The organism is Nocardiopsis salina YIM 90010 (assembly GCF_000341025.1).
GTDB classification, from domain to species: Bacteria; Actinomycetota; Actinomycetes; order Streptosporangiales; family Streptosporangiaceae; genus Nocardiopsis; species Nocardiopsis salina.
Genome location: NZ_ANBF01000121.1, coordinates 1 through 57671, shown reverse-complemented (window position 1 = coordinate 57671; position 57671 = coordinate 1). Strand labels below are relative to the sequence as shown.

43 protein-coding genes, 5 tRNA genes and 5 pseudogenes (1 of these 53 running past the window's edge) are annotated in these 57671 nt (G+C 69.6%); 11 read left to right on the top strand and 42 right to left on the bottom strand.

Annotated elements, in window-relative coordinates; genetic code table 11:
* Together D474_RS0113290 and D474_RS0113285 are read right to left on the bottom strand one after the other, a co-directional pair.
* Nucleotides 1-54, bottom strand: the 5' portion of a protein-coding gene (locus D474_RS0113290) for a peptide chain release factor 3 (RefSeq protein WP_017614047.1). It extends 1575 nt beyond the left edge of the window; 54 of the gene's 1629 nt are visible here — the first part of the coding sequence; its start codon is at nucleotides 52-54; the stop codon falls past the left edge of the window.
* Nucleotides 55-159: 105 nt separating this feature from the next.
* On the bottom strand, nucleotides 160-864 hold the full coding sequence (locus tag D474_RS0113285; protein WP_017614046.1) for a TetR/AcrR family transcriptional regulator: 705 nt from the start codon (nucleotides 862-864) through the stop codon (nucleotides 160-162).
* Nucleotides 865-1046: 182 nt separating this feature from the next.
* Here D474_RS0113285 and D474_RS0113280 point away from each other — a divergent pair, with 182 nt between their 5' ends.
* Entirely contained in the window at nucleotides 1047-2201 is a 1155-nt protein-coding gene (locus tag D474_RS0113280; RefSeq protein ID WP_026118457.1) for an acyl-CoA dehydrogenase family protein, read from the top strand.
* A 99-nt stretch (nucleotides 2202-2300) separates the two neighbouring features.
* On the opposite strand, the gene D474_RS0113275 is transcribed toward D474_RS0113280, so the two are convergent.
* Both D474_RS0113275 and D474_RS0113270 read right to left on the bottom strand, forming a co-directional pair.
* Entirely contained in the window at nucleotides 2301-3113 is an 813-nt protein-coding gene (locus D474_RS0113275; protein ID WP_017614044.1) for an NAD(P)H-binding protein, read from the bottom strand.
* 63 nt (nucleotides 3114-3176) lie between these two features.
* Nucleotides 3177-3434: a hypothetical protein gene (locus D474_RS0113270; RefSeq protein WP_017614043.1), complete on the bottom strand. Its 258-nt coding sequence runs from the start codon at nucleotides 3432-3434 to the stop codon at nucleotides 3177-3179.
* 143 nt (nucleotides 3435-3577) lie between these two features.
* Between D474_RS0113270 and D474_RS0113265 the strand changes: the two genes are divergently transcribed.
* Together D474_RS0113265 and D474_RS0113260 are read left to right on the top strand one after the other, a co-directional pair.
* Nucleotides 3578-4744 (top strand): sensor histidine kinase, encoded by a 1167-nt coding sequence (locus D474_RS0113265; protein WP_017614042.1) that lies wholly within the window; start codon nucleotides 3578-3580, stop codon nucleotides 4742-4744.
* Entirely contained in the window at nucleotides 4741-5433 is a 693-nt protein-coding gene (locus D474_RS0113260; protein WP_193374007.1) for a response regulator transcription factor, read from the top strand. Before D474_RS0113265 ends, D474_RS0113260 begins: the two co-directional genes overlap by 4 nt.
* Nucleotides 5434-5562: 129 nt before the next feature.
* On the opposite strand, the pseudogene D474_RS28640 reads toward D474_RS0113260, so the two are convergent.
* From D474_RS28640 to D474_RS0113195, 15 genes and pseudogenes are all read right to left on the bottom strand, one after another.
* Nucleotides 5563-7216: pseudogene (locus D474_RS28640) on the bottom strand (serine/threonine-protein kinase).
* A 267-nt stretch (nucleotides 7217-7483) separates the two neighbouring features.
* Nucleotides 7484-8581 carry a cytochrome P450 family protein gene (locus tag D474_RS0113250; protein ID WP_017614038.1) on the bottom strand — a complete coding sequence of 366 codons (1098 nt, stop codon included), beginning with the start codon at nucleotides 8579-8581 and terminating at the stop codon, nucleotides 7484-7486.
* Nucleotides 8578-9833: pseudogene (locus tag D474_RS28635) on the bottom strand (cytochrome P450). Before D474_RS28635 ends, D474_RS0113250 begins: the two are co-directional and overlap by 4 nt.
* A gap of 312 nt (nucleotides 9834-10145) precedes the next feature.
* Complete coding sequence (locus tag D474_RS0113240; RefSeq protein WP_017614037.1) at nucleotides 10146-12410, bottom strand: heavy metal translocating P-type ATPase; 2265 nt, start codon at nucleotides 12408-12410, stop codon at nucleotides 10146-10148.
* Nucleotides 12407-12607 (bottom strand): hypothetical protein, encoded by a 201-nt coding sequence (locus D474_RS0113235; protein WP_017614036.1) that lies wholly within the window; start codon nucleotides 12605-12607, stop codon nucleotides 12407-12409. Before D474_RS0113235 ends, D474_RS0113240 begins: the two co-directional genes overlap by 4 nt.
* A gap of 1 nt (nucleotide 12608) precedes the next feature.
* On the bottom strand, nucleotides 12609-12824 hold the full coding sequence (locus tag D474_RS0113230) for a heavy-metal-associated domain-containing protein (protein ID WP_017614035.1): 216 nt from the start codon (nucleotides 12822-12824) through the stop codon (nucleotides 12609-12611).
* A gap of 288 nt (nucleotides 12825-13112) precedes the next feature.
* Nucleotides 13113-13712, bottom strand: a complete 600-nt coding sequence (locus D474_RS0113225) for a GNAT family N-acetyltransferase (RefSeq protein WP_017614034.1) — start codon at nucleotides 13710-13712, stop codon at nucleotides 13113-13115.
* Nucleotides 13713-13930: 218 nt separating this feature from the next.
* Nucleotides 13931-15424 (bottom strand): alanine/glycine:cation symporter family protein, encoded by a 1494-nt coding sequence (locus tag D474_RS0113220; RefSeq protein ID WP_017614033.1) that lies wholly within the window; start codon nucleotides 15422-15424, stop codon nucleotides 13931-13933.
* 201 nt (nucleotides 15425-15625) lie between these two features.
* Nucleotides 15626-15913 (bottom strand): GNAT family N-acetyltransferase, encoded by a 288-nt coding sequence (locus D474_RS0113215; protein ID WP_017614032.1) that lies wholly within the window; start codon nucleotides 15911-15913, stop codon nucleotides 15626-15628.
* 105 nt (nucleotides 15914-16018) lie between these two features.
* The gene (locus D474_RS0113210; protein ID WP_017614031.1) at nucleotides 16019-16957 is read right to left on the bottom strand and encodes a DUF5996 family protein; all 939 of its coding nucleotides are present in this window, start codon (nucleotides 16955-16957) and stop codon (nucleotides 16019-16021) included.
* A 49-nt stretch (nucleotides 16958-17006) separates the two neighbouring features.
* Nucleotides 17007-17162: a respiratory nitrate reductase subunit gamma gene (locus tag D474_RS31040; protein ID WP_394296532.1), complete on the bottom strand. Its 156-nt coding sequence runs from the start codon at nucleotides 17160-17162 to the stop codon at nucleotides 17007-17009.
* 101 nt (nucleotides 17163-17263) lie between these two features.
* Nucleotides 17264-17980 carry a nitrate reductase molybdenum cofactor assembly chaperone gene (narJ, locus tag D474_RS0113205; protein WP_017614030.1) on the bottom strand — a complete coding sequence of 239 codons (717 nt, stop codon included), beginning with the start codon at nucleotides 17978-17980 and terminating at the stop codon, nucleotides 17264-17266.
* Nucleotides 17981-18126: 146 nt separating this feature from the next.
* A pseudogene (locus D474_RS33360) lies at nucleotides 18127-18446 on the bottom strand (hypothetical protein); the annotation flags it as partial.
* 256 nt (nucleotides 18447-18702) lie between these two features.
* Entirely contained in the window at nucleotides 18703-19437 is a 735-nt protein-coding gene (locus D474_RS0113200; RefSeq protein WP_017614029.1) for an rRNA methyltransferase, read from the bottom strand.
* 74 nt (nucleotides 19438-19511) lie between these two features.
* A tRNA-Asp gene (locus D474_RS0113195) sits at nucleotides 19512-19586 on the bottom strand.
* A gap of 102 nt (nucleotides 19587-19688) precedes the next feature.
* On the opposite strand from D474_RS0113195, the gene D474_RS0113190 reads away from it, so the two are divergent.
* Nucleotides 19689-20099 carry an RNA-binding S4 domain-containing protein gene (locus tag D474_RS0113190; RefSeq protein ID WP_026118456.1) on the top strand — a complete coding sequence of 137 codons (411 nt, stop codon included), beginning with the start codon at nucleotides 19689-19691 and terminating at the stop codon, nucleotides 20097-20099.
* Between the two features lie 27 nt (nucleotides 20100-20126).
* On the opposite strand, the gene D474_RS0113185 is transcribed toward D474_RS0113190, so the two are convergent.
* The gene (locus tag D474_RS0113185) at nucleotides 20127-20918 is read right to left on the bottom strand and encodes an alpha/beta fold hydrolase (protein WP_017614027.1); all 792 of its coding nucleotides are present in this window, start codon (nucleotides 20916-20918) and stop codon (nucleotides 20127-20129) included.
* Between the two features lie 68 nt (nucleotides 20919-20986).
* A complete protein-coding gene (locus D474_RS0113180; protein ID WP_017614026.1) occupies nucleotides 20987-21490 on the bottom strand; it encodes a hypothetical protein in 504 nt (167 codons plus the stop codon).
* A gap of 382 nt (nucleotides 21491-21872) precedes the next feature.
* Between D474_RS0113180 and D474_RS0113175 the strand changes: the two genes are divergently transcribed.
* Complete coding sequence (locus D474_RS0113175) at nucleotides 21873-22580, top strand: exonuclease domain-containing protein (RefSeq protein ID WP_017614025.1); 708 nt, start codon at nucleotides 21873-21875, stop codon at nucleotides 22578-22580.
* 239 nt (nucleotides 22581-22819) lie between these two features.
* Here the strand turns inward: D474_RS0113175 and D474_RS0113170 are convergent.
* The 4 genes and pseudogenes from D474_RS0113170 to D474_RS28630 form a co-directional block, all read right to left on the bottom strand.
* Nucleotides 22820-22893: transfer RNA gene (locus D474_RS0113170), tRNA-Phe, on the bottom strand.
* 25 nt (nucleotides 22894-22918) lie between these two features.
* Nucleotides 22919-22993: transfer RNA gene (locus D474_RS0113165), tRNA-Asp, on the bottom strand.
* An 88-nt stretch (nucleotides 22994-23081) separates the two neighbouring features.
* Nucleotides 23082-23154 (bottom strand) — tRNA-Glu (locus D474_RS0113160).
* A gap of 107 nt (nucleotides 23155-23261) precedes the next feature.
* Nucleotides 23262-24784 (bottom strand): annotated as a pseudogene (locus D474_RS28630) (metallophosphoesterase family protein).
* A 146-nt stretch (nucleotides 24785-24930) separates the two neighbouring features.
* Here D474_RS28630 and D474_RS0113150 point away from each other — a divergent pair.
* Complete coding sequence (locus D474_RS0113150) at nucleotides 24931-25281, top strand: metallopeptidase family protein (protein ID WP_017614024.1); 351 nt, start codon at nucleotides 24931-24933, stop codon at nucleotides 25279-25281.
* Between the two features lie 223 nt (nucleotides 25282-25504).
* Nucleotides 25505-26830, top strand: coding sequence for an MFS transporter (locus D474_RS0113145; protein WP_017614023.1), 1326 nt, complete (start codon nucleotides 25505-25507; stop codon nucleotides 26828-26830).
* A 42-nt stretch (nucleotides 26831-26872) separates the two neighbouring features.
* Here D474_RS0113145 and D474_RS33885 read toward each other — a convergent pair whose 3' ends face one another.
* The 4 genes from D474_RS33885 to D474_RS0113125 all read right to left on the bottom strand — a co-directional run bounded on the left by D474_RS33885 (nucleotide 26873) and on the right by D474_RS0113125 (nucleotide 28550).
* On the bottom strand, nucleotides 26873-27001 hold the full coding sequence (locus D474_RS33885) for a hypothetical protein (protein WP_017614022.1): 129 nt from the start codon (nucleotides 26999-27001) through the stop codon (nucleotides 26873-26875).
* A 2-nt stretch (nucleotides 27002-27003) separates the two neighbouring features.
* On the bottom strand, nucleotides 27004-27249 hold the full coding sequence (locus D474_RS0113135; protein ID WP_017614021.1) for a PspC domain-containing protein: 246 nt from the start codon (nucleotides 27247-27249) through the stop codon (nucleotides 27004-27006).
* 197 nt (nucleotides 27250-27446) lie between these two features.
* The gene (locus D474_RS0113130; RefSeq protein ID WP_017614020.1) at nucleotides 27447-28055 is read right to left on the bottom strand and encodes a TetR/AcrR family transcriptional regulator; all 609 of its coding nucleotides are present in this window, start codon (nucleotides 28053-28055) and stop codon (nucleotides 27447-27449) included.
* Between the two features lie 108 nt (nucleotides 28056-28163).
* Nucleotides 28164-28550 carry a TIGR03618 family F420-dependent PPOX class oxidoreductase gene (locus D474_RS0113125; RefSeq protein WP_026118455.1) on the bottom strand — a complete coding sequence of 129 codons (387 nt, stop codon included), beginning with the start codon at nucleotides 28548-28550 and terminating at the stop codon, nucleotides 28164-28166.
* Between the two features lie 165 nt (nucleotides 28551-28715).
* Between D474_RS0113125 and mug the strand changes: the two genes are divergently transcribed.
* Nucleotides 28716-29348 (top strand): G/U mismatch-specific DNA glycosylase, encoded by a 633-nt coding sequence (gene mug / locus D474_RS0113120; RefSeq protein ID WP_017614018.1) that lies wholly within the window; start codon nucleotides 28716-28718, stop codon nucleotides 29346-29348.
* Between the two features lie 12 nt (nucleotides 29349-29360).
* Here the strand turns inward: mug and D474_RS0113115 are convergent, their stop codons facing one another.
* The 5 genes from D474_RS0113115 to D474_RS0113095 all read right to left on the bottom strand — a co-directional run bounded on the left by D474_RS0113115 (nucleotide 29361) and on the right by D474_RS0113095 (nucleotide 33713).
* Nucleotides 29361-30326, bottom strand: coding sequence for a M56 family metallopeptidase (locus D474_RS0113115; protein ID WP_017614017.1), 966 nt, complete (start codon nucleotides 30324-30326; stop codon nucleotides 29361-29363).
* Nucleotides 30323-30700, bottom strand: coding sequence for a BlaI/MecI/CopY family transcriptional regulator (locus D474_RS0113110; protein ID WP_026118453.1), 378 nt, complete (start codon nucleotides 30698-30700; stop codon nucleotides 30323-30325). Before D474_RS0113110 ends, D474_RS0113115 begins: the two co-directional genes overlap by 4 nt.
* A 140-nt stretch (nucleotides 30701-30840) precedes the next feature.
* Entirely contained in the window at nucleotides 30841-32097 is a 1257-nt protein-coding gene (locus D474_RS28625; RefSeq protein WP_017614015.1) for a PQQ-binding-like beta-propeller repeat protein, read from the bottom strand.
* Nucleotides 32094-32954 carry a cytochrome c biogenesis CcdA family protein gene (locus tag D474_RS0113100; RefSeq protein WP_017614014.1) on the bottom strand — a complete coding sequence of 287 codons (861 nt, stop codon included), beginning with the start codon at nucleotides 32952-32954 and terminating at the stop codon, nucleotides 32094-32096. The genes D474_RS28625 and D474_RS0113100 overlap by 4 nt, the downstream gene beginning before the upstream one ends.
* A gap of 3 nt (nucleotides 32955-32957) precedes the next feature.
* The gene (locus D474_RS0113095; protein ID WP_017614013.1) at nucleotides 32958-33713 is read right to left on the bottom strand and encodes a DsbA family protein; all 756 of its coding nucleotides are present in this window, start codon (nucleotides 33711-33713) and stop codon (nucleotides 32958-32960) included.
* A gap of 144 nt (nucleotides 33714-33857) precedes the next feature.
* On the opposite strand from D474_RS0113095, the gene D474_RS0113090 reads away from it, so the two are divergent.
* The 3 genes from D474_RS0113090 (at nucleotide 33858) to D474_RS0113080 (ending at nucleotide 35707) form a co-directional block, all read left to right on the top strand.
* A complete protein-coding gene (locus D474_RS0113090; RefSeq protein ID WP_017614012.1) occupies nucleotides 33858-34334 on the top strand; it encodes a hypothetical protein in 477 nt (158 codons plus the stop codon).
* 92 nt (nucleotides 34335-34426) lie between these two features.
* Nucleotides 34427-35518: an ArsO family NAD(P)H-dependent flavin-containing monooxygenase gene (locus D474_RS0113085; protein ID WP_017614011.1), complete on the top strand. Its 1092-nt coding sequence runs from the start codon at nucleotides 34427-34429 to the stop codon at nucleotides 35516-35518.
* Nucleotides 35519-35631: 113 nt separating this feature from the next.
* Nucleotides 35632-35707: transfer RNA gene (locus D474_RS0113080), tRNA-Lys, on the top strand.
* Between the two features lie 374 nt (nucleotides 35708-36081).
* On the opposite strand, the pseudogene D474_RS34410 reads toward D474_RS0113080, so the two are convergent.
* The 8 genes and pseudogenes from D474_RS34410 to D474_RS0113045 form a co-directional block, all read right to left on the bottom strand.
* Nucleotides 36082-36483 (bottom strand): annotated as a pseudogene (locus tag D474_RS34410) (integrase core domain-containing protein); the annotation flags it as partial.
* Nucleotides 36484-36597: 114 nt separating this feature from the next.
* Nucleotides 36598-37170 carry an NADPH-dependent FMN reductase gene (locus D474_RS31030; RefSeq protein WP_026118452.1) on the bottom strand — a complete coding sequence of 191 codons (573 nt, stop codon included), beginning with the start codon at nucleotides 37168-37170 and terminating at the stop codon, nucleotides 36598-36600.
* Between the two features lie 46 nt (nucleotides 37171-37216).
* Nucleotides 37217-37951: a thioesterase II family protein gene (locus D474_RS28620; RefSeq protein ID WP_161628677.1), complete on the bottom strand. Its 735-nt coding sequence runs from the start codon at nucleotides 37949-37951 to the stop codon at nucleotides 37217-37219.
* Between the two features lie 44 nt (nucleotides 37952-37995).
* Entirely contained in the window at nucleotides 37996-46773 is an 8778-nt protein-coding gene (locus D474_RS0113065) for a type I polyketide synthase (RefSeq protein ID WP_017614008.1), read from the bottom strand.
* Between the two features lie 10 nt (nucleotides 46774-46783).
* The gene (locus tag D474_RS0113060) at nucleotides 46784-52972 is read right to left on the bottom strand and encodes a type I polyketide synthase (protein ID WP_017614007.1); all 6189 of its coding nucleotides are present in this window, start codon (nucleotides 52970-52972) and stop codon (nucleotides 46784-46786) included.
* A gap of 37 nt (nucleotides 52973-53009) precedes the next feature.
* On the bottom strand, nucleotides 53010-54221 hold the full coding sequence (locus D474_RS28615; RefSeq protein WP_017614006.1) for a cytochrome P450 family protein: 1212 nt from the start codon (nucleotides 54219-54221) through the stop codon (nucleotides 53010-53012).
* A gap of 53 nt (nucleotides 54222-54274) precedes the next feature.
* Nucleotides 54275-55975, bottom strand: a complete 1701-nt coding sequence (locus tag D474_RS0113050) for a thioester reductase domain-containing protein (RefSeq protein WP_017614005.1) — start codon at nucleotides 55973-55975, stop codon at nucleotides 54275-54277.
* On the bottom strand, nucleotides 55972-57671 hold a 1700-nt coding region (locus D474_RS0113045; protein ID WP_017614004.1), incomplete at its 5' end, for an AMP-binding protein. The genes D474_RS0113045 and D474_RS0113050, both read right to left, overlap by 4 nt.

Below are 57671 nucleotides of genomic sequence, written 5' to 3'. Positions count from 1 at the left end.
CTCCTGCGCCGCGCCGGAGCCCTGCCTCGCCGCGTCCGCCGTGTCCACGCTCATCGCCGTTCGCCCGTCCCGCTCGTGTCGCTGTCGGTTTTCGGCCCCGTCCAGCCTACGTGCGGCGACGAACCCGCCCGACCATCGGCGACGGGCCCGAGCAGGTGCTCAGGGGCCGCCCGGATCGAGGGCCGCACCGATCCGGCGCAGCACCTCGTCGTTGCCGGCGCCGCTGGGGTAGACGGCGACCAGGACCCGGTCGGGCTCGGACCCGCCCTCCGGTTCGAGCAGGGGCCGCGCGGCGGTACTGACGTAGGACATCGCCTCGTCGAAGCGCGCCCACACCGTCTCCTGGTCCTCGCCCGGTTCCCGCAACCAGGAGCGCAGCACGTGGTTGTGAGCGGCGATCACGGACGCGGCGACCACACCCGAGGCCAGGGAGAACGCGGCCCCGGCGCGTTCGGTCAGGTAGTGGCTGAACGCCGACTGGTAGCGGGCGGTCATCGCCACCTCGCGGTCGCGCAGCCGCGGGTGCGCGCGCACCAGGTGGTAGCGGGGAAGGGTGATCTCGGGGTCGCGCACGTACCCCTGGAAGACCATGCGCGCGGCCGAACGCACCGCCGCGAGCGGGTCGTCCGGGGACGCGTCGAGGTAACCCACAACGGTCGCGAAGAGCTCGTCGTGCTCGGCGAAGAGGATGTCCTCCTTCGACCCGAACCGGCGGAAGAGGCTGCGGCGGCTCACCCCCGTGGCGGCCGCGATGCCGTCCATCGTCGTGCGTTCGAATCCGTGATCGGAGAAGAGGCCGACCGCCGCGAGGACGACCTCCCGTGTGCTCACCCGCGCCTGTGCCACGGCCACCTCCTGTTCCACCGACCGAGGGTAGGGCCTGATCGGTGGACACCGCCCACACCGTCACCCGCCGCAACCCTCGGCGGAAGGCGCCCACCGAGCAACCCCTGCTGCACCCCAGCGGTGTACTCCTCTGCCATCACCTTCTATCCTGGCACTGAATGCCAGAGTTGGGCACGCAGTGCCAGACGGAGGAGAACCTGATGAGCGACTTCGATCTGTTCAGGACGACGGAGGAACACGAGGAGCTGCGCGGGGCGGTGCGCGCGGTGGCCGAGGACAAGATCGCTCCGCACGCCGCCGATGTCGACGACCGGAGCCGGTTCCCGCAGGAGGCTCTCGAGGCGCTCGTGGCCACCGACTTCCACGCGCCCCACATCGGGGAGCAGTACGACGGTGTGGGTGCTGACGCGCTGGCCACCTGCATCGTCATCGAGGAGGTCGCCCGGGTCTGCGGTTCCTCCTCGCTCATCCCGGCCGTCAACAAGCTCGGCACCATGCCCGTGATCCTGGGCGCCTCCGAGGACCTCAAGCAGCGGTACCTGCCGAAGGTCGCCAGTGGCGAGGTGATGTTCTCCTACGGCCTCTCCGAGCGCGAGTCCGGTTCCGACACCGCGAGCATGCGCACACAGGCGGTGGCCGACGGCGACGACTGGATCCTCAACGGCCAGAAGTCGTGGATCACCAACGCCGGTGTCAGCGACTACTACACCGTGCTCGCCGTCACCGACCCCGACGGCAAGCGCGGCAGCAACATCTCCGCGTTCGTGGTGCACGCCGACGACGCCGGCTTCACCCTGGGCGAGCCCGAGCGCAAGCTGGGCATCAAGGGCTCCCCCACCCGCGAGCTGTTCTTCGACGACGTGCGCCTGCCCGGCGACCGCATCGTCGGCGCCCCCGGCGAGGGCCTCAAGATCGCGCTGCGCACCCTCGACCACACCCGCGTCACCATCGGCGCACAGGCCGTCGGCATCGCCCAGGGCGCGCTCGACCAGGCCGTGGAGTACGTCAAGGAGCGCAAGCAGTTCGGCAAGGCGATCGCCGACTTCCAGGGTGTGCAGTTCATGCTCGCCGACATGGCGATGAAGCTCGAGACCGCCCGGCAGATGGTCTACACGGCCGCTGCGAAGTCCGAGCGCTTCGACGACGACCTGCCCTTCTACGGTGCTGCCGCCAAGTGCTACGCCTCCGACGCGGCCATGGAGATCACCACCGACGCCGTGCAACTGCTGGGCGGCGCCGGGTACGTGAAGGACTTCCCCGTCGAGCGCATGATGCGTGACGCGAAGATCACCCAGATCTACGAAGGTACGAACCAGATCCAGCGCATGGTCATGGCGCGCCAGCTGCTCAAGTAGAGCGCAGCCCCACAGCCGTCCCGTCCTCAGGGACACGAGAAGGACCCCCGGGACATCGCCCGACCGGGGGTCCTTCTGTCTTCTGACGGATCCGGGCGGTCAGGCGGTCTCCTCGCGCACGAACTTCGCGACCGGGATCGGGTCCCGGCCCAGCGCGCTGCGCACGTCCTCGGTCACCTCGGCGGCACGGCCGGCCACGGCAGCGGCGAAGCGTTCGTTGAGGGTGTCGATGTAGCGGTCGCCCCAGCCGCGGTTGCGGGCGCGGAAGTAGAACCCGGCCTCGTCGACCTTCTTGAAGCGCCACACGGGGCTGTCCGTCCCCTTGGTCATGCGCACGAACTGCTTGAACGTGACGGGTTCGGGGCCGGTGAGGGTGTACTCGCGCCCGGCGTGGTCGCCGACGAGCGCGGCCACGGCGGTGTTCGCCACGTCCCGGGCGTCCACGAAGCTCACCGCGGTGTGTTTCTTGACCGGCAGTTCGAGGCGGCCGTTGCGCGAGCGCGCCAGGGCGGCGAAGGTGCCCTCGGTGAAGTCCTGGTTCAGCCAGTTGGGGCGCAGGACGGTCCACTTGTCGAAGACCTTGCGGGCCCGCTCCTCGGCAACACGCTGGTCGGAATCGGAGGGTGCGTGCTCGCTGCCCATCGACGACACCACGACCGCCTTCTCGACACCCTTCTCCGCGGCCCTCTCGAGGAAGCCGGCGACCCGGTTGCCGAGGGAACGCCCGATGGGGGTGACCACGAAGACGCTCTCGACACCTTCGAGCACCCGGTCCCAGTCGGAGGTGTCGGTCCAGTCCAAGCGCACCTCGGACGTACGTGAGGCGGCCGCGGTGGTGATACCGCGCCGGCGCAGTTCGGTCAGGACGCGCCGCCCGACCATCCCGGTGGGTCCGGTGACCAAGACACTCATGGGACTCACGGTACCGACGCCGAGGCACGGCCCGGCCGTGAACCGCCCACACGGGGCCGGTCCTCAGCGCCTCGCCGCCACCGTCGCTGCGGTGAACACGGCGGCGCCGAGGACGGCCGGGCCGAGATTGGCGGTCACGGCGTTCGCGTCGAGCACGTCCACGTGCGGAACGACGAACCGGTCGAGGGAAAGGCCGAGCACGGGTTGGGGCCACACGTGGTCGACGGCCCCGCTGACCCCCGCGACGGCGAGGTAGGCACCGAGCCCTCGGAGTACGTTGCGCGTCCCACCAGGGTCGCGGCGGCATCCGGGCGTGCGCATCGCCCATGGGGACACCCCGCGGGCGACCTCCGACGGCGTGTGAGGCGCCCGGGGTCGACCGAAGTACCGAGCACCCCGACTTCGGTATCGGGTCCGTGCGCAGGGGATTTCCCGGTCGGTCCCCACGCCTAGACTCCGGGGCGATGGACGAGACACCCGGCCCGCGGAGGCGCAGCGTACGCGACTGGATCGTGGACGTGGCGCTGGTCGCGCTCGCCTTCCTCTTCGGTCTCACCGCCTTCATCGAACCCCCGCACGAACCGTCCCCTCCGCCGGACTCTCCCGTCGCGGTGACCGTGGAGACGGCCGTGCTCACCGCCGGCTGCGCGGCCCTGTGGTGGCGCCGCCGGTGGCCGCTACAGGTCGCCGGCGTGCTGGTGGCGGCCTCGGCGTTCTTCGTCATGGTGGGCGGGGCCATGCTGGTGGCGCTGTTCTCCCTCGCCGTACACCGCCCTCCGCGGACGAGCCTGCCGGTGTTCGGGGTGGGGCTGCTGGCGGCCTTCGTCAACATCCGCATCCACCCCGAACAGAACGCACCCGACCTGGTCATGTTCCTGCTGAGCGCAGCGATGATGGCCGCGCTCACCGGGTGGGGCATATCCGTCCGCCACCGGCGCGAGCTCGTCGACTCCCTCCGCGAGCGCGCAGTGCACGCCGAGGGCGAGGCCCGGTTGCGCGCAGAACGCGTGCAGCACCAGGTCAGGGAGTCCATCGCCAGGGAGATCCACGACGTGCTCGGGCACCGGCTGTCGATGCTCAGCGTGCACGCCGGTGCCCTGGAGTACCGGCCGGACGCCTCCGAGGACGAGGTCCGCCGCTCGGCCCAGGTGATCCGGGAGAGCGCCCACCAGGCCCTGCAGGACCTGCGCGAGGTCATCGGGGTCCTGCGCGCCCCGGTCGGCGAGCTGCCCCAGCCCACCATGGCCGACCTGCGCCGGCTCGTCGCCGAGGCCGACCACGTCGGGGCGAGCGTGGTGCTGTCGGAGGACTACGAGGGTTCCGTGCCCGAACGCACGGGCCGCGCCGCGTACCGCATCGTCCAGGAGGCACTGACCAACGTGCGAAAGCACTCCCCGGGCGCCGACACCCGGGTACTGGTCTCCGGAGCGCCCGGCGGCGAGCTCCGGGTCGAGGTGGCCAACGGCCCCTCCCCCACCCCGGAGGCCGAGCAGGAGGACCACCCGGCCGGCTCGGGCCAAGGGCTCGTGGGGCTGGCCGAACGTGTCTCGCTCGCATCAGGCCGCCTGGAGCACGGCCCGACCGCGGACGGTGGCTGGCGCCTGCGCGCGTGGCTACCGTGGCCCACATGAGCGAGACCGAGCGCGGGGACGCGCGGATCGGCGTGATGATCGTCGACGACGACGCCCTGGTCCGGGTGGGCCTGGTGATGATGATGGGCGGCGCCCCTGACGTTCGGGTGGCCGCCGAGGCCGAGGACGGCGGGCAGGTCGTGGACCTGGTGCGCGAGCACACCCCGGACGTGGTGCTGATGGACATCCGCATGCCCGGGGTCGACGGACTCACCGCGACCGAACGCCTGCGGGCCCTGACGGACCCTCCTGAGGTGCTCGTGCTCACCACCTTCGACGCCGACGAGCACGTGCTTCGAGCCCTGCGTGCGGGCGCAGCCGGATTCCTGCTCAAGGACACGCCGCCGGAGGAGATCGTGGAGTCGGTCCGCCGGGTCGCCCGCGGCATGCCGGTGCTGTCCCCGGGGGTCACGCGCCGGCTCATGGACCGGGTCGCGCACGCGGGCCACGACGAGCGCGCGGAGCGGGCCAAGGGCCGCCTGGAGGCCCTCAACGAGCGGGAGCTGGAGGTCGCTGTCGCGGTGGGCGAGGGACGGTCCAACGCCGACATCGCCGAACGGCTGTTCCTGAGTGTTCCGACGGTCAAGACGCACGTCTCGAGCGTCCTGACGAAGCTGCAGCTCAACAACCGGGTGCAGGTGGCGCTACTGGTGCACGACGCCCAGCTGCTCGACGACGACACCCCCTGACCCCCGGCCGGTGTGCTTCCGGGGCCGGGGCACCCCCGAGGGGAGGCACCAGCACCCTCCAGCGGCGCGGCACCCGCCGCCGGGGCCGGATCCGGTGAGCGCGGGCGCGGCCACCGGATCCGGGCCGGGTCAGGCCGGTTCGAACGACTCCGAGATGCGGTCGAGGAGCCGGTGGTTGACCTCGGGGGCCTCCGGGCTCACCAGGAACAGCGCGTACCCCTGCTCCGACGTGTGGAAGCCCCGGTTGATGGCGTGCCTGTCACCGCCGGAGCCGGAGAAGGTGAACTCCCAGTCGGCGGCGCTGTCGTAGTCGTCGGCCCAGTCCGCGTCGACATCATCGATCCCGACGAGCGAGTACCCGGGGAAGTTGCCGCTCGCAGCAGGTTCGAGATCGCGCCAGTCCTCGCCCGCATCGTCGTTGGGGTCGTCGGTCTGGTCGACCAGCAGGTATCCGCCGTCGGGGTTCTCGAAGCGGACCATGTGGCCGTCGCGCTCGATCTCCCAGTCCTCGGGAACGTCGACGGAGAAGCCGCTCTCGTCCTCGTGGCGCTCGAGGAAGTCCCACTCCTCGTCGCCGGAGCCGCCGCCGTCGTCCCCGTCGCCGCGGCCGTCGTCGTCCCCGTCGGCCTCATCGGGGTCGGAGCCTCCGTCCCCGGGTTCCTCCTCGGGTTCGGAGGGTTCCTGGGTGGCCTCCTCCGCCACGCCGGCCTGGTCGCTGTCTCCCACGAGCTGACTGTTGTCGTCGCGGTTCATACTCAGCAACGCAGAGGTGGNCGACCGCCGCGACGACGAGGTTCCGGGTGCGGTTGGAAGGCCGACCACCGCCCCCGGCCGGGACTGCGGCGTACTGCGCCGCGGGCGTGGCAGGCGCCGGTTCCGGGACCGCCGGGGCGGGTTCGGGCGCAGGAACGGGGGCAGGAGCCACGGCGGGCGCGTTCGCCGCGGCGGACTCGGCGCGCTCGCCGATCTCCCGCAGGCGGGCGCGCACGCGGTCGACCGACGGGCGGTCCTCGGGCTCCTTGGCGCACAGCTCCGCCAGCAGCGGCGCGAGCGCCCCGGCGCGCGTGGGCTCCGGGAGGTCCTGCGTGACGATCGCCGTCAGCGTCGACATCGGGGTGGGGCGATCGAACGGGAGCGTGCCCTCGACCGCCTGGTAAAGGGTCACACCCAGTGCCCACACGTCGGAGGCGGCGGTGGCCGAGCGGCCGTGGGCGACCTCAGGGGCCAGGTAGCTGGGCGAGCCGATGAGCAGGCCCGTGCTGGTCAGGTGCGTTGAACCGTCCAGGTGGGCGATACCGAAATCGGTGAGCACAGCACGGTGGTCGCCCGCGATGAGCACGTTCCCCGGCTTGATGTCGCGGTGGACGATTCCACGGCGGTGCGCCTCGGCGAGACCCGCGGCCATCTGCTCGCCGATCTCGGCGGCACGGCGCACGGACAGGGTGCCCCCGTCGCTCAGCAGCGTGCCCAGCGACGGGCCCTCCACGAGCTCCATGACGATCCACGGGCGGCCGTCCTCGTCGGCCACGTCGAATACCGTGATGATGGCGGGGTGGCTGAGCTGTGCGGCGCTGCGGGCCTCCCGGATCATCCGGGTGCGCAGGACCTCCACCTCGTGGTCGGGCAGCCCCGGGGGCGTGGTGAGTTCCTTGATCGCGACGGGGCGGTCCAGAAGGGTGTCGGTACCCCGCCAGACACGGCCCATTCCACCGGTGCCGATGACGTCGTCGAGACGGTAGCGGTTGACCAGGACACGGCCGGGGTCTGCTTCCGAACTGTTCATGCTCGCGGAGATCCTCTGCGGGGGGAGGGGCGGGAACGGGGTCGAGGGGGCACCACTCCGGCCGGACCGGGCCCGGGCGGAGTCCACTCATACACTAGGGCGCTCGCACAGGGCTCGGGGTTGGCACGGGTCGGCCGGTTTCTCGTCACACGACCGGCGGATCCCGACCGTCCCCCCGTGACGTGCGAGAGCCCCGCCGGGCCCGCCCTGGGGTCAAGCCTCGCGGCGGGGCCCGGTGTTCGGACGTGTCACCGCCCGCCGCACCCGTCAGTCCACGCGCACCGGGAGCTCCTTCACCCCGGAGACGATGATCGACGGCATCGGCTCGAGATCGGCGTCGTCCACCGCGATCCGGATCTTCGGGAACCGTTCGAAGACGCGGGGCACGAGCTCGTTGACCTCCATGCGCGCCAGGTTGGCCCCGATGCAGTAATGGCGGCCGTGGGAGAAGCTCAGGTGCGAGGTGTCCTCGCGCTCGATGTCGAAGACCGTCGCGGTCGGGCCGTGGCGGTCCTCGTCGTGGCCGCTGGAGCCGTAACCCATGAGCAGCGCCTCGCCCTTGGGAATCGACACCCCGGCCAGCTCCATGTCCTCGGTGGTGTAGCGCATCGGGACGTACTCGGCCGGCGGGTCCCAGCGCAGCACCTCCTCGGTGGCCTTGGCCCACTCGACCTCGCCGTCCAGCAGCATCTTCAGCTGGTCGGGGTGCTGGATGAGCGCGCGCACCACGTTGGGGATGAGGTTCATCGTGGTCTCGTAGCCGGCGCTGATGAAGAGCACCAGGGTCCAGATCAGCTCGCTCTCGGTGAGCCGGTCCTGGTCGTCCCGGGCGGCGATCAGGTCGCTGGTGAGGTCGTCGCCGGGGTTCTCGCGCTTCTCCGCCACCAGCTCGGTCAGGACCTCCCACAGGCGGCTGAAGGAGTTCATCGCCTGCTCGGGGCCGGTCGACTGGTCGAAGAACATGCTGACGAGGTCGTGCATCTCGCCGCGCAGTTCGGTCCTGAGGCCGAACAGTTCGCTGATCACGGTCAGCGGCAGCGGCATCGCGACGAGCTCCTTGAAGTCGACGACGCCGTCCTTGCTCCGGCCGGCCTCGCTCTGGAGCTCGTCCAGGAGCCGGTCGACGATGGCGACGATGTCCCCGCGCATGTGCTCCACACGCCGGGGGGTGAACGCCTTGGAGATCAGCTTGCGCAGCCGGGTGTGGGTGTCACCGTCCTGCGAGAGCATGTTCTCGTTGACGATCCACGACATCATCGGCCAGTCGGCGGGGATCTCACCGGCGTTGAAGGCCCGCCAGTGCTTGCGGTTCTTCTGGATGCGGGGGTCGCCGATGGCCTCGGTGACACCCGCGTGCGTGGTCACGACCCACGCAGCAACTTCCCCAGGAAGGACGACAGGGACGACAGGGGCGATCTCCCGGAGGTGGGCCGACTGGGCTCGGAGGTTTCCCGGGGCGATGCGGACGGGCTCCAATGGTTTCCTTCCACTGTTGCGCGGGGCAGCGGACTCTGTGGGGTGAAGGAGGTCGGGAGGGCGACCGGGACCCAGGACAACCCGGTCAGGTTCCACCGCAGCTCCTCCTGGGGGACGGCGAGCCGGAGGTCGGAGAGCCGGCTGAGAACGGCCCTGACCGCAGCGGTGGTCATGGTGACGGCCTGGTCGCGGGCGGGGCAGCGGTGCGGGCCGGCGCCCCAGGCGACGTGGGCACGGTTGGCGGACTCGGCGATGCGGTCGGCGTTCTCCCGGGCGAAGAAGTGGTTGGCGGCCGCGAAACCGAGGAGGACGGGTGTACCGGCCTCGATCGTGCGCCCACCGCCGACGGGAACGTCCACCCGGGGGTACANGGGGGGTCCTGCCACAGCACGCGGTCGACGAGCTGGCCGAGCTCGGCGTCGGTGCGGTAGAGGTCCGGCCCGTTCCCCTCTTCGGTGAGGGCGGCCCGCAGCGTGGAGTTGATGAGGTTGGCGGTGGGTTCGTTGGCCGCGGTGACCATGAGGAGCATCTGCTGGATGACTTCTTCGTCAGTCAGGGCCGCCCGGTGCTGCACCAGCCGGGTGGTGACGTCGTCGCCCGGATCGCGGTGCTTCTCGCTGACGGTCTCGGACAGTGCGCGTTCGGCCTCGGCGTTGGCGCGTTCGGCGTCAACGCCCGTCCACAGGTCGCGGCTGGCCTTGGCGAAGGTGAGGGCGCGCTGCTCGTCCATCCCGAAGACCACGCTCATGACCAGCAGCGGCAGCAGGCGTGCGAACTCGTTGAGGAGGTCGGCCTGCCCGCGCTCGCAGAAGGTGTCGACGAGGGAGTCGGCGACCTCGCGGGTGATCGACGCCAGGCGCTGCTCACTCACCGTTCCGAAGCTGTCCACGATCGCCCGGCGGTAGCGCTGGTGCTCGGTGCCGTCGCTGAAGAGCGCGTTGGGGCGCGGCGCCATCATGGGTACGACGGCGGCGGAGTCGTCGATCAGACCCTGCGCGTAGTCCTTCCACAGACGGGAGTCGTGGCCGAACGTGGTCGTGTCACGGCACCAGCTCAGGAACGTGCTGTAGTCGGTGATGAGCCAGCCCCGGACCCCCGGTTCGATCTCCACGGGGACGACGGGCCCGTGCTCCGCGCGCATCTTGTCGTAGAGCGCGTACGGATCGGGGTGCGGATCGTCCTGGTACAGCTTCGCGTAGGGGCATCCAGATGACACGGGCGCCTTACAGGGGTGGGAGGCAGGGGTGGATCGCGGTTCCGTCCGTCGCCGGGCGGCGTGTGGTTCGCGAACACCATAGCGGTCCTTCGCACCGCCGCAACAGCAAGGGTTCTGCCTTCTTGCGTCCACGCAGCTCATACCCGCGCACACGGGTGTGCCCGGGTGCGTATCGAGCACACCCGGGCACGGGTCGGCCGGCCGGCGGGGCGTCCGGGCACCGCCGACCGGACCGGGTCAGGCGCTGTCGTCGGCCATCGCGCGGAACCGGCGGAGACGCTGGCTGTTGGTCACCACGAACACGCTCGAGAGCGCCATCGCCGCACCGGCGAGCATCGGGTTGAGCAGCCCGGCTGCGGCGAGCGGGATCGCCGAGGTGTTGTAGGCGAAGGCCCAGAACAGGTTGCCCTTGATGGTGGACAGCGTCCGGCGCGAGAGCCGCACCGCGTCGGCGGCGGCCCGCAGGTCGCCCCGGACAAGGGTCAGGTCGCTCGCCTCGATGGCCACGTCCGTTCCGGTTCCCATGGACAGCCCGAGGTCGGCCCGGGCGAGGGCGGCGGCGTCGTTGACCCCGTCGCCGACCATGGCCACGGCGCGCCCCTCGTCCTGCAGGCGGCGGACCACGTCAACCTTGTCCTGGGGCAGGACCTCGGCGACGACCTCCTCGATCCCGACCTCGGCGGCGACGGTGCGGGCGACCGTCGTGTTGTCGCCGGTGAGCAGGATCGGGGTGAGGCCGAGCTCGCGAAACCGGCGCACGGCCTCGGCACTGGTGGGTTTGACCGCGTCGGCGACCACGAGCACCCCGCGGGCCCGCCCGTCCCAGCCGACGGCCACGGCGGTACGGCCCTCGTTCTCGGCCCGCGCCATGGCGGACTCGAGCTCGGGCGTCAGCGGCTGCGACCACTCCTCCAGCAGTGCGCGGCGCCCGACGAGGACGGCGCGGCCCTCCACGGTCCCCTGCACACCGAGGCCCTCGACATTGGCGAAGTCCTCCGGAGCGGGCAGGTCACCGGTGCGCACCAGGGCGCCGGAGGCGATGGCACGGGCGATGGGGTGTTCGGAGGCGTTCTCCAGGGCACCGGCCAGTCGCAGAAGCTCTTCCTCAGTGGTGCCCTCGGCGGTCACGACCCCGTCCAGGGCCATCTTGCCGGTGGTGACCGTGCCGGTCTTGTCGAGCACGACGGTGTCCGCACGCCGGGTGGACTCCAGTACCTCGGGACCCTTGATGAGGATGCCGAGCTGGGCGCCGCGCCCGGTCCCGATCATGAGCGCCATGGGGGTGGCCAGACCGAGCGCGCAGGGGCAGGCGATGATGAGCACGGCCACGGCTGCGGTGAACGCCGCGGTGACGGGGTCGCCAGTGCCGAGCCAGAAACCGAGCGCGCCGACGGCGACCATGATCGCCACGGGCACGAAGACCCCGGAGACACGGTCGGCCAGGCGCTGCACGGCGGCCTTGCCGTTCTGGGCCTCCTCGACCAGACGCGCCATCTGCGCGAGCTGTGTGTCCGAGCCGACGCGGGTGGCGCGAACGACCAGGCGTCCGCCGGCGTTGACGGTCGCTCCGACCACGGCGCTGCCGGGTTCGACCTCGACCGGAGCGGACTCGCCGGTCAGCATGCTCATGTCGACCGCGGAGCTGCCCTCCTCGACGGTGCCGTCGGTGGCGACCTTCTCGCCCGGCCGGACCACGAACAGGTCGCCGGCGGCGAGCTCGCCCACGGGGACGAGGACTTCGCGGCCCCCGCGCAGGGCGGTGACCTCCTTGGCCCCGAGTTCCATGAGGGAACGCAGCGCCGCCCCGGCCTGCCGCTTGGAGCGCGCCTCGAAGAACTTGCCGAGGAGGATGAACGCGGTGACACCCGCGGCCACCTCCAGGTAGATGTTGGCGCTGCCGTCGGTCCGGGCGATGGTGAGCTCGAAGGGGTGTGTCATCCCCGGTTCCCCGGCGGTGCCGAGGAAGAGGGCGTAGAGCGACCACAGGAACGCCGCGCTCACGCCGAGCGAGACGAGCGTGTCCATGGTTGCCGTGCCCAGCTTGAGGTTCTTCCACGCGGCGACGTGGAAAGGCAGCGCGCCCCAGACCACCACGGGGGCGGTGAGCGTGAGTGAGGCCCACTGCCAGTAGGTGAACTGCAGCGCCGGCACCATCGCCATGGCGATGACGGGGGCGGCGAGCAGGAGCGAGACGACCGCGCGGGTGCGCATTGCGCGCACGGGGTCGTCGGCGGCGGGTGTGTCCGCGGCCTCCTCGGGTTCGGGCGCGGGCGGGGCGGCGGAGTAACCGGCCTTCTCGATCTGGGCGACGAGGTCGCCGACGGCCGCGGCCCCGTCCTCGACGGACACCCGCGCCTTCTCGGTCGCGAAGTTGACGGTGGCGGTGACGCCGTCCATCTTGTTGAGCCGCTTCTCGACACGGTTGGCGCACGCGGCGCAGGTCATCCCGCCGATGTCGAGCTCGACGGACGCGGGGGCGCCGTGCAGGGGCTGGGTGCTCACCGTGTCCCCCCTTCGTGGCCGTTGCCGTCGGTGTCGTCGTGGCCCGTGTCGGCCGGGTCGTCGTGGCCCTGTTCCACCGAGTGCTCCGGAGCATCCTCCGGGAGCACGGGGCCGACCAGTGAGCCGACCCCGAACATCGCACCGAACACGGCCACGAGGCCCAGGACGTAGAGCCCGAGCTTCGTGGTCACACGCATGTCAGTCCCGTACCTCGTATCCGGCCTCGTCGATGGCGGCGCGCACGGCGGCGTCGTCGACGGTGCCCTCGCTGGTGATCGTGACCTTCTTGGTCTCCAGGTCAACGGCGACGTCGGTGACCCCGTCGACCTCGGTGACCTCCTCGGTCACGGCGTTGACGCAGTGCCCGCAGCTCATGCCGTCGACGGTGTAGACAGCGGTGGTCGTGGTAGCCATGTCGCCTCCTGTGAGTGGTGTGCGAAGGGTTTCCTCCTACACCTCGAACTATACCCCCCTAGGGTATCTGTACGTCAAGCGCCACACCCCGCCCCCGAACGCCGACGGCCACGTCAGACTACCCCAGGGGGGTAAAAGCGCCCCACACCGCACCCCATGCACAGGCCATCCGCACACGGACCCCGCCCTCACGGGCCGCCGGACACACAAGAAGGGCCGCTGACCGCATCGAGCGGCCCGCGACCCCGTGGGCGTATACCCTCCCCCCGTTCCCAGGCGGGTGGAGGGTCAGCCTTCCTTGAGCTTCAACCGGGCCACGGTGCGCTCGCTCGTGTGGTGCTGGGCCAGGCTGAACCCGGCGCGGCGGAACATCTCCACCGTGCCCGTGTAGACCTCGGCGCTGGGCGCGCGCCCGCCCGCGGTGTCGACGGGATAGGCCTCCAGGATCCGAGCGCCCTGGGCCCGCGCGTACTCGATCGCCCCGTCCAGCAGACGGGTCCCGGCGCCCCGGCGCCGGCGGCGGGGCGGAAGCCAGAAACACACGAGCGACCACACACCGGGTTCGGCGGGGTCGGCCGGGCGCAGGGAACGCGAACGCGACAGCCTGATGTAGTCCTCGCGCGGGGCAACCGACACCCACCCGCAGGGACCGTCCTCGTCGTAGGCGAGCAACCCGGGCACCCGACCCTCGAGCGTCAGCCTGCGCAGCTCGGCCTTGTTGTCCACCCCGCGTGTCGACCGGTCGCAGTTGGTGCTGGCCGTGTGGTCCTTCGCCCGCCTACGGAAGAACGTGCACCAGCAGTGCCCGTAGGCTCCGGTCGGTCCGAACAGGTTCTCGAGGTCCTGCCACCGCTCGGCGGTGGCGGGTTCGATCGAGACGATGGACATCTGGCTCCCTCACCGAGACGCACGACTGGCCGCCACAACTGTGACCCAGAACACTAGCGCTGTTGAGCCGTGACCGAAAGAACGCACATGCCCGAAACATGACCGTGCATTGGCCTTTTTCGCTTTTGGGGCCAGAGTGATCAGTCGAAGAGGGGGCCGACACGTGGGGCCGGCCCCGCCCGGGACCGGCCCCACGTGTGCGAGCTGTACGGATCGGATCAGGTCGAGGACCGCTCCGTCTCGCTGGGTTCCTTCGGCTCCCAGCACTCGACCCCGCGGATGTCGGGCAGGCGGTCCCGGGTGAAGACCGGGTCCAGGCCGAGGCGCCGCTGTTCGTTGTAGTCCTTGAGCAGGCGGCAGGCGATCACCGTCAGTGGTGCGATCGCGATGAGGTTGACCGCCGCCATCATGCCCATCGTCGTGTCGGCCAGGGACCAGATCAGCGCGATCTCGCCCAGCGATCCGAGGAAGGTCGCCACGAGGAAGAGGCACTTGTACACGAACAGCACACGCTCGTTCCCGGACAGGTACTCGATGTTGGACTCGCCGTAGTAGTAGTTGCCGAGCACCGAGGTGAAGGCCACCAGAGCGATGATGAACGTCATGAGGTGGAGCGCCCACGGGCCCAGCTGCGCGGTGAGCGCGAACTGCGTCAGGTCTCCCTGAAGCTCCCCGTCGCCGATGGCCTCGCGCTGGCCGAGCAGGATGATGAAGGCCGTGATCGAGCTGATGACCAGGGTGTCCAGGTAGACGCCCAGGGTCTGAACCAGGCCCTGCTTGGCGGGGTGCGTGACCGAGGCGCTGGCGGCAGCGTTGGGCGCAGAGCCCAGACCGGCCTCGTTCGAGAACATGCCTCGGCGCACACCCTGGATGATGACGACACCGAGCGCGGCACCCGTGAACTCCTGGATCCCGAAAGCGTGCTCGACGATGAGCCGGAACATGCCCGGCACCTCTTGCCAGTTCATCGCCATCAGCAGCAGGCCGAGGACCACGTACAGACCGGCGAAGAAGGGGATCAGCGCCTGGGCGGTGCGGGCGATACGGCGCACGCCCCCGAAGATCACCAGGCCGGTGAGGAACACGAGCCCCGCACCCACCACGGCCGTGAAGACCGTGCTGTCACCGGCACCGGTCCCCGCGTGGTCGGCGGAATTGGCGAGCGCACCGCTGATGGTGTTGCTCTGCACGGCGTTGAAGACCATCGGGAACGTGACGATGAGGATGACCGCGAAGACCACGGCCAGCCAGCGTTGACCGAGCCCCTTCTCGATGTAGTAGGCGGGCCCGCCCCGGTAACCGGCGGAATGGCGCACCTTGTAGAGCTGGGCCAGCGTGGACTCCACGAAGCTGGCGCCGCACACCACGACCGCCATGACCCACATCCAGAAAACGGCGCCAGGACCGCCCAGGGAGATCGCGATCGAGACACCGATGATGTTGCCGGTGCCGATCCGCGCGGCCGCCGAGATCATGAACGCCTGCAACGAGGAGACGGCCTTCTTGCCGTCCGGAGCGATCTCGGGCTTGCTCTTCAGGACGCGGAACATCTCCGGGATCATCCGGAACTGCACGCCGCCCGTGCGGATCGTGATGTAGAGGCTGACGACCGCCAGGAGGGGGATGATCAGCCACAGCCAGAAGTAGTCGTCGTTGAAGACACCGACGGCCTCGGTCAGGCTGTCGACGGTGGCTTCCTCTGCCAGTAGCACGTGTGGCGCTCCTCGGTTCGGATGGGACAACCGCCACCTCCTACCCGGCGGTAGGCACGAAACACACAGGAGGGGAGAACGTACCCCGACCCGTGTGCGCCCCGCACCCGAACCGTTATCTCCGGGCCGACCTGCGGCGACCGAACGCAGCGGCCCGGGCGCCGACGGTGATCCGCCGGGACCGGGCCTCTCCGGTCGGGGTCAGCTCCGGTGCACGAGGTCGCCGTAGCCGGGGTTGCGTTCGACGAAGGCCTGCGCGAAGGGGCAGATCGGTACGACCTTCAGCCCGTGCCGCCGGATGTCGTCCAGGGACTCGCGCATGAGCTCGGAGGCCACCCCCTGCCCCTCGAAGGCTGGGTCGACCTCCACATGCGGCAGCGCCAGGACCCCGTCCTCGATCAGGTGGTAGGCGCAGAACCCCACCGCCTTACCGTCCGCACTGACCTCGTACCTCGAACGCTCGGGTGCGTCCTCGACCGTCAGATCCATGTCTCTCCCAGTCACTGGTGTGCGCGGGGCGGTCCTGGACACCGCCTGCCGACGCACACCAGTATCCCCGTTCGGGCCGCACCCCCCAAGGGGGTACAGGTCAGCTCACCGACCCGCCTCGTGCGGGTCGGTGATCCCGCCCGGGCAGGACAGGCCGTCGATGTCCCACCCCGCGAGCCCGGCCCCGGCCACGTAGGCGCTCTCGAAGAAGTCCAGGACCGTCGCGCGCGGATCCGATGCTCGCCGGGCGTCGGCGTAGCGCAACAGCGCCAAGTGCCCGTGGCCGCCGGCCGACCACTCGGCGGAGGACGGCGTGAGCGGGCGTTCGGCGAGCCCGGCCGGTTCCGGTACCGCGTACGCGTAGAAGCAGGGTTCGGGGACGTTGTCGTCGCCGAACCAGAACCCGAAGCTCACCACCTCGCGCGAGTAGGCCTCGCGCACGACCTCACCCGCCTCGCGCGGCTGGGCTACCGGGTGCGGAGAGAACCTGGTGACGGCGATGTCGAACGTGTGCCAGAAGTGGTGCACAGGGCTGGTCTTGCCGGAGAACCCCGCCGCGAACTCCTCCAGCACCAGGTTGACCTGGCTCAGCACCTGCCAATAGCGGTTGGCGTGCTCCGGGACGTAGACGGTGTGTTCGTGGTCGTCCACGAACGGGCGGTCGGCGTCGGGCAGGTCGAACGGGCTCGCGTGGTCGATGCTGCCGTCCACGCCGAGGCTGTCCAGCGCCGACTGGAAACGCAGGTAGAACGAGCCCACACTGTGCCCTTGTAGCGGGAAGGACACCTCCTCCCCCGCCAGGTTCGAGGCAACCAGCCGGTGGCGCACGAAATCGAAGTCGACGGTGAAGACCGGGTTGCCGTCCACGATGCCCATCGGCCGGGTCGTGATGCCCGTGCCCGTGAGGTGGAAGGGAACGTTCCACCAGTGGTTGCGGCGCGGGCTGTGGTGCATGCGGACCTTGCCGACGATCTGCTCGAACCGGTGGATCGTCTCCTTCGTGTCGGCCCAGGTCTGCAGCGGGAAGTTCGGGAACAGCTCCATCGGGGTCCACTCCTTCTTCGGCGGGACGGTGCGCGCGGCCTGTACCGGCTCACCGGCCCCGGCGGGTTATACGTTCGGCATGCCCGGCACCGGCGGGGTGCGGACCACGGGAGCGGTGGACGACGTGGGGGCGCACGAGATACCCGGCCGACGCGCTGAACGCGTGCACGAGCCGGATGAACGGGAACAGCGCCGGCCCCGTCACTGCGTGCAGTTCGCAGGGGCCCTCCCCCGGCCGCGGCCGTGGCCGACACGTCGGGGTGAGGATCCTGATCGACCGGAAGCACGGCACAGGGCCGGAGCCGTTCACCGCGCACCCCCGTCGCGCTCCGCACCCGACCCGCGCGGGGGCGGGACCCGGCCCTTGTGCACCCCGACCACGGGAAGCGCGTTCTCCTCGGGCGGCCCCTGCACGGCCGAGCGCTGGACGGCCTCACGGTCGGCGGTGTTCTGGACCGGCAGAGTCTGGGCAACGGCGTCCACGACCCGCGTGTACGGGGTCCCGTGCTCCCGCAGAGCCTCGGCGAGCAGCTCCAGGCCGGGCCGGAACCTCAGCAGCAGGTCCTGCCCCGCCTCGTTGTCACCCCGTGCCGCGAACTCGAGGATCACCGCGAGATGGTCGGGCAGCTCGCGTGTGGAGACCTCCCAGCCGGCCTCGTGGTAGACCCGCTCGACCTCGGCCAGGGCGCGGCCGCGGCGGGTGTCACCGTCGGTGTAGTAGGTCATGTTCAGGGCACGGCTGCGGCGCACGTCGAAGACCTCGGCGTAGTGCCGGCACAGTTCCAGCTCGGGTGTGCTGGCTGCGTGGTCGCAGAACTCCATGAGCGCCGCACGCACGGTTCCCCGCGGGAGTTCGGCGACGGCCCGGGTGGCCATCGGAAGCCGCTCGAAGAAACCCTCGTCCGGATATCCGAGCAGGACCGACGCCGCCTGGTGCGTGACGGCTCTGCGGTGGGCACGGCGGACGGCCCGGCCGGCGCCGAGCCAGCCGGGCCGTCCTCCGGAGTCGGTGGTGGTACTCACGTGGAACCCCCTTCACACGATGTGCGGGGCTGTCCCCCGCCACGGTGGTCCTCGGTGCTCTCTCGCCGGTTCGGCGGGAAGAGCCCCTCGGGGCGGCTGTTGCCGTCCCGGTCGAGCAGGTTGACGCGCCACGCGCGGGAAAGACACGTGAACCATGAAAAGGCTGTGCCCCGCGGGCACTCGCGCGTCCCGCACTCGGGGCGGTCGGGAATCACCGGCGGACCATCGGTCGCCTGATTCTCCCGAGTAATTGTTCCGTCTTCGACACGGACGCCCCAGGAAAAAGAAGCGGTGCAGTCGATGCCGAGCGTGGAACGAACGCGGTCATGGCTCCAACGGTCGCGGTGGAACACATCGCCGTCGCGACCCCCGGTTCTGACCTGGACACGGACCCCGGACGGGTCAGACCGTCCCCTGCACCGAGCAGCGCGCCGGCGGCACTGCCGCATTTACCCCGATCCGCCATGACGAATACACCCCATTTGTCCGCGCATTGCCCTTGCAGTGCCGGCCGAAGTTCAGAAGTGAGCACATTCCGTTGATGAATATGCCTTGCACGGAGCAGAAGTCACGTACCCCACACCGCATTTGCGCACAATCGGTGCAGATCGTCGGATCGAGGGGGCGCCGTGCGACCGGGATCCACCGAGAGCGGGAGCCGGATCAGCCGAGGCAGACCTCGCACCGGGCCTTAGCGCTCACCTTCTGGTGTGCCTGCGGTTTCAGGGGGCGACGTCGCGGGCGCGCACGAGAGCGCCGGCGCGGGTCCCGACCTTGACCCGTTCCAGGGCGCGCACACCCTCGGGCAGGGCGATACGTCGGGTCTTGGCGGTGACGACCACGACCGCGTGGCGGGGCAGGACCCTGCCCAGAGAGCGCAGCATCGCACCCACAGGGTCCTCTTCCGGAGCGGAGCCACCCCAGGAGGTCATCTCCCCGTACGGGATGTCGGTGACCACGACGTCGGCGGCGACCGGATCGGTGAGGGTGAACACGTCGGCGGCGCGGACCTCATGGGGCAGGTCACCGCCCTGCGAGGCCAGTCCGGCGGCGAGGTCGCGGGCGGCCTCGCCGCGTTCGACGAACTCCACGCGCCCGAAGTCGCGGGCCGAGCGGCGCAGCTCCTCCTCCCGCGCGGCCAGGCCTTCTGCGGTGAGGAGTTCGAGGTTGCGGGCGGCCAGGGAAACGGCGTCCTCGTCGATGTCGGAGACGCGCACGTGGGAGAGGCGATCGCGGTGCAGCAGGCCCAGGACGGTAGCGAGGTAGCCGCTGCCACCGCAGGGGTCCCAGAGCCGGACCGGCCTCTCGCCGTGGTCGGTGGTGTGCACGAGCGCACGCTGGAGGAGTTCGCTGGCGAGCCGGACCGGGAAACCCGGGAACCCGGGCGCCGAACGCAGCACTTGTCCGCTCGCCAGCGCAGAGTGGTCGGTCCGCTCGGTGGCGTACCGGTATGCCACGACCAGTCCCCTCGTCCGTTCCCCGAGAAAGCCGAAGGCCCGGTGCCTCTCGCGGACACCGGGCCTTCGCTGTGCGGTCCTGACGGGATTTGAACCCGCGGCCTCCACCTTGACAGGGTGGCGAGCACTCCTAACTGCTCCACAGGACCTCGCTTGCTGCGGTTACTACTCTAGCGCGACTTCGGAGTACTTCGTACCGTCGGCGACCTAGAGTGGGATCCGAGGCCCCGAAAGACGAGGAGGACGCGGGCGTGAGCGAGTCCCAGCCGACCCTGCCGAGCGGCCCCGACAGCACCCGGATCGACCGTTGGCTGTGGGCAGTGCGCCTCACCAAGACACGCTCCGATGCTGCTCAGGCCTGCCGTGGCGGGCACGTGCGCATCAACGGGCGTCCCGCGAAACCGGCCACGGGGGTCAAGGCCGGCGACGAGGTGAGGGTGCGGCTGCACGGTCGCACCCGTCTCGTCGATGTGAGCCACATCATCGTCAAAAGGGTCGGGGCGCCCATCGCGACGCGGTGCTACGTGGACCGCAGTCCCGCCCCGCCCACCCCGGAGGCACGGGGCCCTGTGCTCAAGCGCGACCGCGGCGCGGGACGGCCGACGAAGAAGGACCGGCGCCAGCTGGAGAAGCTCCGCGCGGAGCTGCCCACGGAGCTGTGACGCCGGAGCTGCTCGGCCGGGCGGTCGTCACGCCCCGATGGGGTTCCGGGCGAGGAAGTCCAGCACGGCCTCGGTCGCCTTCGGGCTCCCCTCGTGCACGTACCCGTGGCGCAGGCCCGGGAGCACGAGCAGCTCGGCACCGGGGATCCGCACTGCCAGGAGCTCCGCGTTCCCGACGGGGGTGAGCGCATCGTCCTCGCCGTGCACGACGAGCGTGGGCGCCGTGATCTCCGGGAGCAGGTCCCAGCCGTCATAACCGGTGCCGGCGGCGAAGTGCAGGCGCAGGGCGCGCATAGGGCCGCGCGGCAGGATGCGGTCCACCGTTTCGGGGTGCTCGGCCGCCCATGCGGGTGTGTAGAAGAGCTCCGCGATGAGGCTTCGGCCCTCCTCCGTGGCGGCCTTGCGCAACGCGACCGTGGACGAGTGCGCGCGCGGGACCTCGTTCTCGCCACCAGGGGCGGTCGCCCCCAGGACGAGCGCGCCCACACGCTCCGGTGCGGCGTGCGCGAGCGCCTGCGCGACCTTCCCGCCCATCGAGAAGCCGTGGATGTGGGCGCGTTCGATACCGAGGCTGTCCAGGACCGCGAGGGCGTCCCGGGCGAACAGGCCGAGGGAGTAGGGCCCGTCGAGCGGGGCGTCACTGCCGCCGGTGCCGCGGAAGTCCATGCGCACGACCCGGTGGGAGCGGGCGAACTCCTCGCGCACGCCGTCCCACATCTCGAGGTCGAGGGCCTGCCCGTTGAGCAGGAGCAGGGGTTCGCCCTCACCGAGGACGTCGTAGTGGATCCGGGTGCCGTCGGCGGCGGTCGCGTGGTTCACAGATCCGGACACTACCGGAGCAACCGCGCACGCGCCGTGGTGCGCTGCACACTTCGGGGCCTCGGCGGTCAGTCCCACGCGCTGGGATGCTTCTGACCCAGGCTCTCCGCCCTGTGAGCAGCTGCCGCCACCACCGCGGTTCCGGCCATCGCGCACCACGGCCCCGGCCCGGCCTCGAGGTCTCCCGTCGTGTCGGAAGCGGCCAGAGCCCACCCGAGCATCCACAGCAGCGGGAACGCCGCGGCGGTGCCCAGGACCGTGCGAAAGGCCCAGATGCGCTGGACCACGAGGGCGGTGACGGCCGCCCCGCACATGGCGAGCACCGCCAGCCCCGCGGGGAACGTGCCGATGAGCTCGTCGGTGAACAGCGTCTCCCAGCCGGAGAGGTCGTCGCTGCCCGCCCACACGAGGTGGAGGGACATGAACAGCACTGCGCCACCCGCGGCCAGACCCGCCGTCACCGCTCGTGACGTGCGCTCGACCTCGTGGTCGAGGGTCATGCGCATTTCGATCCGGTTGATGCGCTTGCCGATGCGGTCGAGGTCGTGGATCGGATCGGGTGTGGCCGGCATCGGAGGGCTCCATGGGTGGACAACAGGGGCAGGGAGGGGGTGTTCAGACCGGGTGGGCGGGGACGTTCATGTCACCACTCACGGGGTCTTCTTCCGAGCGGGGTGGGCCCCGAGGCCTCCTTCGGGAACTTCACCACCCTGAGAGACAGGTCCTCGGTCTCGGTGTCGGACGGGGGTGCCGGGGCGGCGCTCATGGAGGCTCCGGGATCGGGGGAACGGTGGGATCTCCGCCTGGGGAGACGCGTGCGGGGCGTCCGCGGTTCGCGGGAAACCGAAAGTGCCGCGGCTGTCGGGGCTGCGCGGTACCGTGCCATCGAGAGTCCGACCCCCGGCCGATCCGTCCGGGGCCCCCGGGTCGGAGAGGCCGAGCAGAAAGAACCGCATGAGCGCCTCCTGGTACACCCGCCCCCTCGCCGCCTTCGATGTCGAGACCACCGGCCTGGACGTCACGGCCGACCGCATCGTCACCGCCGCGCTGTGGCGCATCGACCCCACGAGCGGCACCAAGGAGCCCCTGACCTGGATCATCGACCCGGGCGTCCCGATCCCGCCCGAGGCGGCGGGGATCCACGGCTACACCGATGAGCGCGTGCGCGCCGAGGGGACCCCCGCGGTCGAGGCGGTGCCCGCGATCGGCGCGGCCCTGGAGAAGGTCGCGGCGGACGGCCTCCCCCTGGTCGTCTACAACGCTCCCTACGACCTCGGGATCCTGCACCACGAGTTCGTCCGGAACACGGTCCGGCCCGAGCCGCTGTCCACGCTGCACGTGGTCGACCCGCTGGTGTTGGACAAGCAGATGGACCCGTACCGCAGGGGCGGGCGCAAGCTCACGGACGTGTGCGCACACCACGGGGTCCCGCTCGCCGCGGACGAGGCACACGGGGCGGCGGCCGACGCGCTCGCGGCCGGACGCCTGGCCTGGCGGCTGGGGTCGAGCCACCCCGAGCTCGGGACCCTCGCCCCTGCCGAACTGCACGACTCCCAGGTGCGGTGGAAGGCCGACCAGGCGGCCTCGTTCCAGGCCTACCTGCGCCGGACCCGCGACCCGGAAGCGGTCATCGACGGCACCTGGCCCTACGTGGGCGCCTGAGCCGGGGCGTCCCGCACGGCGGGGTAAGTGGGTACCACCTATCGGCCGGGCGGCCGGGATGACGAGGGGCGTCGGCGAGGAGGACCGGGCCAAGCGCCAGATCGAGGAGGCGATGCGGCTGCTCTGACTCTTGGCGCGCATTTGGCGCGGCCACTCACCGAGACCCACGACCGTCCACCGACAGCCACCGGCACAAAAAAGACCCCGGCACCTGTTCCCAGGTGACGGGGCTCCTTCTGTGGCTGGGGGCGGGGTCGAACCGCCGACCTTCCGCTTTTCAGGCGGACGCTCGTACCAACTGAGCTACCCAGCCGGGCAACCGGAATCCGGTGCCTGCGCGGTCCTGACGGGATTTGAACCCGCGGCCTCCACCTTGACAGGGTGGCGAGCACTCCTAGCTGCTCCACAGGACCTTGTTCAATTGTCGGCCCGGACCTTCGGCCCGGTGCCTTGTTGCGGTTCCCATTCTGCCAGATTCCCGGCAGTGCTCTGACCGCTTCGTACCCCCGACGGGATTCGAACCCGCGCTACCGCCTTGAAAGGGCGGCGTCCTAGGCCGCTAGACGACAGGGGCCCGCTTCAGACAGACCAAGCATAGGGGAGATACGCACCGATCGCCAAAGCGATTACCGGAGACGACGCGCACCCACCCGACCTGCACCGGTACGGAACACCGCAGGATCAACCCGGAGAACGCTCCGCCGTGGGCCCGTCGGTGGCGTCGTCGGGCTCGCCGACCGGGGCGTCGGGGTCCGCCTCGATGTGCCGTTCTACCTGCGCGGACGTCAGCCCGATGCCGCCGAGATCGATGTCGTCGCGGGCCTGCAGGCGCCCGGTCTCGCGGTCGAAGTAGAGCACGGACGCCTGATACGGTATCGGACGCTCGGAGTCGTGATCCAGACCACTCAACCCGGCGCCCCCGGTCGATCCCTGCACGAGGAACCGGGTCCCGAGCTCGGTGAGTTCGGTGTCGCGCTGGTGTTCGTCGCCGCTGAGCACGAGCGGCACGACCCCGTCGAAGGCCTCGGCCTGGGTTCGGGTGTGCATGACCGCCACGTCGACCTCTTCGGTCCCGTCGGCGACGCGCTCGGCCTCGGCCTCGCCCTGGGCGGCGAGCTCCTCCTCGTCCGGGTCCACGCGGGTCTCGTCCGGGGTGAAGCGGGGATCGCCCGAGCCGTAGAAGGTCAGACCTTCGACCTCGGTGGTCTCCCCGTCCAGCACGACGGCGTTGGACTGGGACTCCACCGCACGCTGGGTACCCATCGAGTCGTGCTGCCCCTTCACCCACACGTAGGGGACGTCGAGGCCGACGATCTCGTCGGCGAAGGTGTCCTCGGCAGCGCTGCCCCGGTCGGTGAGGTCGCCGGAGTCCACGACCGCATCCACCCCGTACTGCTCCTGGAGGCTGGAGATGATGCTCCACGAGGCCGGGTTGAGCTGGATGTCGGACACGTGCAGCACCCGTACCACCGACTCGTCGTCCTCGTAGACCGGAAGTTCCGAGGTGGCCTCGTAGATCATCGACACGTTGCCGACCAGGCCGGCGAGCTGCTCCTGGTACTCGCTGAACCGGCCCACGACCTCCTCCGCGCTGCCCACGACCTGCGGGGCACCGGCGATGAGCCCGGTGTAGCGGGGTTCGGCGATGGCGCTGGGGTTGAAGGAGGCGGCGGCGACGGCACCGGAGGCGACGAGGGCGCCCAGGGAGACGGCACCCCCGGCCAGGGCACGGCGCAGGTCCCGGAACAGCAGCAGAGCCATGATGAAGGCCCCGAGAGTCGCAGTCACCAGCGACCGGATCACCAGGGCGATNNCGCCCCCCCGCCGATACCGGCGGCCATACGGTCGATCGCACCGGGGTCGGTGAACATCTCCTGCGCAGCGGACAACCGGATGTCGGTGATGGCGGCTTCCACCCGGAGGGGCGCCGCGTGCGTGTCGAAGGCGAGCTGGCCGAGCGGGGCGACGTCGACCACGGTCTCACCGTTGAACTGGGGGCTCAGGGAGAAGGTGACGTCGGCGGGGCCGATGGGGGTGACGACCTGTCCGGCCAGGGACAGGCCCAGCCAGCCGCCGAGCAAACCGGCGACCGCGACACAGGCCCACCTCCACGCGCGCCCCTCACGGATGCGGGCGAAGGCAGCACGCGCGCGGTCGAGGGTCTCGCGGTGATCGTGGCGGCGGATCGCTTCCCATGAGAACACTCCCCCATCATGCCGCCGCACAGACGTGCACCCAATGCTTTACGCCCGCTCCCGAGTGTTATGTCTTCCTTCCCACAGTCTGTGCGGCCCACGGGGCACAGACGGGTCCGCCGTTCCCTTCCCGCGGGCCTCCCGGAGACGACACAATGGCGGGCGTGGTGGAACTGACACGCCGTGAGTTCGAGGAACTGGTCGCCGACGCCCTGGACACGATCCCCGAACACCTGGCCCAGCTGATGGACAACGTGGTGATCACCGTCGAGGAGGAATCCCCCGACGGTCTTCTGGGTGTGTACGAAGGGGTGCCGCTCACCGAGCGCGGGGACACCTACTTCGGCGTCCTGCCGGACGTGATCCACATCTACCAGCGCAACATCTGCGCGATCTGCGAGACACGGGACCAGGTGGTCGAGGAGGTCGGCATCACCGTCGTGCACGAGATCGCGCACCACTTCGGCATCGACGACGACCGCCTCATGGAGCTCGGCTGGGGCTGAGGCCGCAGGCACGCGGACCCGCCCCCTCGCGACCACCCCCGGACGAACCGCATCACACCGGACAACCGCCGCTTCGGGGACGTTTGCTGCCTACTACCCACAGCAACGAATCAGCCACGAAATCTACCGAACTGCTTGCGGCGCCTACCTCACTCCGGAACCGTTGGTCATTGGGACACGACACAGCGTGATTACAACCCAGTAACAGACAAGGGAGTGCCGGGTGAGCAATCCGCGCCTCGATCACGAAGCAGACGACGAGGGCCACGACCCCTCCGACACCCGGGACCACTCACAGGGCACGACCTGGAAGAACGGCTACCGCGACGCGATGCGGATCCGCGAGTTCCGGTTCCTCTGGTTCGCCCACGCCCTGTCCATCGTCGGGACCAACCTCCTCAACATCGCCGTGAGCGTGCTCGTCTACCGGGCGACCGACTCGGCCTTCGCCGCCGGCATCACACTCGCGGTCACGTTCCTGCCCCCCATCCTCGCCGGCCCCCTGCTCTCCGGGCTCGCTGACGTCTTCCCCCGCAAGCAGGCGCTCATCGTCTGCGATCTGGCACGCGCGGTCTTCATCCTGGCCGCGGGGATCCCCGGGATACCCGTGTGGGCGATCTGGAGCCTGCTGTTCCTGTCGGTCGTCCCCGCCGTCCCCTTCACAGCCGCACGGGCCGCGCTCCTCGCCGAGATCGTCCAGGGGGAGCGCTACGTCGCCGGAACCGCGATCATCCACCTGACCACGCAGTTGGGCATGCTCATCGGGCTCATCGCCGGCGGTTTCGTGGTGTCGGTGATCGGCCCCAACACCACTGTCATGGCCAACGCCGCGATCTTCGCGCTGTCGGCTCTGCTGGTGATGGCGGGGGTGCGCGCCCGCCCGGCCCCGAACACGGACGCCGACGGCAACCGCTCCCGGCCCGGGCTCGGTGCCATGATCACCCGCGGCACCCGTCTGGTGCTCACCGACCCGCGCCTGCGCACGCTGGCCCTCATGGCCTGGGTGGCGGGCCTGTACATGATCCCCTACGGGATCGCCAATCCCATGGCCGACGAGTTGGGGGCGGGCCCCGGCGCTGCCGGCATCATCATGGCCGGGCCGTCGATCGGCACTCTCATCGGCGGTTTCCTGCTCACCCGCTTCGTCCCGCCACCCACGCGCATGCGCTGGCTGGGGCCGCTGACGGTGCTCGCGTCGGTGCCGCTGATCCTGTGGATCCTGCCCCTGCCGCTGTGGCTGATGGTCGGGCTGCTCGCGATCAGCGGGGCGGCCGCCTCGTACCAGATCGTCGCCAACGCCACCTTCGTCCTGTGCACGCCCGAGGACGGGCGCGGCCTGGCGTTCGGGCTGGTCGCAGCCGGTCTTCAGGCCTCGCAGGGGCTCGGGATCCTGTTCGGGTCGCTCCTGGTGGAACTGTTCGGCACCTCGGCGGTCATCACCGGAGCCGGGGCCGTCGGGGTGGTCCTGGGGGTCGCGCTCGCGGCGACGTGGTCGCGCATGGCCGAGTCGGCGATCGAGAAGATGAACGAGGCGGAACAGCCCGCCTGAACACGCCGGAGAAGGCGGAAGGCCCGGTCCGCCGACGGGTTGTCAGGCGGTCCGGGCCTCGGCCGTGGTGTCGGAGGAGGGCTCCCGTGCCTCCTCCGACTCGTGGTCCTCCCCGAGTGTGCGGAGTTCGCGCCGCTGCCACCCGGGGTGGGCTCGAAGGGTCCACTGCATGGTCAGTCGCTCGACTTTCCTTGGAAGTTGCGGATGATCTGCTCCAGCAGGGAACGCCGCTCACCCGCGGCCGGCATGATCAGCCAGGCCAGGAAGTAGACGAAGATCCCGCTGAAGCCCAGAACCGTGAGCACGATGAAGACGATGCGCACGATCGTGGGTTCCCAGCCGAAGTACTCGGCGATACCGCCGCACACACCGGCCAGGAGCCGCTTGTCACTGCTGCGTTGGAAGCGCTTGTTGCTCATGTCTACAGATTGCCCGCTCACGGAGACGTTTCCCATGGGGGAGGCCCCTGGCCCTTCCCTGACATCTCCCCGGGAGGCTTCCGGGAGTGTGCGGGACGGACCTGCGGCCTCCTACAACACCTCCGACGCAGAGGTCACCGGGGGCGTTCCCGAGAAATGGAACACAGGTCCGCGCGGTCCCGTGTCGGGTGCCGCTGTCAGCGACGCGGGGCGAAGGTGTGGCCGAGCCGGTCGAACGCCTCGCGCATGTGCGTGCGCAGTTCCTCGACGGTCTCCTCCGACCTTGCGGCCCCGGCCTCGCCCAGGACGTGCCGCACCACCGCGGACGCCACCCCCGCGATGAGCTTCGGGCCCTGGTCGTCGTGGTCGGCCCCCGTGCGTTCGGCCACGGCCTCGGCGATCTGCACCTCGACGTCGTGCAAACGGCTGAGCATCCCCGACATGAGCTGGGGTTCACGTTCGGTGAGCTGCCAGTTGGTGCGCGCTTCCTCGCGCCAGGATGCCAGGCCCTCACCCTGGTCCAGGGAGTCGGTGAGCAGGTGGACCAGGTCGTCGGTGAAGTCCCCCGAGGGGCCGCCGGCCACGAACCCTGCCACGCACTCGTCGTCCGGGCCGAGGGGCAGGTCGCCCAGGAGCGCGTCCTCCTTGCTGCCGAAGTAGTTGAAGAAGGTCCGGGTGGAGACCTCGCTCGCGGCCGCGATCTCGTCCACGGTCACGTTGTCCAGACCGTGGTCCAGCACCAGACGCACGGCAGCGTCCCTGAGCGCGCGGCGCGTGGCCCGCTTCTTGCGTTCCCGAAGCCCCATCGGTCCTCTCCGTCACTGCGTGGGCGGCCCGCCTCCGAGTGTCGTCCCGGGAGGGCGGTGCAGGGCCGCCGTCGGCGGCGGCCGTGCACCGTACATGATCCCGCCCGGTCAGCGTCCGACGAACCGGTCGGGCCGCACGTACACGATGACCCGTGTCTCGTCGGGGCTGTGCCACGGGTAGTCGGTGCCGAGGTACTTCTGGGCCATGGCGTCGATGAAGGCCTTGTCGGTGTCCTCCTCGACGCGGTCGACCTGCCCCCTGACCTCGACGTACATGTAGGGGTCGTCGGGGTCGGTCGCCGAGACGGAGATCCGGTTGTCGCGTTCGAGGTTCTTGAGCTTCTGGCGCGTGGTGGTCTGGCTGAACTTGAGGAACTCGCCGTCCCAGTCGATCCACACGGGGCTGTTGTGGGGTGCGCCGTCCGGGCCGAGGGTCGCGATGTGCCCGAACGCGGGCTTGCGGAGGACGTTCTGCTGCTTCTCGGAGAAGGCCATCATGCTCCTTGGTGTGTCGGTTGCCCCCGAGTACACCAACCCTGCGGGGCCGGTTCCTGTCGCGACGCGCGGGATGCGGGGGCGTGAGGCGGCCCGGTGCCCCCCGGCGGGCACGGTGGTACCTTCCGGCACGTCCGGTACACGGAACCACTCAGGAGGGCCACGGTGGACGGGCACGAACACGGCGGCGGGGCCTCGGGCTGCCGGCGCTCGCACGCGTCAGGGCCCACACGCGGGTACGGGGGCCGGAGCCGGGCCGAGCTGGAGGCCGCGCGGGACAAGACCCTGCCCCACCTGATGGCCGCCGGGCTCGGCGTGGTCTTCTGCGGCATGAACCCGGGGCTGACCACGGCGCTCGTCGGGCACCACTTCGCGTCCCCGGGAAACCGCTTCTGGCCGGCCCTGGCGCACGCCGGGTTCACGCCCGAGACCTTCACACCCGACCGGGAGCGCGAGTTGTTGCCGTTGGGCATGGGGCTGACCAACCTCGTGGAACGTACGACCCGGGACATCTCGGAGCTCTCCCAGGAGGAATTCGAGAACGGCGGGGGACGGCTGCGCGCAGAGATGCTGCGGTACCGCCCCGCGTGGCTGGCGTTCCTGGGCATCACCGGGTACCGGACGGCCTTCGGCGTGAAGGGCGCGTCGGTCGGGCCGCGGCAGGAGCGCATCGGAGACACCCGGGTGTGGCTCCTGCCCAACCCCAGCGGCCGCAACGCGCACTGGAAACCCGCGGAGCTCGCGCAGGAGTACGCGCGCCTGCGGGAGGCCGCAGGCCTGCCCGACCTCTCCCAGTGACCGGGACCGCGTTCAGAGCGTGCAGACGCAGGGAGGCGACCCCGCGACGGTGAGCACGGTCGCGGCGAGCACCCCCGCCGGCGGCACGGCCAGGAGGATCGCGGCCGAGAGCGCGGTCGCCGCAGGGGTGGAGCGCCCGTTCCCGGAGTTCTCCCCCGGGAGCAGGCGGCGGGCGCGTTCCACGGGGCAGGCACCGGACGCGGCGAGGGAACGTCCGGACGTGTCGGGTTCGGCCGGCGCGACCATGGCGCCGATGGCGTGCAACAGGGGCGCGTGGCCCACCGTCCGGGCCGCCCGGTCGTCGGCGGCCCACTCGACCAGGACCGGCACCTCGGCGGCCGCGGCCCGCAGCAGCGGCACCCCCGGGAAGGCGGTGTCGAGCAGTCGGGAAGCGGCCACGAGCACGTGGTGGCGTCCGCGCAGGTGGGCGTCCTCGTGGGCGAGGACGGCCTGCAGCTCCCTGGGCGACAGGACGTCGAGAGCGCCCTGGGTGAGCACGACCCCTGAGCGGCGGCCGGGCAGGCAGTAGACGTCGGGGCGTCGGGCCTGCAGCAGCCACACGTCGTGTCCGCCGAGGCAGCGCCGGCGTGCTCCGGCGTCGAGCTCGCGGTGGTGCTCACGCCGCCACCGCACCGACCCGGCGTAGCGGCGCGCGAGCACCCAGCAGAGCCGGCCGGCGGCCAGAGCGGCGACCGGGGCGAGCACGGCCACGACGGTTCCGGCCCCGCTGTTGCTCACCGCTTGGAACAAGGAGATGCAGGCGGTCACGAACCCCTTCAGCCCCGGACCCATGATCTCGGCCACCACGGAGAACAGCAGGGTCGCCCAGCTCACGGTCCAGACCGCCAGCGCGACCGTCCACAGCCCGAGCAGGTACCTCGGCGGGAGTTCGCCCACGCGTGCACACCACCGCACGAACGCGGGGCCTGCGAGGCTGAGCAGGGCGGCCGAGCCGGCTGCGGCCGCGACCAGGGTCACGGTTCCTCCTCGCGCGGCACGTCCGAGAGCAGGTCGCGCAGGACCTCCACCTGGTCGGCCGGCATGTCGTCGACGAACCGCAGGAGCGTGGCGCGGGGGTCGCCGCTGTCGGCAAGCACCCCCGACATCCGCTCGGCGGCGTAGGTGGGCCGGTCGCGCAGGGGGCGGTAGAACCACAGTCGGCCCACCCGGTCGCGCTCCACCCACCCCTTGCGGCGCAGGTTCTCCAGCACCGTGGAGATCGTGGTGTAGGCGGGGGTGCGGTCCGGGAGGGAGTCCACGACCGTTCGGACGCTCATCGGTTCCTCGTCCGCCCACAACAGGTCGAGGACGGCCGTTTCCAGCGGCCCCAGCCCCGGCAGAGGTTCGTCCATCGTCCCCACGCTCTCGTCCGCTCCGTTCGACTCCACACTAGGACCTGTTCGGCGAACGCCGATTACGATGGAAGGCGCCCACCGAACAGGCCCTGATGACCCTGCCGACGGTCCTGTTCGGGCGCCGGTCCACCCCCGGCTCACGGCCCGGGCCCGTAGGCCGCGAAGGCGTCACCGGGCCCGTCCGATTCGACCGGGACCAGGGACGTCCCGTCCTCGGCGGCTGCCACGGGCACCGCCCAGGGCCCTTCGCCGACGGTCGCGCCCGAGTCGAGGGCGACGAGCAGTGTGTCGTCACCCTCGCCGAGCTGGGCATGGTCACCGACGACCGCGTCGAGCCCCGGGCCGTCCGGCAACCGGGTCCGCCACAGTTCCCCGGCCGGGGAGCTGTGCAGACCGACGAGGAGTCGGCCCGCGTCCGGGTGGGGCCCACCGACCACGGTTCTGCCCTCACGGTCCCCGACGACGCGCGGTTCCTCCGTCCCGTCGAACGAGGCCAGCCGCTCCCCCGTCCGGAGATCGTGGGCGGTGTGCGCGACCGTTTCCCCGTCCGGGCCGTCCCAGGCCAGCACCACCGCGGCCGACTGGCCGTTGCCTGGGGCCGGGCCGGGGCCGACGGCCTCGGGTTCGGTCTCCGCACCTTCTGGCGGTTCGAGGTCGTCGGCGGTCCAGAGCACGTCGCCGCTGCCGGTCTCCGTCGCCCTCAGGTCGCCCCCGTCCGCCGCGAGCAGCGTCCCCCGGTACTCGTGCAGGAGTTCCGTGCCGCCGTCCTCCTCATCGGCGACGACCTCACCGGTGCCGGGGTCCAGCGCCACCTTGGGCCCTGTGGAGGTGCTCATCACCGACCCCTCGACGTCGGCCAGGAGCAACCCGGGGCCGACCAGGTCCCCCGGGACGTCGGTGGGGCCCCACACGAGCGATCCGTCGAGCGGGTCGTAGGCAGCGGCCGTGGTCCTGGTCGCCAGCAGCCCGCTGTCCGGATCGGCGTCGCTGTCCAGGAGCACCACGAGGTCGCGCCCGTCGGCGCCCCCGGTCACCGCGAACGCCGTACAGCTCGGGTTGCGCGTCGTGGACCACCGGGTCCTGCCGTCGGTGTCGACGCCGAGGAAGGTGAGGTCCCCGCCCCGTTCGGGCATCGCCATACCGACGAACCCGTCCCCGGCCGGTTCGGGCGGCGACGAGTACGGTGCCGCCCACCGAGGAGTCCCCTCCAGGGTGGGTGCCGGTTCGGCCTCGGGTTCGAGCGTAGCCGGGGCCGGGGGCTCGTCCCGGGGTTCGGCGTCCTCGGGTGCGGTGAGCTCGCGGGAGGAGCAGGCCGCCAAGATCTGGACGAGGACGGCACCCGCGGCGAGCGCCCGGAGCATGCGGACACGCGCCGGGCGCGCGTGTGCGGTCACGGAGTGCGGTCCCCCTCCCTTTCGGCGGGGGCCTCGTCGGCAGCCCGCCCCCTGCGCAGGCGGTACAGCCCGACACCGAGCAGGACCAGCGCAGCCGCGGCAACGAGCAGGAGGTCGGCCGCGCCGCCGAGCCGGGAGAGCTGGAGCTGCAGCTGGTGGGCGATCTCCTCACCCGACCCCACGAGGGTCGGCAGGCTCGCGGTGCCGTCGTAGAGCAGGAACAGCACCCCGATCACCACGAACAAGCCCCCCGAGACCAGGGACGTCGTGTGCAGGTTCAGAGGGCCGACGGTGAACGCTCGTCCGCGCAGCCAGGTGCGGCGGCCCAGTTCGAAGCGGTCCCACAGCAGGGCGAGGAAGAACAGCGGGAGCGCCATGCCCAGGGCATAGAAGGCCAGCAGCAGGCCGCCGCGCACGGTTCCGCCGGTCGCGGCCACGGTCAGGACGGCCCCCAGGATCGGGCCGGAGCAGAACCCGGCGAGCCCGTAGACCGCGCCGAGGCCGAACACGGGCAGGGGCCCGGTGCGCCCGGCCAGGCGCCCCTGGAGCCGGGCGAGGGGGCCGATGTTCACGCCCAGTCCGAGGATCTGCGCGAGGCCGAGCAGGATGATCAGCGACCCGGCGACGGTGACGAGAAGCTCGCGGTTGCCGTAGAAGAACCCGCTCACCATCGCCGACCCGGCACCCAGGGGCACGAGGGTGGCGCACATGCCCGCGTAGAACACGGCGGTGCGGCCGAGGAGGCCGACGGTGTCCCGGAACGCGTAGGCGAAGAAGGACGGCAGCAGGAGCGCGCTGCAGGGGCTGAGCAGGGCGAGGAGGCCGCCGAGCAGTGCGGCGAGGTATCCGATGTCCATGGGTCAGCCCTGCTCAGCCAACGCGGCGTCGATGGTGTCGGTGAAGACGTCGAGCGGCTGGGCCCCGAACACGGGAGCACCGTTGATCAGGAACGCCGGGGTGCCGCTGACACCGATCTGCTGCCCCTCGGAGAAGTCCTCGTCGACGGCGGTCGCGAGTTCCTCGTCACCCAGGTCGTCGGCGAAGCGGTCGGCGTCCAGGCCCTGCTCCTCGGCGACCCCCGTCAGCTGGCCGGTGAGGGTGTCGGTGTCCTGGTCCTTGTAGGTCTCCTGGTCGCCGTAGACCGCGTCGTGGTAGTCCCAGTAGGCGCCCTGTTCCCCCGCGGCGTGGGCACCGACGGCGAGCAGGTGGGAACTCTCGCCCATGTAGGGGAACTCGCGCCACTCGATGCGCAGGTCGCCCGAATCGACGTAGCGTTCGACGAGTTCGGGTTGGACCTCCTCGACCCAGGTGGCGCAGTACGGGCACTGGTAGTCGGAGTAGCCGATGAGCACGACCGGCGCGTCCTCGTCCCCGAGCGCGGCCGGGTCCTCCCCGTCGCGGCGGGCGAGCGTCTCACCGAGCTCGCGTGTCTGCTCGTCGGCGCCCTGCTCACCGGCGGCGGTGCTGCCGGAGGCGCCGTTCCCGGTGGTGTGGTCCCGGTCGGCGGCCCACGCAGCCAGGCCGATGACCACGACCACGACGAGCACCGCGCTCGCCAACAGGGGCCACAGGGCTCCCGGGTTCCGGGGCGCGCCCTGTGTCTTGAACTGCGGCATGTGCGGGACCTTCCGCTCTGGACTCCGGTCGGACTTATTCTATGTTCGATAGAACAGGCTCTATGCTACATAGAAGAATGAGTCACGGGCACCGGAACACACGGGTGGCCGGGTCGGGCGACACGGAGAGAGGACCGGACGACAATGCGACTGTGGACTGCGCGGCAATGGACGGCCGCCGCACTGGGGGCGGTCGGGGCCCTGGCCCTGCTGGGGATCCCGTCGGTGCTCCTGCCGAACGAACTGTTCGTCCGGGAGATCGAGGCGGCCTGGTGGACCTACCCGGTGTGGGTGGCCACGGCTGTGCTCTGCGGCCTGCTGCTCGCCACCTACACCCGCCCGCACGGCGGCAATCGGGACCAGCAGGGCACGGAGGCGGACGAGGACCGCTCGACACCGCGCCGGAGCCTGGCCGGGGGCCTGCTCACCTGGTTCGCGATCGGCTGCCCCACCTGCAACACCCTCGTGCTGATGGCCCTGGGGACCTCCGGCGCGCTGAACTGGTTCGCTCCCGCGCAGCCCCTGCTCGCCGTCGCCGGCCTCGCACTCCTGGCCCTGGCCCTGCGCGCCCGGCTGCGCGCCGCAGCCGGATGCCGCGTCGGCGCCGCCCCTGCGGCCTGACGAAGCCTTCCCCACTTGGGGCAGCCCCCGGGGAAGCACGCGGGAGGCCCCTGCGTTGCGACGGGGGACGGACCGAGGGCGGAGGAGAACACATGGGCACCGGCGGGCACGAGGCGGTCACCGACGTCGACGTGGCGGTCGTGGGCGGCGGACAGGCCGGCCTCGCCACGGGGTACTTCCTGCGGCGGGCCGGCGCCGACTTCGTGGTCCTCGACGACCGCGGCACCCCCGGCGGGGCCTGGACCGAATACTGGAGCTCCCTCCGTCTGTTCTCCCCCGCCGGGCACAGCATGCTCCCGGGGTGGTGGATGCCGCCCGAGGAGGGCCACGAGTACCCGAGCGCGCAGCACGTCGTGTGGTACCTGACCGAGTACGAGCGCCGGTACCGGCTCCCCGTGCACCGGCCGGTCGCCGTGGAACGCGTCGAACGGGAGACCGAGCGCCCCGGAGGGCGCCTGCGGGTGGTGACCGACCGGGGTACCTGGCGGGCCCGGCACGTGGTCAGCGCGACCGGCAATTGGTCCGCGCCGCACCTGCCGCACGCACCGGGGCGACGGTCCTTCACGGGGCAGGAGTTGCACACGGTCGACTACCGGGGTCCGGACGACTTCGCCGGCCAGAGGGTCGTGGTGGTCGGCGGCGGCAACTCCGCCGCGCAGATCATCGCCGAGCTCTCACTGGTCGCCGAGACCACCTGGGTCGCCGCGCGCCCTCCACGCCTCATGCCCGACGACGTGGACGCCCGCGCCCTGTTCGACCTGGCGACCCGACGCGGTCGCGGCGAGGACAGCCCCCGCGTGGGCGACCTCGGCGACATCGTCGTGGTGCCGAGTGTGCGTGAGGCGCGCGATCGGGGAGCACTCAAGGCCGAGCCGATGATCGAACGCCTCACCCCCGGCGGGGTGGCGTGGCCCGACGGGAGCACCCTGGAGGTCGACGCAGTGTTGTGGTGCACCGGGTTCCGCCCCGCGCTCGGCCACCTCGCTCCGCTCGGGGTCGCCGACGGGAACGGGCGGATCCCGGTCGGGGCGGACAACCGTGCGGTGCACGAACCTCGGCTGTCCCTGGTCGGCTACGGGGACTGGACCGGTTTCGCCTCCGCCACGATCATCGGCGCCGGACGCACCGCCAAGAGCGCAGTCGCCGCCGTCACGGAGGCCCTCGAACAGGAGGGCCGGGCATGAACGGCGGAGTCACCCCGCTGTTCCCGGTCGGGGGCTCAGCAGACGGTGTGGCGCTGGGGTAGAGTTGTCCCGGCTGACACACGACGGCCCCGTTCGTCGTGCACCGTCGGCACGGGGCCTTAGCTCAATCGGCAGAGCAGCGGACTTTTAATCCGCGGGTTCGGGGTTCGATCCCCCGGGGCCCTACCAAACAAAACCCCAGGTCAGAACGGGTTTCTACCGATTCAGACCCGGGGTTTTCGTGTGTCCGGAGCCTTGGTTCGGCTCCGCGTGTGCTCCGCTGCCTCGCCGCTGTCTCCATCTCGCTGTGGACCTCGCTCTGCAAGCCTCCGGTTCCGGCTTCGAGGCTCCCAGGGCCAGTGCTCTCCGATGACGAGCTCACAAAAGGGGGGCCCCAAAGCGAACATCGCGACCCACGGGCTTGAGCATCACGGAGGTGGCCTCGGCCGTCGCTTTGGCCACGTCAGGGAACACCGTCTGGTGGGTGTCCTGGGTGAAGGGGGTCGTGGCGCGGTCCAGTTCGGCGGGTGTCCCGTTCCGAGGCGGGACCAGCGCCCGATCTGGAAGTGGAGCCTGCGGTGGTTGAACCAGTCCACGTACTCGGCCACCGCGATCTCGACCTCCTCCAGCTCCCTCCACAGGTCCCGATTACGCACCAGCTCGGCCTTGAACAACGAGTGGAACACCTCGGCCAGAGCATTGTCGTGGGAGTCGCCCGTGGTACCGACTGAGGCCACCGCACCCGCCTCGGCCAACCGTTGGATGTAGTGAACAGCCAGTTGAAACCGCCCTGCACACCCCGGTCGGAATGGTGAACCAACCCGTCGATGCGCCGGCCCACGTGGTGGCGGTTCCAGACCGCCATTTCCAACGCGTCCAGAGCCAGGTCGGTGCGCAGCGAGCGCGAGACCTGCCAGCCCAGGACCCGTCGGGAGAACATCGATCACGAACGCGGGAGCCTCCATCACACCCGGCACAGGACAGATCAGCGTACTAAAATCCGTTCAAGTCATCCTGAACAACATAGGTCAGAACAAAACGGAAGCGCGACTGTAGAACTGGGACATTGCGATTATCTCTCAATCGGACAGGAGGCTCTTCTCCTTCTTTTGATGAGAGTAGGACAAAGCGGTGGTCAACTCCTCCATGGACAGCCGAACCCTCTCGAGCACAGTCGGGTCATAGAAATCCCCCTGAGCGTCGGCACGAGCGGGAGCGCCCGACACCGTCACCGAGTCGACGAGGATACTCCCCATGAGGGTGAGTGTGGGAATAAGTGCCAGATGTCCGCGCATACCACCTGCCTGCCCTGGTGATGCGCTCATGAGGAGGGTGGGTTTGCCAGCGAGCCCTCCTGAGCCAATCAACCAATCCATGGCATTCTTGGTCACTCCTGACGGCCCGTGCGCGTACTCGGGACTGACGATGATCACCCCTTCGGACTCATCTGCGCAGGACCGGAACTCGGCGGCGGCAGCCGGAAGGTCCTCGCCATCGTCGAGGTCGGGATTGAACAAAGGAAGCCGACCAACCAGTTCGTCGCCAACGACGCAGATACCTGGACTACTCCTTCCGGCAAGGCGCAGAAGTCCAGAATTGTAGGATTTCTGACGAAGGCTCCCGCATATCCCCAAAACCTTCCAGGTTGCCACGTCCACTCCCCACATCATTACTCATCCAGGAAACTCCGCTTCTATTCTACACCCCGTCGAGCCCCTCTAGCGCGGAACCCTCGATATTCCCCACCAACTCACTGAAAATGACTCCCGCAAAATCTGGAAGATTTTCCCCCGTGAAGTAGAAATGCCCACCAGAGAACTCGAGCAAGCGGAATGCATCGGTTGTCTGATCACTCCAGGCCCTCATCGACTCCGGGGGTGCCCACAGGTCCTGGGTGCCCGCCAGCGCGGCCATCGGGCAAGTGATGGAACCTGGGGGTTCGAACCACTGGTGCGCCCGCACAAGCTCCAAGTCCTGACGCACGAGACCGAGAAACATACATTCCAGTTCGGGGAATTCGCTCCACCGGTCCGGTAGACCGCCCATCAAAGCCACCTCGCGCAAAAGGGCGGTGTCGTCCAACTGGTGGAGTTGTTGCGAACGGGCCACCCGCACCCCTGGGGCGGAACTTCCCGACACCCCGATCCACACCGGTGGCAAACCGGCTGCGCACAACGCTCGCCCTACCTCGGCGGCGACCAAGGCACCCATACTGTGTCCGAACAACCCCACGGGCGCGTCCGTCCAAGGACGCAGGTGCTCCACCAACGTCCGCACTAGGCTTTCCCAGGACAGCGAAGGCGCATGCGTGTAATTTTTACCCCGCCCAGGTAGATCGTACAGCAGCAGGTCCCATCCGCTGGGCAACTCCTCGACCAAGGGCAGATACGTGGCACAGGAGCCTCCGGCGTGATGGAAGCCGACCAGCCGCACGAGCGGGTCCTCCACAGGGCGGGGACGACGGAAAGGGGACCGGTTCATCCGCGCCCCCCGTGCGACGCGTCGAGGGACCGCTCCTCGGCCGTGGGCAACTCACCCTGACACACGAGGTCCGCCAGGTGCTCGCTCAACGCCTCGGGGGTTGGATGGTCCAGCACGATGGTGGCCGGAAGTTCCACACCGAGCTCCTGGGTCAAACGTGTGCGCATGTCGATCGCCATGATGGAATCGATCCCCATGTCCGTGAACTCCTCCTCGGCGTCAACGGCCTCGGAGTATCCCAGGACCTCGGCCACCAGCGAGCTGAGCTCCGCCAACAGTTCCTCGGCCCGCTCCGCTCGATTCAACGTGGCGAGGCGGGCGCGCAAACCACCCTCGTCCTTCGCCCCTTCCGTTCCCGGTCGTGGGCCGGCGGTGGACACCTGGTTCGCGCCCAGCAGCGCCCTCTCGTGCGTCGCGCGTGATCGGGTGCCACTGGCGACGGTGTCGATCCTCATGGCGACTAGCCCCGCCCGCAAGGACAAGGAAAGGTTGAGCAGGTGGTGTGCGTCCATGTCGTCGAGCGGCCTCACCCCTCTCAGGTGTGCGGCGGACGCAGCGTTGCGTGAACCTGCCATACCTTGTCCCTGTTCGGGCACCCAGGGACCCCAGGCGATACTCCATGCCGGGAGCCCCTGTTCCCGTAGGCGCAGAGCCAGGCCGTCCAGGTACCCATTGGCCGCCGCGTAGTTCGCCTGGCCGGCCGAACCCAGTACGGCGGACACCGACGAGAAGAACACCAAAGCCTGGAGGGGGTGGGCACGCGAGGCCGCCGCGATGGCTTCGGCTCCTCGAGCCTTACCGGAGAAGACCTCGACGAAGTCGGAGTCCTCAAGGTGGTCGAAGGCGCGGTCGCGTAGCGTACCCGCCAAATGGAAAACTCCCACCAGGGGGTCCCGTCGGGACGCTTCCTCGACGGCGCGGGCGCACTCGTCCTCGTCGGTGACGTTTCCAACGACCACGGAGACGGGGGTGCCCCCGTCTCGGAGCGCGTCGATCACCGTTTGAGCGCGGGCGTTCGGCGCGCTGCGTCCCATCAAGGTGATGTGGTGCGCGCCCTGGGCCGCGAGGAGCCGCGCCACGCTCAGTCCCAGGGTGCCCAAGCCTCCGGTGATGAGCACCCCGCCTGGCCACCGCACGGGCCTCGGCGACATTCCCACTTCGACGAGGCGCGCCACCCGCGTAGATTCTTCTCCGATGCGGAGTCTGGGTTCGTCGATTCCGGTCGCGCTCACATGGGAGAGTTCTCGCGCTAGGTTCGCGGTGGTCCATCCCCGATCGAGGGCGATCCAACCTGTTGTGCGACGTGGGTCCTCGGCCTCCATGGAGTTGAGCATGCCTTTGACCGCCTCGGCCAGAGGCGCTGCCTCGTCCCGGCCGTCACAGACGAACACATAGGGGCGGCCTGCGGGGATCTGGCGTAGTTCGGCCGCCAGGGTCGCCACGGTCTCTCGGACTGTCGCAGCGTCGACCGCAGGTTCGGTTCGGACCCAGCGCAGGTCGACGATGGGGGTCTCATCCTGATCCTGGAGGGAGCTCCACGCGTCGATGAGGTGGGTGTGGGCCCCCATGGGGATCAACTCGTCCCGCAGCGAAGAGGCAAGGTGTCTCCTTCCCACGACCGCCAATGTGGGAGCCGGTGCGCAGACCGCGCGATGCAGGGGCACCCAGTCCACCCGGTGGGCGCTCGAGCCGTCCGGTTCCTGCCTCGAGGCCCGGAGCACAGACCGTGGCGCGGGCCGCACACGGAAGTCGTCGGCTGTCAGAACGGTGGTGGTCGCGGTGAACAGGGTCAGGTCGGCCGACTCGACACGGAGCAGGCCCTGTCCCAGCTCGGTCGCTCTGCGGACCCGCACGTATCCGTAAACCCTCTCCCCTGGGCGCGGCCTACCGGTGAAGCTCACCCGTTCGGCTGCGAACGGAATGGCCAGTGCCTCAGCTTCGAGAGCCTGGTCCTGGACCATGAAAGCAGCGATGCTCTGGAAGCAGGAGTCGATCAGCCCCGGGTGGACCTCGATCCCTGACGCCCTGTCCGGCGTGGTCGGGGGAGGCGCGAATTCGACGAGGGCTTCCTCGCCCCGGATCCAGATCTTGTGGATCCAGCGGAAAGAGGGGCCGAGCGTGTAACCGAGCTTCCTGAAGTAGGCGTAGAAATCTGTACCCTCGATCGTGCGCTGGGCCGCTGCGATGAATCGGTTCCGGTCGATCGGTGCTCGCACGGCCGGCGTCGAGTCCGTCGGGACGATGCGCGCTTCGAGGTGGGTTGGCCAGTCCGAGACGCTGTCGGTGTCCAGGGGCCGGCTCCGCACTCGCAGGCGGGTGGGCTCGGGGCCCTCGGTGATGACCTGCGTCTCGTACCTTTCCCCGTCACTGATGACTAGGGCGGTGGGGCAAACCATATCCTCCAGGGTGATCGGTGCGCTGTCGGGGGCGAGCGCGGACACGATCGTGCCCAGGTGGGAAGCCGCGGGGGTGACGACGGTGCCGTACAGGCGATGGTCGGTGAGATAGGAGGGGAAGCGGGCGGAACGCTCGCAGGAGAAGACCCGTCCCGGCAGCGCTGGGGAACGGAGTTCCCTGCCACCGTGATGTTCGGTGCGCGCGCGTGGGACCGGTGATGTTGCGCCAGCCTCGGGAATCCAGTGACGGGTGTCTGCGAACGGGTACAGCGGTGCCGCCGACCGCCGTGTCCTGGTTGAGGGGTATATCGCCGACCAGCGCATGTGCTGCCCACTCTGGTACAAGGTTCGCGCGGCTTCCATCAGGGTCGAACGGTCGGAACGGCCACGGCGCAAGGAGGGCACTGCCGTTGCGCTCGCGTGGAGTTCCCCGCAGGCGCGGGCGAGAGAGGAAAGAGTGGCGTCGGGGCCGATCTCCACACACACATCGGTCCCCACCCCCGCGAGCGTTCGCAACCCTTGATGGAAGAGCACAGGGCGCCGCATGTGTTCAGCCCAGTACCGGGCCGTGAATTGGTCGGGTTCTGCCACTTGACCGGTGACGTTGGAGACGACGGGGACGTGTGGAGGGGAAAAGCGCAGTGGTCGGGCGGCGGCGGCCAGGTCCTCGACGACCGGCTCGAGCAAGCGTGAGTGGAACGCGTGTCGTGTGGCCAGCGCGTGGACCTTGACGCCCTCGCTCTCGACCTGGCGGGAGAAGCGCGCGATGGCTTCGGGTGGCCCGGTCACCACGACGGCGTTGGGACCGTTGACCGCGGCGATCTCCAGCCCGGCCTCTCGTGCGCGGTCGGCGGCCCACTCCGGGCGCGCGGACACAGCGAGCATACGGCCGGGTTCGGTGCCCTGCATCAGGTCCGCCCGGTCGGCGATCAGACCCATCCCCGTTTCCAGGTCCATGACCTGTGCATAGGTGGCAGCGCTGATCTCGCCGACGCTGTGGCCCAGCACCATGTCGGGGATCACCCCCCAGGACTCCCACAGTGCCGCCAGGGCGAGTTCCACGGCCATCAACGCGGGTTGGGTGTAGCGCGTGTGGTGGATCAGATCGGGGTCCGCTTCTCCGAAGAGAACGTCGGGCAGGGCCACCTCTCGACGTGTGAGCAAGGCTTGGGAGCAGCGGTCGATCATGTCCGCGAACACGGGTTCGGTCTCGTACAGAAAGCGCCCCATCCCGAAGAACTGGCTTCCCTGCCCGGAGAACAGGAAGACGACCCGGGGAGCCCGGTTTTGGGGCGCGGCCCTGTCGGCCCGTTCCAACTTGGTACGCACCTCCTGGGCGGTGCTTCCGGTGACCGCCACGCGGTGGGCGAAATGGGAGCGGCCGCGGCCGGCCACCGCCGCGAGGGCTTCGATCTCCCCGTCATCGGCCTCTCCTAGACGGCGCCGCCAGGAGGCGGTGAGGCGTTCCAGACCGGCTCGGTCGGGAGCCGACAGCGCGACCAGGGCGTCGTGCTCGGTCGGCTGGTCTACGGGAGCTTCGATCGGATCGCCCTCACCGACGAGCAGGTGAGCGTTGGTCCCGCTGAATCCGAAGCCGGACAGTCCAGCCACGCGGGGGCCGTGCCCTCTCTCCCACCGGGTCGGTTCCACCAGCACCTTGGTATTCATACGGTCCCAGCGGATGTGGGAATTGAGGGTCTGGCAGTGGAGCGTGGGCGGTAGCTCCTCGTGGCGCAGGGCCAGGATGGTCTTGAGCAGCCCGGCCATCCCCGCCGCCGATTCCGCGTGGCCCATGTTGCTCTTGACTGAGCCGAGCATCAGCGGTCGCTGGGGGTCGCGCTCCCGACCCAGCACGTTCCAAGCGGCTTCGACCTCGACGGGATCGCCCAGTGAGGTCCCGGTTCCGTGCGCCTCCAGATACGACACCTGCGATCCCGACATGCCCGCGTCCCGGAGTGCGGAGGTGATCACGCTTTCCTGCGCTCCGCCGTTGGGAGCGGTGAGGCCGTTGGAGGCGCCGTCGGAGTTGACGGCGCTTCCCAGCAGCTGGGCGTGGACGACGTATCCTCGTCCGCGCGCGTCTCGTGCACGTTTGAGGACGACGGCCCCACATCCCTCGGCACGCACGAAACCGTCGGCGTCCGCCGAGAACGTCTTGCAGCTGCCCGTGGGGGAGAGCATGTGCGCGCGACTGACCGCGACGGAGGTGGTGGGATGGGCTAGGACGTTGACCCCTCCGACGAGCACGGTGTCACATTCACCCTCGCGCAGCGACCGCATGGCCAGGTGGAGTGCCACCAGTGAGGAGGAGCAGGCCGTGTCCACCGCGAACGCGGGCCCGTTCAATCCCAGCAGGTGGGAGACGCGCCCGGCCGCGGCATTGAGCGCCGTCCCCGTCCCGTAGTAGGCGTCCACCCGGTGTTGGCCGTCCTCTTCGAGGAGTCGGGCGTAATCGGAGTTGGAGATGGCGACGATGACACCTGTGCGAGAACCCTTCAGGTCGGCGGGGGCCATACCCGCGTCCTCGAGGGCGTGCCATGTCGTCTGCAGGAGCATCCGGTGCTGCGGGTCCATGCTCTGGGCCTCGCGACCAGACAGACCGAAGAACTCGGCGTCGAAGGCGTCGATGTTGGTGAGGTAGCCGCCCTGCGTCGTGGTGATGTCACCTTCATGGGCGCGGGACCGGTTGGCCAGGGGGTGACCTGGCGGGGGGAGGGCAATCACGTCCTGACCTTGTTTGAGCAGCTCCCAGAACCGCGTGAGGTCGTCCGCGCCGGGGAACACGCCGGCCATCCCCACGACGGCGAGGGGTTCGGTGGAAGTTGGTGGAGAGTCCTCGTTAGGAGACTCCCCGGAGTGGGTTGAGAGGATGGCCCCGGCACGCGCGGGCGCGGTGCGCAGCCGTGGGCTCGGGTCCGTACCCTCGAGGCGGGCAATCAGGTGAGCTGCGAGTTCCTCGACGGTGGGGTGCTCGAAGACGTCGGTCACGGGGACTTGCGTCCCCCAGGAGTCCGACAGCCCTCGCACGAGGTCCACGGCCATGATCGAGTCCAACCCGAGGTCGTGGAAGCCGGTGTTGAGGGAGATCTCGCCGGGGTCGTCGTGCTCCAGCACACCGGCCAGCACGTGACCGATGTGCTCTTGCGCGGCGGCGAGCCGGGCTCGTTCCGGGAGTTGGCGGATGCGTCGCGCGACCGGTTCCGCAGGCTGTGCTGTATCCGCGTAGTCCGGGGCCACCTCCTGGAAGAGCTTGCGTCGCCGAGTGGCTCCGATGACCTCGGTGAAGCGGGGCCAGTCAACGGCTCCCACGAGGATGTGGGCGCTGCTTCCCCCGGGACTCGGGGTCAAGGCCGCGCACCCCTGGTCGGGGCTCAGTGAGGACAATCCCATGCGGGAGAGTGCTTCGCGGTCCCGATCTTCGGTCATCCCGTCGGTCTCCCAGGGGCCGTACGCCAGGCTCGTTGCGGCGAGTCCGAGGGAGCGGCGGTACTCGGCGATGGAGTCGGCGGCGGCGTTTGCGGCGGCGTAGGGGGCGCTTCCGGTGCTCCCCCACAGCGTCGACGCGGACGAGACCTGAACGAAGAAGTCCAGGGGCGCGTCGAGGGTCAGGGTGTGCAACCACCACGCGCCCGCGTATTTGGCACTCAGCGCGCGGGCGAAGTCCTCTGGTCCGGCCTGGTCCAAAGGACGCGTTGTCAACTCCCCGGCGCAGTGGACGACGCCCCCGATGGCGGGACCCGGTGTTGTGTGGAGTGCCTGTGCCAGGGCGGTGGGGTCGCCGCAGTCCACGGCTCGGTAGTTCACCTGGACGCCTTGGTGGTGCAGGTGGTCGAGGAAGTCGTTGTCGGCCGCGTTGAGTTGGTCCGACGGACGACGTCCCAGGAGCAGGAGGTGACGTGCCCCTCGCTCTACCAGGGAGTCCGTGATGGCCCTGCCCACGCCGCCCAAGGCGCCGGTCACCAGGTATTGCGCCTCGGGCCGTGGTGTGAGGGGTGAGGGGTGGCCCTGCGCCGGTGTGATGCGTGCGGTGTGCGCGTGCCCCTCGCGTACCGCCACGACGTCCTCGCCGTCGTGGCCCACGCGGGCGCGTACAAGCGCCCGGGCGTCGGCGGGATTGGCCCGTAGCGGCAGGTCGGCGATTCCACCCCAGCCGTCTCCTCCCTCCAGCCCCAGCGCGGAGGCCAGGCCGTTGAGGGGGCCGTGTCCTCCGGCCACAACGGGGTCCGTGCCGGTGACCTGACGGTTCCCTCGCGTCACGACCACCACCCGGGCGCCGCTGCCGTGCGCGTGCGTCACGGCACCGGCCACCGCATGGCACAGGGTCGCCGCCGTGAGTTGGGGGGCCTCCGAGAGGCTCTCCGGTGTCAGGGCGGGTGCGGCGTAGGCCAGGAACAGGGGGGGTCGGTCCTGGAGGCGGAGTGCGCCGAGGGTCTGCTCCCATTCGGCTCCCTCGGGGAGCCGACGCCAGTGCCACCCGGTGGGGACCGGTGTTTCCTGGGGTGTGAGGACGATCCCGGTGACGCCTTCTTCCGCGGCGGCCCGCACGAGCAGGGACACGGTGGAGACGTCGTCACCGGCTACCAGGGCGAAGGACGGTGCCCCGTGGTCGACCTGGGTCATGTGCCACGTGAGGTGGTGCAGCGGTGGCGGGGCGGGGGCGCCCTCCACGTCGGCGTGTGGTGGCGCGTACCGTCGCCGCTGCCAGGGGTAGTGCGGCAACTCCATGACGTGGCGTTCCAGCGCCGCGAACTGGGCAGGCAGGTCCTCTGGTGCGCCTTCAAGGATCTCGGCCGCGTTCAGGTCGCCCTCGGCGAGGCGGGTGAGCACGGAGCGGGCGCTGTCTGTCTCCTGGGCATGGACGCGGGCCCTGATCCTTCTGCGTGCCCTGCCAAGGGTGATGGTGTGGGCGAACGCTCCATAGTCGGCTCCCGGAAGACGGTCAGCAAGCCGGGACGCCAGTTCCCTCAGTGCTGCGGGGCTGTCAGCGCTGAACTCGAAGCCGGGGACGTCGCGCGCGCGGGCCCTGGTGTCCTGAGGGGCGGGTCCGATGATGACGTGGGCGTTGGTCCCGGACATACCGAAGGAGCTGACGCCGGTGTGGGGGCCGTGTTCCTCCTGGGACCAGTCGAGGACGCGCGTGGGCAGTTCGATGCCCGTGCCGTTGGTGTCGATGCGTGGATTGAGGACCGTGAAGTTGGCCAGGGGCGGCACGCTCTGACGTCGTAGGGCGGCCACAGCCTTGACAACGCCGAGGACTCCGGCCGCCGCTTCCAGGTGGCCGATGTTGTTCTTCAACGCCCCCAGGCGTACGGGACCGGCGTCGCGGAAGACATGGGTGAGGGCCTGCAACTCGATGGGGTCGCCCAGCGGGGTTCCCGTACCGTGGGTCTCGACGAGGCCGATGTCGCTCGACGCGAGTTCGGCGTCGGCCAAGGCACGCTCGAGTACGTCGATTTGGGAGAGGACGTTCGGGACGGTGAATCCCGAGGAGCGGCCGTCGTGGTTGACGGCCGTGCCGCGCACGAGGGCATGGACTCGGTCGCCGTGCTCCAGCGCGGCGTCGAGGGTTTTGAGAACGAGGAAACCACCACCCTCCCCTCTACCAAATCCGTTGGCTCGGGCGTCGAAGGCCTTGCAGCGCCCGTCGGGTGCCAGCGCACCCGTGTCCTCGATGGTCTTGGTGGACCGGGGCGACATAATGGTGTTGGCTCCTCCGACCAGCGCCACCTCGCAGTCGTGTGACCTGAGGGCGCGCACCGCTTGGTGCAGCGCCACCAGGGAGGAGGAGCACGCGGTGTCGACGGTGGAGACCGGCCCTTGCAGTCCCAGGGTGTAGGCGATGCGGCCGGCCGCGAAACTGTGTCCACTCCCGGTGGACCAGTGGGCTCCGCCGTCCCGCCCCCGCCAGGCCCGGTATCCATCCTGATCTCCAGTGACGCCCAGGTAGAGGCCTATGCGTTGGTCGGTCTTGTCCACGGCCAGGGCGGCGTCCTCCAGGGCCTGCCAGGCGGCCTCCAGGACCAGTCGGTGCAGGGGGTCCAGGGCGCGCGCCTCGCGAGGGCTGATACCGAAGAAGGAGGCATCGAAACCCCAGGGATCCTCCAGGTAGGAACCCGTGCTGACGGTCGTGCGCCACTCGTCGGCGAAGGGACCCTGACGTTCTGGTGGCAGGGGACGCACCAGCTCCCCTCCGGCAGCCAGGAGATCCCACAAGCCGTCGAGGTCGTCGATGCCTCCGGGCAGGCGCAGACCGACACCGATGATGGCGACCGGTTGGCGTTGCTCGGCTTCGGCCAGACGCGCACGCAAGTCACGGATAGTCTCCATGGCGCGACTCATCGGAGCCGCGTTGGGCGAGGGGTTCGCTGTGTCGGACATGTCCGCCTCCTCAGGAAGACGCGTCGGGCTCGGATTCGGTCAGGGCATGGACCGCCGCGCCGAGTTCCTCGGGCGTGCCGTAGGTCCACAGGAACGTGACGGGCAGTCGCAGGTCGAACGTGGCTTCCAAGCGGTTGCGCAGTTCCAGACCCAGGAGGGAGTCCAGTCCCAGCTCCTTGAAGGGGGTCTTGGCGTCGAGCCGTCCGGTGGCCACACGAAGGACACGCCCAACCAGTTCGTCGACCTTGTCCCGTACCAGTGCTCGCCTGAGTTCCGGTGGGTTCTCGCGGAGCCTCAACAGGAACGCGGCACCGTTTCCACTCTGCTGCCCGCTGTCTCGCGACGCCCGTAGCAGCGTGCTCCAGCTGGACAGCGCGGCGGTTTCGGGGAAGGAGTCGAACCACTGTCGCAACCGCAAGGGGACGTATCCGGCCACCGCCGCATCCTGGCTCAAGAGGTGCTCGAGCGCGAGCCATGCCTGGTCCGTGGTGAACCCGGGCATCCCCCGCTGCGCGAGTCGCTCCCCACGATTATGGTCGGCCGCCGCCAGCCCGGAGTCTTTGAACGGTCCCCATTGCACGCTCAGCGCGGGTAGCCCTTCGGCGCGCCGGGCCAGCGCCAGGGTGTCAAGGTAGGCATTAGCCGCGGCGTAGGCCGCTTGGCCGGTGTTGCCGAGCAGGGCGGCCGCCGAGGAGAACATCAGGAAGAAGTCGAGCGGGTCCTGCCGGGTCTGATCGTGCAGATGGCGAGCGCCGTCGATCTTCGGCTCCAGGACGCGTTCCAGGGTGGTCTCGGTGATGGTTCCCACCGTGGCGTCGTCGAGCACGCCGGCGGCGTGGACGACGCCCGCGAGGGGAAGGCCGCCCCGACGCAGGTGCGCGAGCGTCTCGGTGAGTTCGTGCGCACTGGTGACGTCGACGGTGGGGATACGCACCCGAACGCCGACGGAGCGCAGTGCCTCGATGCGCCGACTCGCCGACGCGGTGGGGCGAGAACGGCCTAACAACGCCAGGTGCCGTGCCCCGTGCGCGACCATGAATTCCGCGAGGGAGAGTCCCAGAGCACCGAGTCCTCCGGTGAGCAGGTAGAGGGCCTCGGAGCGGAAGGCGCCCTCAGGCATCGCCACGGGGGTGACGGAGCGGACACTGTCCGGGGCGCTGAGCACGAACTTGCCCGTGTGTCGTCCCTTGGCGAACTCTTGGAGCGCTCGACCAGCCTGACCGAGGGGGAAGGTGGCGCTCGGCAAGGGGCGCAGGCGTCCCGCTTCGACCTCCTTCCACACACGGCAGAGCAAGTGGGCGAAGCGCTCGGGCCGTGTGCCCATGAGACCGGCCAGGTCCACCACAGAGAAACTGATCCTGTCGCGAAAGACGTCCAGGCCGATTTTGCGTCCTTGATGGATGTCCTTTTTACCGACCTCCACGAAACGACCGTCTTCGGCCAGGACTTCGAAGTTGCGGTCGAGCGCGGCCCCGGTCAGGGAGTTGAGAACCACGTCGACGCCGCGCCCTTGGGTGGCCCACAAGACCTCATCCGGCCAGTCGGAGTCTCGGGAGTCGAAGACGTCGTCGATACCGAGGTCACTCAAGGTGCGCCGTTTGTCCTCGGTGCCGGCGGTGGCGATCACCCGGGCGCCCCGGAGGTGGGCCACCTGGATGGCGGCCAGTCCCAGACCACCCGCTGCGGAGTGGATCAGGACGGTCTCGCCCTCACTCAAACGGGCCAGGTCCACCAGACCATGCCAGGCGGTCACCGCCACCAGCGGCAGTGTGACGGCGTCCTCGTCGCTCAGACTCTGGGGCACGGGCACGGTGTGTCCGGCCCGCACCACGACGTGGGAGGCGGCTGAGCCGAACCCGCACGCTGCCACGCGATCGCCGACCCGTGGTGAGGTCACATCGGGGCCCACGGCGCTCACTCGACCCACGCACTCGCCTCCGAACAAAGTAGCTGCGCCGCGGTGGTCGGGGTAGGTGCCCATGGCCTTCATGACGTCGATGAAATTGAGTCCGACCGCGTCGACTTCGATTTCGACCGTGTCTGGTCCGGGCGCACGACGTTCGGCGGACCGGAAACCGAGCCCCTCCCACCAGCCCGGACGATCCGTGGTGAGCTGGAAGGGACGCTCGGGTGTGTTCCACTCCGGTGATTTCGCGGTGGTTTCAGGCAGGCCGGGCAGGATACGCCCGACCAGGCGTCGTCTTCCACGCAACAGGACCTGGTCGTCGCCTTCGGGGCGTGCCAGTTCGACCGCGCACGCCCGGTAGCGCTGTGGGGCGGGGTCCGTCGAGGTCACATCGATGATCCTGCAGCGCAGAGAACTGTGCTCGCGGGTGAGGACCCGTGTGAAACCCCAATAGAGGGCCGCACCCGCGTCCGGGAGGCACTCGGGCGCGGTCTGCTGGGCATTATGGGTGAGGACGCAGAGCCGGAGTGGGGTCGCGGCGTCGGAGCCGAGGGACGCCAGTTTCGCCAGTTGGAGGAGCCCCGCCCGTTGCGACGATATGCCGGACGCCGCGGTGGGCGCGACGTAGACGAGCGCCTCCACTCCCAGGGGTGGCACATCGGCCGGTGTGCGCGCGCGTTCAACTTTCGCCGCCTGGGAGTCGAGCGCCTCGGCCACTGCGGCGGCACCATCGGTGTCGGAGCCCACGACCCACCAGTGGAGTCGCTCGGTCTCGGCCTCGGGCGCCTCCACGAACTCCATGTGGTGGACAGCGTGGGCGAGTGGGTCGGTGGTCGTGGGGGGTTCCAGGGCTTCCAGGCGCAGCCCCCGCAGAACCACCAGCGGTCGTTCGTCGGTGGAGGAGATATTGACATCGAAGACGAGTCCGTCACGGCGTACCACTGAGCTGATGACCTGGTGAGGCGGGTCGGACAGGTCCGCGCGGAGATCGACGCGGTCCACCGCGGTAGGCACGAGGGTGGTTGTGCCCTCACACAACGCCAGCACCGTTTGGAGGGCGCCGTCCCACAGGACGGGGTGCAATTGGTGGGGGCGCAGGCTCTGGCGTTCCCGTTCCCGCAGCTCGACCGTGGCCTGGGCCGTGTCCGTGTCGGCGCGCAGATCACGGATCACGCGAAACGAGGCGCCGTAGTTCAGTCCACGTGCGGCGCACGCGGTATAGAAGTCCACCGGGTCGAGGGAAGCAAGGTCTTCCGCCAGGGGTGGCGGTTCGCTCTGGCCCGGGGCGGTGAGGGGGTGGACCCGGCCGCGGGCGTGTTCGGTCCATGTCTGCGCACCATCGGATAGGGACAGCAGTCGCAGATCCGCTCTTTGCGCGTCGTCCTCACGCCACACCAGCGCGGCTCTGGTGGGGGTCTCGGCCGCGTTCTCGACGGGCATGTGCTCCGTGAACCGGACACCGGACAACACACGCGGTGTGCTTCCCGTTCGGTCCCGCCCCGCGTTCAGGGCAAGCGCGAGCATGGCGGTAGCGGGGACAACCGCCGTGTCGTGGACCTTGTGATCGTCCAACCAGGGGTGGTCCTCCGCCGACAGGTAGGTATCGGCTTGCCACATCCCCGGCTCGGCCGGCACCGACAGGAGCCGCGGTTCCAGACCACGGTTCTGCGTTCCTCGAGGACGCGAGGTCGGAAGCCAGTGACGTTCGCGCTGCCAGGGATAGCCCGGTACCCTGGCCGACTCACCGTAGGGCAGGTGCTGGAACGGGCCGAGTCCTGATACGTAGGCGCGTGCGAAGGCTTGCGCCATGTCCTCCGGAGTTCCCGCGTCACGACGCAGTGTCGAGAGCACGACGGGGGCCTCGTCCCATTCCCTGGACAGTTTCGTGAGAGCCTCGCCCAGGACGGGGTGGGTGCTGACCTCGACGATGTGGGTCACACCCTCCTGGGCCAGGTCGCGTATCGTTTCGGCGAACCGAACCTGTCCTCGCAGGTTGGCGTACCAGTAGTCCGCGCCCAGTTCGGTGCCCCGCACCCGTCGAGCACGCAAGGTCGAGAACAGGGGGGTGGCGCCTTCCTCGGCCCGGACCGTGCCCAACTCCTCTAGGAGCGGGTCCATGAGTGGAGCCATCTGCGGGCTGTGCGAGGCGTAGTCGACGTCGACCAGTCGACAGGGGACACCGTCTGCTCCCAATATTTCGTTGAGCATGAGCACCGAGTCGGTGTCACCCGCCAACACACAGGAAGGACCGTTGTCCACCGCCACCACGACCTGTGCTTCGAATCCAGTCAACGCCTCTTGGGCACGGTCTGCGGGCAACGTCACCGAAAGCATCAGACCTCGGCCTGCCACCGAGCGTAGAAGCGCGGCTCGGCGAGCGACGGTGCGCGCCGCCGTGTCGAGTGACAGCACGCCCGCCACCGTCGCCGCCGCGATCTCTCCCTGGCTGTGTCCCACCACTGCGTCCGGCTCGACCCCGGCTCGCCTCCAGAGTTCAGCGAGCCCGACGAAGACCGCCCACAGCGCCGGTTGTATCTGGTCGACTTCCTTCAACCAGGCGTCACTGTCACTGGTCAGAGCCCCGACCAGGTCAAAATCGGTGTAGGGGGCTAAGGCACGGGCACACGCGTCCACCTGCTCGCGAAACACCGGGTGCCCCTGGTAGAGGTCGCGTCCCATACCTGCCCACTGGGCACCCTGCCCTGGGAAGGCGAAGAGGATGCTTCCCCGGCTGACCGCTCTGCCTGTGACGACGCGGGGATTGTCCGACGTACTGTCGTCGGCGAAGTCGCGTAGGTCCGCGCTGAGCGCATCCGGGGTGGGCGCGGTGAAGGCGGCCCGGCAAGGGAAATGGTCGCGTCTGTGGGCCAGGGTGCTGGCGAGCGTGGTGACGCCGGTCTGTCGCACACCGGGCGCCAGGTCCGCGCAACGTCGCGTGAGGGCGTCCTCGGTGTGCGCGCTGACGGGGGTGAACCCCGAGGGCAGGTGCTCAGGGGGGTCGTGTGGCTTGGTGGTCGGGGGGCTGGCCAGGATGACATGGGCGTTGGTCCCTCCCCAGCCGAAGGAGTTCACCGCCATGTGCAGGCGCTTGTCGGGGTGCAGGGCCTGCCTGGCGGAGACCACGGAGAGGTTCAGGCCGGAGAAATCGATGTCGGGGTTGAGGTCGTGCGCGTGCAGACTGGGTGGGATCACACGGTGTCGCAGGGCCAGTACGACCTTGACCAGGCCGGCTAGTCCGGCGACGGCCTCCAGGTGGCCGATGTTGGACTTGATGGATCCGATCCGCAGCGGCGAGTCCTGTTCTCCTCTGCTCTGTGCGAGTACCTCTCCCAGAACGGTCGCCTCGATGGGGTCGCCCTTGGGGGTCCCCGTCCCGTGGGTCTCGACATAGTCGAGGAGGGCGGGGTCCACACCGGAGCGCGTGTAGGCCCTCCGCAGGAGATCCCTTTGCCCCTCGGGGTTGGGTGCGACGAGGCTCTCCTCTCCTCCGTCGTTGTTGACCTCGCTGCCCAGCACGACGGCGTGAACGCGATCGCCCTCGGCCAGCGCCCGGCCCAGACGTTTGAGGTAGAGGGACACCACGCCCTCACCACGTACGAACCCGTCGGCCTGGGCGGAGAAGGCTCTGCTGCGCCCGCTGTCGGAGAGCCCTCCGAAGTGGGTCAGGCCGATGGAGACATCGGGGGTGAGGATGAGATTGGCCCCACCGACGATCGCGGACTCCACATCCCCGTGGCGCAGTGCCCGCACCGCCGTGTCCAGGGCCACGAGCGCCGAGGAACAGCCCGTTTCCACGGTCATGCTGGGACCCGTGGTCTTGAGGAAGTAGGAGATCCTGCTGGCGAGGATGTCCAATGCCGCGCCGACGGCGCTGTACTGGGTGAGGGGTGTCGCGGTCTCCTTGCGCAGGAGGTCGTAGTCGTGCCAGCTAGCGCCGACGTAGACACCGCATCGGGCACGGTGGAGACCGGAGGCGGGTTGTCCTGCATCTTCCAGAGCCCGCCACGTGGTTTCCAGGAGCAGTCTCTGCTGCGGGTCCATGTCCGCGGCCTCACGCGGAGAGATCCCGAAGAACACGGGGTCGAAGCGGTCCACGTCCTCGAGGAACCCTCCGACGTCCTGGACCCGCCTTCTGGGATCCAGGACCGCCTGGGCGTCCCAGCGTTGGGCTGGTACCGGCCTGATGGCCTCACACCCGTGGTCCAACAGTTCCCACAACGCGTCGATGTCCTCGGCGCCGGGAAAGCGTCCGGCCATTCCGACGATCGCTATCTGTTCCGCCGGGTCGGCCATCGGCGTTCCCTCGGTGGTCGAGAACGTGCTCGTTGACTCAAGCAACGTGCACCTCCGGTCCGTAAGTCACGGGCAGATGACTCAATGCGCGGGAGATGGTGGAGGGACGGTAGGAGGGCGCGCCCGCGAGACGCAGCCCGGGGAGACGTTCGAAGAGCAAGGGAAGGGCCGTCCGCGCCTCCATCCTGGCCAGTTCGGCGCCGATACACCGGTGGATCCCGTGACCGAAGGCGACGTGGTCACTGCGGTTACGTCCGATGTCGAACGTGTCGGGGTCCTCATAGCGCTGTGGGTCTCGGTGCGCCGCGGCCACGCTCAGGGCGACGGCTTCGCCTGGGGGGATGGTGACGTCCCCCAGGGTCACCGAATTCCGGGTGAAGCGCCACAAGACGTTCTGCACCGGGCTGTCCCAGCGCAGGACCTCCTCGACCACGGCCGGCCACCGCTCGGGATCGTGGGTCACCCGGGTCAGCTGCTCGGGATGGCGCAACAGGGCCAGTACCGAGCTGCCGAGGAGGTTGACCGTGGTCTCATGGCCCGCGGCCATCAACAACGCCAACATCTCGACGACCTCCTGGTCACTGAGGTCGCTGTGTTCGACCAGGGTGGCGGAAAGGTCGTCACCGCTCGTGCCCCGCTTGTCCTTCACGAAGGCGGCGAGGTAGTCGTTCACCCCTTGGCTAGCGGCCAAGGCGTTGCGCTGACCGTTGTCGTCGTTGCTCATCACCGTGCTGACCAACGGACGCAAGAACTCGCCGTCCTCGTCGGAAATGCCCAGGAGCGGGCAGATCACCCTCATTGGCACCAGCGCCGCGAATTCCTCGACCAGGTCGACGTGTCCGACGTCCGCGCCTTCCCTCTTGGCGATGATCTGTTCCAAGAGCCGTGCGACCGTTTCCCGCACACGCGGCGCGAGCGCATGGACGCGCTTGCGCGTGAACTCTCGTGTCACCGACGAACGCAGTCGGGTGTGCTTGGGCGGATCGGCCACGAGCATGTTGTCCGCCATGGCGATGACCACGTCACCGACCATGGGCAGCCGGCCCTCGCGGTAGGCGTACCAGTGCGTCTCCATCTCCTTGGAGAAGTCCTCGCTAAGAAAGACCTGCCGGACCTCCTTGTCCCTGGTCACGAGCCACGCCTCGACCCCTCCGGGAAGCGTGATCCTGTGGGCTGGTCCGGCTTCGCGAAGGTGGGCATAGGTGGGGTAGGGGTCATCAACGAAACCGGTGGTGAAGAGGGGGTCCATGTCAGCCTTTCCCCTGCGCTCGTACTCGGCACAGGTGTTCGACGGAGAACGAGCTAGCCTCGGTGGCCGTGTGCGGGTGGCCCGGGTAGGTAACCTGCGGCCGCGAACCAGTCCAGGAAACGCCCGACGAACGCTGTGTCCGGTTCGGCGCAGACGATCCCTGAGCCTTCGAGCGCGGCGTGCAGGTTGCGGTCCTCGAAGACGGGCCTACTGCCTTCGTAGCCGAGGTCCTCGGCGGGCAGGTGCCGCCCGAAGAGCGGAAGGAAGCGGGCGAGTTCGTTTTCCTCCCCGCCGTCCACGGCCTGGCGTAGCCGCTGGTACCAGTCCTGGTAGGGCAGGCTCTCGATGGCGTATCCGTGGGCGGCGACGAGCCCGACGAAGTCGTTCCAGGTGATGCTGCGGGAGCCCGGGAGGTTGAAGATCGTATTGGCGTGCGTCCCGGTGAGCGCGATGTGGGCGACCGCGGCCGCGCAGTAGTCCGCCGGGACCAATTCCAGGGTGGCGTCGAAATCCAGTGCCGCGCCAAGCTGGATACAGCCCTTGATCGCCGCGTTCAGGAGCGTGTCGGTCGAACAGGCACCCCGGCTCTGGCTACCGACGATCAACCCCGGCCGGTAGACGCAGGTGGGAATACCCAGTTCCGCCGCTTGCGACATCATGGAGTCGCCCACCCATTTGCTCTGCCGGTAACCGCCGACAACCCCTCGGGGGTCGGGCACTGGTGCTTCGGTCCAGCGGGGGTCCCCCCTCCGTCCGGGATAGACGGCCAGCGAGGAGATGTAGTGCACCGGCTTAATCCGGTGTCGGCTGGCCAGCCGCAGCGCCTCCAACGTGCCCAGCGTGTTCACCGGTTTCAGTCTCCGGTACGGCAGCGCGTAACTGGACGAGGCTCCATTATGGATGATCATCTCCACACTCGCGCCCAGTTCCTCGTAGGTGTCGCGGCTCAAGGCGAAGTAGGGGCGGGCCAGGTCACCGACCACACAGGAGATACGGTCGACGTCGCCGTCGCGTGCGAGCCCGTACCGACGCATCGCTGCCACGACGCGCTGGCGGGCCTCCGCCTCCTCGGTTGCGCGGACCAGCACGTACACATGTGCCTGCGAGCGGTCGATCAGTTCCCGCAGGAGGAAGGCGCCCGTGTACCCCGTCGCACCAGTGAGCAGGACACAACGGTAGGGGGCCTGGACCGGGGGCAACACGTTGGCCGCAGGTGTCACGTCGGGTGCGAGTCGAGCCTCCTCCAGAAGTCGGTTCGTGGGGATGCTTCTCGGATGTTGCGGTGGTGCGCTTTGCTCGACCGCGGCCTCTGGGCTGAGCATGAGCGCCAGCCGCTCGATCGTCGGATGATCGAAGATCTGTCGGGCGTTGACCGAGGCACCGGTTTCCTCACGCAACCGGGCCGCCATCTGCGCGGCGGTCAACGAACCTCCGCCGAGGTCGAAGAAGTCATCGTGGACCCCCACACGGCGTACACCCAGCACGTCGCGCCATACAGACGCGACACGTTCCTCCTGCGGTGTTCGGGGGGCGACGTGGGAACTGCTCGAGTACAGCTCCCGGCGGGGCTCGGGCAGCCGGTCACGGTCGACCTTGCCGTTGGGCAACTTGGGCAGCTCGTGGAGCACGACGAACTCCTTGGGCACCACCGCGCCGGCCAGACGGGATCCGGCGAACTCGCGGAGGAGCCCGCGAAGACGCTTCGAGGTCGTGGGAGGCAAGGGGTTGTTCGTCAGGTGTTGCGCATCGGTCATCGCCCTTGTGGTCCTTTCTGTTCGGGAGCTTCGAACACCGCGGTGAAGCACCCGGTCCCCGGCGCGTCCTCCGGGATCAAGCGTGTGTGCCGTCCAACGGCTTCGCCCAGCAGGGCCATATGCTCGGGGTCGACCGTTTCGGGACCATCGGCCTGCCATACGAGTCGTTGCAGGTCCCAGGCGTTGACTCTCCCCAGGTCCTCCCTCAGGGCTGCCACCGAGGCCAGGGGGCGTGCCAGACGACGATCGGGAATACCTGTGACGGTGATTGCCCGATCGGCCGGAGTCTCGGCGATCAGCGCACGCAGCCGCTCCACGTGCTGTCCATCCGCGCTGGTCGCCAGGTCCGTCCAGGGCACCGTTGTCCTCTCCATCGCCACGGGGCCGGGGCGATCGCGTCCCCACAGAGTCACGTCGTAGCGAAACCGCGCCATCTCTGTGTGATGGGAGGCGCGTTTGAGTTCGACCAGAGCGCCTGCCAGATGGGGGGAACCTGCGCAGAAGCGGTGGAAGAAGCGGGGGTCCACGCACAGTTCGCCCTCGTCGGAGCGGGCGCGTTCGACCGCGGCGGCGAGCTGGTCGCCCGGGGTGAGCGGGTCACTGGCCTGGATAACCGTGTCGGCGTGAAAGGCCTCCAACAACCGTAGATCCCGTACGTCGCCGATGAAGACCGCGCCCCTGGGGCCGGCCACGCGTACCGCTTCCCGCAGTACTCGCGACAAGTAATCAGGACCGGGGAAATACTGGATGATGGAGTTGAGTACGACGAGCCCCTCACCGGTGGAGTCCATCTCGGCAAGCGCGGTCGCGTCGCCCTGGTCGAACCGCACGCGTGCGCGGTCCTGGGCCCGTACACGATCGGCCGCCGTCTCAATCGCGGCCCTCGACGGCTCGATCCCGTGGTACGTCGACACCCGGCCCAAGAGGGGTTCCATCAAGAGCCCCACGCCCATACCGACGTCGATCAGCGTCGGGGTCTCGAGGGCATTGACGCGCGTGACCGTTCGGTCGAGCCAGTCACGCATCTGCACCACGGGGATCGGGGCCTTGGTGTAGCTGCTCTGCCACCCCGAGAAATCCTCGTGGGCGCCAGGGTCGGTTCTGTGCGCCTGGGAGGAGCCGTCGTAAACGCGGTCCCACACCTCGCTCCACGTGCCCGTGTGGGCCTGCTCGGCGTCGGCGTCGTTCGCCAGGGCGGGGGCGACGTAGGCCACGATCTGCGGGGTTTGCCCGGGATCGGAGAACGTGCTCACCGCAGCGGAGGACACCTCGGGATGCAGGGACAGGACGCTCTCGATCTCATCCAACTCGATCCGGTGGCCGGCGACCTTGATCTGGCGGTCCTTGCGTCCCAGGAATTCAAGCTGACCGTCGGCGCGCCAACGGCATCGGTCCCCGGTGCGGTACCAGCGTTCGCCGTCAGGGTCGGTCACGAACCGTTCCTCGGTCAGCTGCGGGCGGTTGAGGTAGCCCTCGACCACGCCGTGGCCGCCGATCCACAATTCTCCCTCCACGCCAGGGGGCAGCAGTCTGCGCCCGTCCTCGGCCACTACGCGCAGCAGGGTGTTGGCGACCGGTCGTCCGATGGGTAACGCGTCGCCGTCCACAGTCCCCTCCAGCTCGTACATCGACGAGTAGACGGTGGCCTCGGTAGGACCGTAGCCGTTGAGGATCCGTGTCCGGGGAAGTTCGCGCG

Excerpts from the sequence above, each read along its gene's own strand:
- D474_RS0113280 (WP_026118457.1), top strand. The coding sequence starts at position 1,047 with ATGAGCGACTTCGATCTGTTCAGGACGACGGAGGAACACGAGGAGCTG.
- D474_RS0113275 (WP_017614044.1), bottom strand. The coding sequence starts at position 3,113 with ATGAGTGTCTTGGTCACCGGACCCACCGGGATGGTCGGGCGGCGCGTC.
- D474_RS0113270 (WP_017614043.1), bottom strand. The coding sequence starts at position 3,434 with ATGCGCACGCCCGGATGCCGCCGCGACCCTGGTGGGACGCGCAACGTA.
- D474_RS0113265 (WP_017614042.1), top strand. The coding sequence starts at position 3,578 with ATGGACGAGACACCCGGCCCGCGGAGGCGCAGCGTACGCGACTGGATC.
- D474_RS0113260 (WP_193374007.1), top strand. The coding sequence starts at position 4,741 with ATGAGCGAGACCGAGCGCGGGGACGCGCGGATCGGCGTGATGATCGTC.
- D474_RS0113235 (WP_017614036.1), bottom strand. The coding sequence starts at position 12,607 with ATGCGTGTGACCACGAAGCTCGGGCTCTACGTCCTGGGCCTCGTGGCC.
- D474_RS0113230 (WP_017614035.1), bottom strand. The coding sequence starts at position 12,824 with ATGGCTACCACGACCACCGCTGTCTACACCGTCGACGGCATGAGCTGC.
- D474_RS0113225 (WP_017614034.1), bottom strand. The coding sequence starts at position 13,712 with ATGTCCATCGTCTCGATCGAACCCGCCACCGCCGAGCGGTGGCAGGAC.
- D474_RS0113215 (WP_017614032.1), bottom strand. The coding sequence starts at position 15,913 with ATGGATCTGACGGTCGAGGACGCACCCGAGCGTTCGAGGTACGAGGTC.
- D474_RS0113210 (WP_017614031.1), bottom strand. The coding sequence starts at position 16,957 with ATGGAGCTGTTCCCGAACTTCCCGCTGCAGACCTGGGCCGACACGAAG.
- D474_RS0113180 (WP_017614026.1), bottom strand. The coding sequence starts at position 21,490 with ATGCCGGCCACACCCGATCCGATCCACGACCTCGACCGCATCGGCAAG.
- D474_RS0113175 (WP_017614025.1), top strand. The coding sequence starts at position 21,873 with ATGAGCGCCTCCTGGTACACCCGCCCCCTCGCCGCCTTCGATGTCGAG.
- D474_RS0113150 (WP_017614024.1), top strand. The coding sequence starts at position 24,931 with ATGGCGGGCGTGGTGGAACTGACACGCCGTGAGTTCGAGGAACTGGTC.
- D474_RS33885 (WP_017614022.1), bottom strand. The coding sequence starts at position 27,001 with ATGCAGTGGACCCTTCGAGCCCACCCCGGGTGGCAGCGGCGCGAACTC.
- D474_RS0113135 (WP_017614021.1), bottom strand. The coding sequence starts at position 27,249 with ATGAGCAACAAGCGCTTCCAACGCAGCAGTGACAAGCGGCTCCTGGCC.
- D474_RS0113130 (WP_017614020.1), bottom strand. The coding sequence starts at position 28,055 with ATGGGGCTTCGGGAACGCAAGAAGCGGGCCACGCGCCGCGCGCTCAGG.
- D474_RS0113125 (WP_026118455.1), bottom strand. The coding sequence starts at position 28,550 with ATGGCCTTCTCCGAGAAGCAGCAGAACGTCCTCCGCAAGCCCGCGTTC.
- D474_RS0113110 (WP_026118453.1), bottom strand. The coding sequence starts at position 30,700 with ATGGACGAACCTCTGCCGGGGCTGGGGCCGCTGGAAACGGCCGTCCTC.
- D474_RS0113100 (WP_017614014.1), bottom strand. The coding sequence starts at position 32,954 with ATGGACATCGGATACCTCGCCGCACTGCTCGGCGGCCTCCTCGCCCTG.
- D474_RS0113095 (WP_017614013.1), bottom strand. The coding sequence starts at position 33,713 with ATGCCGCAGTTCAAGACACAGGGCGCGCCCCGGAACCCGGGAGCCCTG.
- D474_RS0113090 (WP_017614012.1), top strand. The coding sequence starts at position 33,858 with ATGCGACTGTGGACTGCGCGGCAATGGACGGCCGCCGCACTGGGGGCG.
- D474_RS0113085 (WP_017614011.1), top strand. The coding sequence starts at position 34,427 with ATGGGCACCGGCGGGCACGAGGCGGTCACCGACGTCGACGTGGCGGTC.
- D474_RS0113065 (WP_017614008.1), bottom strand. The coding sequence starts at position 46,773 with ATGTCCGACACAGCGAACCCCTCGCCCAACGCGGCTCCGATGAGTCGC.
- D474_RS0113060 (WP_017614007.1), bottom strand. The coding sequence starts at position 52,972 with ATGGCCGACCCGGCGGAACAGATAGCGATCGTCGGAATGGCCGGACGC.
- D474_RS28615 (WP_017614006.1), bottom strand. The coding sequence starts at position 54,221 with ATGGACCCCCTCTTCACCACCGGTTTCGTTGATGACCCCTACCCCACC.
- D474_RS0113050 (WP_017614005.1), bottom strand. The coding sequence starts at position 55,975 with ATGACCGATGCGCAACACCTGACGAACAACCCCTTGCCTCCCACGACC.